Source organism: Exiguobacterium sp. s34 (assembly GCF_018617435.1).
GTDB lineage: Bacteria > Bacillota > Bacilli > Exiguobacteriales > Exiguobacteriaceae > Exiguobacterium > Exiguobacterium aestuarii.
The window spans coordinates 1-57,141 of sequence record NZ_JACSKE010000002.1 but is presented as its reverse complement, the minus strand read 5'-3'; the positions used below and the strand labels follow the sequence as shown (position 1 = coordinate 57,141).

The following is a 57,141-nucleotide window of genomic DNA, read 5'->3' as shown; positions in this document are numbered from 1 at the left end:
CTTGTCATCGTACGTCTACCGTTTGCGCCACCAGATCAACCCATTATGCAAGCCCGTTCTGAAAAGATTGAATCGATGGGCAAATCCCCATTCTTTGAACTGTCACTTCCTCAAGCGGTCATTCGATTCAAGCAAGGTGTCGGTCGATTGATTCGATCGAAAGCGGACTATGGTGCGATTTTTGTATTTGACCGTCGAGTGGAGACTACTCGGTATGGCAAACAGTTTATCAACAGCTTGCCGAAGGTGGACCGGATTGAAGGGACGCTAGAAACGTCTCTATCAGAGTTGGAGTTATTCTTAGATGAAAAGGAAAACTCCGTTGCAAGAAATGATAGATAACGCTAGGCATCATGATGTTATCGTTTTATAATGATACGTATAGTGTTTTGGAGGAGGAGTCAACATGAATTCGAATATTGAGACGCTTGCGAGTGTACGCATCGAACCGACTGCGGATGTTTATAAGATTGTCGATTTATTGAATCGGACGTTAAAAAGTCAAGATTTGATGTTCGGCCTTTCGCTTGAGAAAAAAGTGAATGATCCGAAGAAGGAAGAGATGGTCTTCACCATCTATCGTACAGAATGACCAGAAAAACAAAATGGATCGTCTCATTGCTGACGGCACTAATTGGTGTCGTCCTTGTCTTTAGCGTGATGTATCGATTCACGATTGGACATACAGAAAATCAAAAAGAGCAACTCATCGAGGAAGCAACGACACGATTGAATGAGGAATCGCCAAACCTACAAGTGGGGCAAGGCGAGCTGTTCAATGGGACAGAGGCATATGTTGTTTTCCCGGAAGCGGACGGGGACTCTATCTGGTTCGTGCCATTGAATGACAAACTAGAGATTGAACAGCGTGAAATCGGTGAAGTAAATGCGAATGATGTCTGCGCTCGTTCAGTCAAGGAGACAGGCGGACAACTAGTCAGTTGTAAGTATGGTTTCGACGAGAGAGCGCTTATTGAAGTAGTCACAAAGGCAGATGCATCTTATACGTATTCGTATTACACGTTACAGACTGGAGAGTATATTCGACGCGTCCAATTGACCGATCAAATGTGACGAATTAGAGGGGGATCATGATGGAACATCTATTAGCGAAACGAGTAAAGCAACTCACACCATCGACAACATTAGCGATTACGGCTAAAGCAAAAGCGCTAAAGGCCTCAGGAAAAGATGTGATTGGACTCGGGGCAGGTGAGCCTGATTTTAATACACCAGAACGAATCATCGATGCTGCGTGCCAAGCGGCTCGTGATGGCGATACAAAATATACACCTTCGGGCGGAACAGTCGCGTTGAAGGATGCCATCATCGAAAAAACGAAGCGGGATAGTCAGTTGACGTTTGAGCGTAATGAGGTGATGGTCGCTTCTGGTGCAAAACATGCTTTATACGCTTTATTCCAAGCAATTTTAGATGAGGGTGACGAAGTCATCGTCCCGACACCATACTGGGTCAGTTATCCAGAGCAAATTAAACTTGCGGATGGAGAGCCTGTATATGTCGATACCAATGAAGACACATCATTCAAATTGACACCAGAATTACTCGAACATGCGATCACGGACCGGACGAAGGCAGTCATTTTGAACAGCCCTTCAAATCCGACGGGAATGATTTATACGAAAGAAGAGCTACAGGCACTCGCCGATGTCGTTCTTCGACATAACCTTCTCGTCGTGAGCGATGAAATTTATGAAAAGTTGATTTATGGGGACGCAGAATTCGTATCGATTGCGACTCTACCAAACATGCGTGAACGTACAGTGATCATCAATGGGGTCTCGAAGTCACATGCGATGACAGGATGGCGAATCGGGTATGCCGTTGGTGATGCGACAATTATTAGTGCGATGACAAACTTAGCTTCTCACTCGACATCAAACCCGACATCTGTCGCTCAGGCGGCAGCAGTCGAGGCATACAATGGACCACAAGATGATGTGGAGATGATGCGTCAGTCGTTCGAAGAGCGACTTGATATCGTCTATAATCGTCTCGAACAAATTCCGGGAATCACTTGCTTGAAGCCACAAGGCGCATTTTACTTATATGCCAATGCAAAAGTTGCCGCGACCGAGAGCGGATACGACACAGTCGATGCTTGGTGCGAGGCAGTACTTGAAGAGGCGAACGTGGCACTCGTTCCAGGTTCTGGATTTGGACAGGAAGACTACGTACGATTATCATATGCAACAGAATTAAAACGCGTATTAGAAGCGCTCGATCGAGTAGAAGACTTCATTACGAAGCGCACTCGATAAGCGAAAGGATGGAAATGAATATGACAACAATTTCAATTAACCAGTTTAAAGATTATGAAGGACAAACAGTCCGCGTCGGCGCTTGGATTGCCAACAAACGTTCGAGCGGAAAAATTGCGTTTCTCCAATTACGCGACGGCAGCGGATTTGCACAAGCCGTCGTCGTGAAGGCAGACGTTTCTGAAGAATTGTTCACCCTCGCCAAAGGTGTGACACAAGAAACTTCTGTCTGGGTGACAGGTAACGTCAAATCAGATGGTGGTCGCACACCACTTGGCTTTGAATTAGAAGTTACTGATTTAGAAGTGATTGCGGAATCAGTGGATTATCCAATCACACCAAAAGAGCATGGAACGGAATTCTTGATGGACAACCGTCACTTATGGCTCCGTTCACGTCGTCAACATGCGATTATGAAAGTTCGTAACGAAATTATTCGTGCGACATATGAATTCTTTAACAAAGAAGGATTCGTCAAAATCGACCCACCAATCCTGACGAGCAGTGCACCAGAAGGTACGACAGAGTTGTTCGAGACAGACTACTTCGGTCAATCTGCTTACCTCTCCCAGACGGGCCAATTGTACATGGAAGCCGCTGCGATGGCACTCGGTAAAGTATTCTCGTTCGGACCGACTTTCCGTGCAGAGAAGTCAAAAACGCGTCGTCACTTGATCGAGTTCTGGATGATCGAGCCAGAGATGGCGTTCTTCGATCACGATATGAACCTAGAAATTCAAGAGCAGTATGTTTCATACATCGCACAGTCTGCGCTTGAGAACTGTAAGAATGAACTTGAATTCCTTGGACGTGACCTAGAGAAGTTGGCGCAAGTGAAGGCACCATTCCCACGTGTCCGTTATGAAGATGCAATCAAATTCTTGAAATCTGAAGGATTCGATGATATCGAATACGGCGACGATTTCGGTGCACCACATGAGACGGCGATCGCGAACGCGCACGATCAACCGGTCTTCATCACGCACTGGCCAAAAGAAATCAAACCGTTCTATATGAAAGTGGACCCTGAAAACCCAGAGCTCGTACTCTGTGCAGATTTGATTGCACCAGAAGGGTATGGCGAGATCATCGGGGGGTCGCAACGTGAAGACGACTATGAACGTCTAAAAGAAGAAATCATCAAAGAAGGTCTTGACGAAACCGATGCGTACGATTGGTATCTCGAACTTCGTCAATACGGTTCGGTCCCACACTCTGGTTTCGGGCTCGGACTGGAGCGTACGGTTGCATGGATCAGTGGAATCGAGCACATCCGTGAAGCAATCCCGTTCCCACGTTTATTAAACCGAATCCACCCTTAACGATTAATCGGGGAAGACGTCATGTCCTCCCCGATTAATGTGTCTTAGAAAGGAAGTGCGACATGGATGCACATCAATTGATTCAATTATTCGAGCAAAGTCCGGTCGTCATTCCGCGAAAACTGTTCACTGATGCTAGACGACTCGACTTGTCACCTATCGAATTCAGTCTCATCGTCCATCTACTTGAAATGACTGGGGAAGGCATCGTCATGCCGCTCCCGAGCGAATTAGGGAAACGATTGAATATTTCGGAGAATGAGGCACGATCTGTGCTGCTCGGTCTGTTGCAAAAAGAATTGATTGCCATTGACGCTTCGAGTAATAGCGAGCGATACAGCCTATTGCCACTGTTTGAAGCGTTACAAGGAGAAGAGAAAATCGCACCGCAACAGACGTTGAATGAAAATATCATTCATACATTTGAACGAGAATTTGGGACAATTACCCCGTTTGAGATTGAACAAATCGTTGGATGGATGACGGAAGATAACTTCAGCGAAGAGTTGATTATGGCGGCTTTGCGCGAAGCAAAACTACGGAATGTTCGAAACTTTAAATATATGGACAAAATCTTACGCGTCTGGCAGGACCATCAAGTCGAGACGCTTGAAGATGTCGTGGAATATCAACGGAGGAACAAGTGATGTTGACGAAAGTTCAGTTACAAGAAGTGTCGGACACGATGAAGCAAATGTTCCCGGATGCGCATTGTGAGTTGACCCATCAAAATCCATTCGAATTAGTGGTCGCCGTGGCGCTTTCCGCGCAAGCGACAGATGCCCTTGTCAATAAAGTGACACCAGGTCTATTTGAAGCCTTCCCGACAGTTGAAGCGATGGCTGCCGCAGACGTTTCGGAAATCGAGGCATTGATCAAGCGGATTGGCCTATACCGTAATAAAGCGAAGAACGTGAAGGCGCTCTCTGAGAAAATCGTGAATGAGCACGACGGGATTGTGCCGTCAGACCGGGCGTCTCTAGAGGCCCTTCCAGGCGTCGGTCGCAAAACGGCCAACGTTGTCTTGTCGGTCGCGTTCCATGAACCCGCTTTTGCCGTGGATACTCACGTCGAGCGCGTGTCAAAACGTCTTGGCATTTGTCGTTGGAAAGATAACGTTCGCCAAGTCGAGGATACGTTGATGAAGAAGTTCCCACGCGATGAATGGTCGCAGCTTCACCATCAATTTATCTTCTTTGGACGCTATCATTGTAAAGCGCAGCGACCTGCCTGTGAGACGTGCCCGCTTCTTCATATGTGCCGTGAAGGCAAGAAACGAATGAAATCGACGAAAGTCACTACGTAAAAATGCATCGACACGTTTTGTGTCGATGCATTTTTGGTTTAATGGTTCCAAGGATGGTCGCTCCACTCACGACGCTTTTTCGTGATGGGTACCTTTTTGAAGCCCCAGTTGCGGAAGTCTTGGTCCGGACTTTCTTTACGAATGTAAATTTTGTCCTTGATCGCTTTGAAGATTCGGTTCTCGTCCCCATAATGGACGAACCGTGGTTTTACTTCAATCACACCACGACGAACGCGTGACAGTGGGAGGCAGACGAGGTCTGCGATTTCTAATCCAGATTGATACATCGTGTTCTGCTTCTCAGAGAAAATGAAGCCTTTAATTTTTTGACGACTCTTTTCGACATCGAGGTGGACTGTACCTGAGTTGAAAATATCGAAAAATGCTTTTTGGATGAGTAGGTTCTGGTAATCATCTCTTGATTCGAGGACGACGCGTGCACTGACCGCCTCTGTTTCCTCTAAAAACGCATAGAAGGACTTCATCAGGTGGGCGAAAGCGACGACGTACGGATCTTTTGGCGTCGAATAAAAGTCATGTAGTTTTTGCTTATCGACTTCGACACTGACGATGGTACAATCAATTCCCCGCAAAAAGTCAGGTAGTTTATCCCAAAAGTCACGCAACATGTCGATTGTGATGCCGTCTTCTTTACCGTATGGATGTTCCGCCTTTAAAATTTCTTTCAAATGTAGCGGAATTTGCTCGGTTTTAAAAACGTCTCGCTTAAACGCATGAAGACGACGCTTCAACTCACAAGGTAATCCGGTTTCATCCGCGTCGATTGAATACTTGTACTCCATCAACACACCAGTCAAATTGAACTGTGTATTGCCTTTCGGTGTACCAGTCTCGTCCACGAACATGACATACTTCTTTCCACTTTCCATCCAATCCCTCCAAAACGGCTTAACAGTAACGTCTTTAAGCATCCTATTTTATTTCCAAATGGTGATTCGGTCAATCTATTGCACAGAAATTGCACACTTTTTAAAGAATGACATCAATTAGGTTTATCGATGTGTCATCTTGGATAAACACTATAGGTGCTATTATCATAAAAAAACAATCGGGTCATACATAACGAGAGCTTTTCAATTTGGATACACAATCGCTTACATACTAGTTTAACATACGGGAGTTTGGTACGATATGTGTTGCGGTAAATCCACATAAGTGTCGACCGACAGAAGTCGACAATCAGACCTGAGACGGAAGGAACGAGTGGACCGACCTGTTAATATGTATGTATGGGGTGACGACATTGTTCCATTATCCAAACGGTAAGAAAGCAAAAGTGACAAAACCATCAAAGGGGGAAGGAATTTCGAAGGAACGATCGAATTCTCCAACCTATGCGAATCGCGGAATGAATTTGGAGACGTTGTTGAATGAAACGAATGAATTTTATCGGATTCATCAACGGGCCGTCATTCATAAGAAACCGACACCTCTCCAAATCGTCAAAGTCGACTATCCGAAGCGGAGTGCCGCCAAAGTGACGGAAGCTTATTTCAAACAGGCATCCACGACTGACTATAACGGGGTGTATCGCGGCAAGTACATTGACTTTGAAGCGAAAGAAACGAATAATAAGACGTCGTTTCCGCTCGGCAATTTCCATGAACACCAAATTGAACATATGCGTGAGTGTGAACGTCACGGAGGGATTTGTTTTGTCATCATCCGCTTTAGTCGCTATAATACGCAATATGTATTGACCACCGAACAACTCGTTCAGTGGTGGGAACAACGAATGACGGGACGTAAATCGATTCCACTTCGCTTTATTGAAGAGGAAGCGATTGAAGTGCCGACGAGAGCCTTACCGTCGATTGATTATTTGACGGTGCTCGATCAATGGCTCGATTGAATAGAAGGAGTGAACCATGAATGGAGCGAAGTAGGGTCGCACGTCGACAAGATTCGACGACGAATAAACGCAAAAAAACTGGGAAACAACCAAAGAATAAGAGTAAGAAGCCGATGTGGAAACGCATCTTTTTATTAGGTTTCATGTTATTTATTGCAGCAGTCATCGCATTCGGAGCATATACCGTGTATGCAATTGCGACGGCACCAGAGCTTGACGAAGAAAAACTCGTCGATACGTATCCGATTCAGCTGATCTCGGCTGAAGGCGAACCGCTCGAAGGGGCCGGTCAAATTCGGGAATACGTCTCCATTGACGATATTTCAGAAGTGATGCAACAAGCGGTCGTCTCGATTGAGGACCGTCGTTTCTATGAACACAACGGAATCGACTTACGTCGAATCGGTGGCGCGGTCGTGGCCAACTTGACTGACGGTTTCGGTGCAGAAGGTGGATCGACCATCACGCAGCAGTTGGTGAAACAATCGTTTCTTTCAACGGATAAGAAGTTGAAGCGTAAGCTTCAAGAGCAGTGGCTCGCGCTCAAACTTGAACGTGAGTATACGAAAGAACAGATTTTAGAGATGTATTTAAATAAAAACTACTACGGTAGTGGTGGATACGGTGTACAAACCGCATCAAAACGCTACTTCAACAAGCCAGTCTCTGAGGTCAACTACCAGGAGGCAGCAATCCTCGCAGGTCTACCGCAACGTCCGAGCGCATACGACCCGATCAACGGTGACCAAGAGTTGACGCGTTACCGTCAAGAACAAGTCTTGTCTGCGATGAAACGAGACGGTCACATTTCGGAAGAACAGTATAACGAAGCGCTTGATGTTGCCATTGCTGACGTCATCTCACCGGGTGAAGAGACGGAAGAAGAGGCGTTCACACGTGCAATCTATTCACGCGTACTCAAAGAGTTAGAAGAGGATTTCGGACTTGAACAGTCAGATATCTATGGCACAGGTTTGAAAGTGTATACGTCAATCAATAAAGAGTTGCATACGAAAATTAATAGTGAAATCAAATCAAATAGCACCGGTACGATGGTAGACAATTTCCCAGAGCAACTCAGAATGGGTGCAACCGTACTCAATACGAAGACGGGTGAGATTGTCGCGATTGTTGATAGTCAGCAAGCCAAACAAGGTGATACGACGTATCGTGACTATTCAAACGAGAAGTATCAAATTGGATCTACGGCGAAGCCGTTCTTCGACTACGGTCCAGGGATTGAGAACGGACAATGGTCGACTGGGAAAGTATTACTTGATGCACAACTTGATGGTAAGTTCCAGCCGAATAACTACTATTCAGGCTTCCGTGGGCCAAATACGATGCGTCAATATTTGAAGATTTCAGCGAATACACCGGCAGTTCGTGCTTTCCGAGAAGTTAAGGAGGAGTATGGACAAGAAGCGATTGAATCGTTTGTAAAGAACGTCGGAATCGAACCGGAATATGCTGGTGATGAATTACTTGAATCAAACACGCTTGGTACAGCAGGAGCGAGTACGACGCAAATGGCGGCAGCCTACGCGGCACTTGGTGCGAACGGTATGTATACGAAACCTCACTTGATTCAAAAAATCGAGTTTAATGACGGTTCAAGCATCAATTCACCGGTCAAAGCGAAACAGGCGATGGAAGACTATACGGCGTACATGTTGACGGATATGCTACGTGATGTCGTAACTGCCTCTGACGGGACATATGTACCTGACCCATTCTCGTTCGATGTCGCAGGAAAAACAGGAACGACGAATGAGAAAGATGAAAATGAAAATGTCATTCCGAAAGATAAATGGTTCACCGGGTATTCAACAGATTATTCAATTTCTGTATGGACGGGTAAATCCGTATCAAACGAAGAGACTGAAGCACTGTTCAAACCCGACTATGCCCAGTACTATTTTGACTATATGATGCTTGAGGCAGCGAACGTTACAGGTCAACCAGATCGCTTCGAGCGTCCAGACTCTGTCTTGTCTCTTGGGAATGAACTTTATGTCAAAGGGACGAAGCCAAAAGATCTTCAACCTGAGAAATTGACTGCTCCAACGGGCGCAAGCGTCGACTATGATGAAGATTCACAAGCCGGTTCTGTCTCGTGGTCATACGATTTTGATGGTGCAAAAGCAGACGGCTACTCAGACATCTCGTTCACTGTGACGCAACAGTCGGCGGATGGCGGTGAAAAAGTCGTCGGTACGACTGGAGAGACGAGTGTCGATATTGCAAACTTAGCTGAAGGGGACACGACGTTCACCATCGTTGCCAAAGCGACGAACCCATTGACGGGTGAACAGCAATCGGCACCAGCGCAAGCGAGCTACTCGATTGAACCGAAAGAAGAACCGAAGGAAGAAGAAGAAAATCCTTCTGAAGAAGAAAATAACGAAGACAACCCAGCAGATGAAAATAACGGCAATGAGGAAAATAACGGCAATGGTAACGAAACCGACAATGGAAATGGTGAAGATACGACTGACGAACAAAATCCTGATGAGCCGGCTACTGATGAAGGAACAGACCAACCGACGGATGGAGACGATTCAGGTGCTCCGTTAGAAGGTCAATCGAATAATGAATCGCCAAACACGGAACGTGGGAACGGCAATTCGAATAACGGAAATAACTAAGAAAGGCAGGGCGACATTGTGCGCCCTGTTTTTCGTATGACTTTGTTATAATGAAAAGAAAGGGAACGGGATGGTGACACATGGTTCAACTCTCTTTAAAGCGCAAGATGAAAGTGTTATTTGTTATGGATCGACTGCAAGACGACGATTTCGGCGTACCACTCAGTGGACATCTCGGATTAAAGCTTTCCCATCTGCTGTTAAAAGAGTCGATTCCACTTGGTCGTCTCATCCATGATCAAACCGTCGCTGAAGCGATTGGACATGCTTACTTAAAACGAATCGGTGTCGAAACGATGTTCACGGGTGAGGAATCCTACTATCCGGATTTACTTCGTGGCAATCGTCAAACCTTATCGACAGACGAAGATTATTATAAAACGGTGCAACGCTACGCCAAGCATCTATTAGCGGTTCATTCGAAATGCACGAAGCTACATACCATTGTCTTATTCGGTCGATCGACACAACGTCTGTTTTCAGACGCGCTCATCCGCCTTGAAGAAGAGAATGCGCATGTCGCCACAACGTTTCAAAACATGACCATTTTAAAAATGCCCGCTGTATCGAGAGTGATACGAGATGAACGGATTCAATCGATCCGGCAAACCGTAGTGGAACTTGCACCTTCGAATTCATAAAAAAAGAAGGTGAACTGATGCGAAAATCACGCTCTGTCGAAGAAATGATTCAAGAATTAAAAGAAGATCCGAGCTTTGCCAAAAACGTCCGCCACTGGCATACAGTCGATGCACGTCCGGCACAATATGCACCCATTCCAGAGCAAGTACCGGAACAATTGACGAACGTCTTGAAGAGCCGGGGAATCGAACAGCTGTATACGCACCAGGCTGAAGCTGTGAAACAAACGGCAGCCGGTCACTCGACTGTCATAGTGACGCCGACCGCATCAGGAAAAACACTGTGCTATAACTTACCGGTACTTTCAAAGATGATTGAAAAACCAACAGCACGTGCGCTTTATCTTTACCCGACAAAAGCACTCGCGCAAGATCAAAATAGTGATTTGATGGAGATGGTCGAGGCACTCGAGGGGAATTTGCGATGCTTTACGTATGATGGGGATACGTCTCCCGCCGCGCGAACAAAAGTCAGGGATGCAGGAAATATCGTCATCACCAATCCGGATATGCTCCATTCCGGAATTTTACCGCACCACACTAAATGGATTCGTCTATTTGAAAATTTAGAGTATATCGTCGTCGATGAGTTGCACACGTACCGTGGTGTGTTTGGTAGCCACGTCGCAAACGTGTTTCGTCGATTGAAGCGAATTTGCGCCTATTATGGAAGTCATCCGAAATGGATCATGACTTCCGCGACGATTGCGAATCCACGTGAACTCGCTGAATTGTTGACGGAAGAGGAAGTCGTGTTAATCGACCGGAACGGGGCGCCTCAAGGGAAGAAGCATCTCGTCTTTTACAATCCCCCTGTCGTCAACGAAGCACTTGGAATTCGTAGAAGTGCAACACTCGAGACGAAACGTATCGCATCGAAGCTCGTCGAAGCAAACATTCAAACGATTGTATTCGCACGATCGCGTGTCCGCGTCGAGGTGCTTTTAACATATTTACAAGAACTGACACGACGAGAGCTTGGACCGAAGTCGATTGTCGGGTATCGAGGGGGTTATCTTCCATCGGAACGCCGCGAAATTGAACGACGGTTACGGAATGGTGAAATCAAAGCAGTCGTCTCAACGAATGCGTTAGAACTCGGCGTGGATATCGGGCAGTTACAAGCATGCGTTCTCAATGGCTACCCCGGAACCGTCGCCTCACTTTGGCAACAAGCTGGACGTGCAGGTCGTCGTCATTCCGAGTCACTCGTCGTATTCGTTGCGTCTTCTTCCTCTCTCGACCAGCTTGTCGTCGAACAACCTGATATGATTTTAGATCGTTCGCCGGAAGCTGCTCGTCTTGACCCGAATAACTTGATTATTTTAGTGGACCATATGAAGTGCGCCGCATTCGAATTACCGTTTCAAAAAGGGGAGCGATTTGGAACGGTCGACACAGAGGATATTTTAGAGTTCCTGACCGATGCGCAAGTGCTACACGAACGAGCGAATAAATACTATTGGATGACGGACTCATTCCCGGCGCATGACATCTCTCTTCGAACGAGCGACCAAGAGAATGTCGTCATCGTCGACCAAACCGCAAAACATCAAGTGATCGGTGAAATGGATACGTTTAGTGCGATGACCTTATTACATGATGAAGCAATCTATTTGCATGGCGCCGAACAATATCAAGTCGAAAAGTTAGACTTCGAAGAGAAAAAGGCGTTCGTCCGTCGTGTCGATGTCGACTACTATACGGATGCGAATTTGGCCGTAGAATTGAAAGTGCTCGAAGAAAACAAGACGGATGGTGCAAAAACGTTTGGCGAAGTATCCGTCATTGCGATGGCCACCCTCTTTAAAAAAATTAAATTTGGAACACATGAGAACATCGGGTCAGGTCCGATTCATCTCCCGGAGCGAGAATTGCATACGACGGCGACGTGGTTCACATTAGACGAACGTTATGCATACTCGGAGGCAGATCTCGAAGATCAACTTGAGGCGGTCAGTGACTTGTTTAGACGACTCGCACCGCTCTATCTCATGTGTGATACACTCGATTTATTTACGACCATTCAAATGAAGTCGACTCATACGAATAAACCGACCGTCTATTTATATGACCGCTATCCTGGTGGCATCGGTCTCAGTGAGGCGCTTTATAAAGATGCAGATATGGTACTTGAAGCAGCAGAACGGACAGTATCAGACTGTCCGTGTGAGAGCGGATGTCCTCGCTGTGTCGGTATGGTCGGATACGGGGACTTCAAACAGCTAGTCATTCGTCAGTTACAAGCATTGAAAGGATCGTTATGAAAGCAAAATTATCTAGATTAATAAAAACGAAAGAACCTGTCGAACCAGTACGCACGGCATCTCCCGACGAAGTGGAGCAGCGGAAGTGGATTGAGCAGGGTGGGGACATTTTAACGTTTGAAGAGGAGTGGTGTGTTCGAATCCGAAAGACATATCCACTAGATGAGATTTACCACGACTATGCTTTCGGAGACGCAAGTCGAATGATGCGAAAAACTGAACATCCGTTTTTTGCGGTCGACTTAGAACCAGAACAAGTACTTTTTATGGATACGGAGACGACCGGGCTACGTGGATCTGGCACATCGATTTTTTTAATCGGGTTTGCGAGAATTCGAGCGGAACACTTAGAAATGATTCAATATGTCTTGCCGCACCCTGCGTTTGAGACAGCCTTTTACTATCATTTCTTGCAAGATATCGGAGACGAGGTACGTTTCGTCACCTATAACGGAAAGTCCTTCGACTGGCCGCAAATCAAGACGAGACATACGTTTGTCAAATCTCGGGTCAAAGCGTTGCCTTCCGTCGGTCATGTCGATTTATTACATGCCGCGAGGCGATTGTTGAAACCGAGATTAGAATCGGTGTCACTTAAAGCTGTCGAAACGTATTTCGGTCATGGCCGAACAGATGACCTTCCTGGATTTTTAGCACCGATGCATTATTTCCAGTACGTCAAAGAACGGAACCCGGAGATTCTCATGCCGGTCCTCGAACACCATCATGCAGATTGTTTAAGTCTTGTCTCCCTCTACACAAGACTTAGTCAACTTGTCACGACTCCACAAACAGATTTCGGAGAAGAGCGTGCGCATTGGTTGCATGACCTTGGAGAACAGGAACGGGCGCTCGAAGCGTTTGAACAGCTTTCGAGTCCTTCGAAGCGAGCCGTCATGCGGCAAGCAATGCTATTGAAGCGAACGGGACGTATGGAGCAAGCAATTCCGTTATTCGAATCATTGCATACGATCGAGGGCTATGTTGAACTCGCCAAATATGCAGAGCACAAGCAGAAGGATGTGGCACTCGCGATTGATTATACGGAACGAGCGATGGAGCTCCTTGAACAAAAACGCACAGTGTTGCGTCAAACGATCAATCGAGAAAAGGCCGAGCTAGAACATCGCCGTGCCCGTCTAGAAAGGAAGAGATCATGAAAGTTGTAGCCATCACAGGATATCGTCCTCATGAACTTGGAATTTTCAAAGCAGATCACCCCGGAATTGAAATCATTCAAGAAGCTTATCGTAAAAAAATTCTTGAAGTCATCGAACTTGGCGCTGAATGGTTCATCTTTAGTGGAACGAACGGTTGTGAATTATGGGCCGGACAAGTATTGTTAGAGTTAAGAGAAACTTATCCAATTAAAATTGCGGTATTTCCTCCGTTCTTAAATATGGACGAACGCTATAAACCGTTCGAGCAAGAATTATTTGTGCAACTGCAACTCGAAGCCGACTTCTTCGAACCGTTGACGCAACGTCCGTATGAGGATCCAAGTCAACTACGCGCAAAAACTGCATTCTTTTTAGACAAAGCAGAAGGATTGATTACCTTGTATGACGAAGAAACGGAAGGAAGTCCCCGTTTTCTAGTAGAAGGGGCACGGCGGAAGCCGAATATGGAAGTCTTTTTGATTAATCAGGAAGATTTACGTGTCATTGAGGAAGAAAAACAATGGGAACAACAATGGGAGTGATACGATGCAAACCGAACTAACGGCAGAAGCAATTTATAAACAAGAATTTAAAACAGCATTACGAGGGTATTCGCAAGAAGAAGTCGATCAATTCTTAGACGTGGTCATTCGCGATTATGAAAAGATGGCAAAAGAGATCGATCGTCTTCAAAAGGAAAATGATTCATTGCGTCGCGAATCATCACCTGCAGCGGAACCTGTCAAGCCAGCGCAGCCTGTCGCATCTAATTATGATATGTTGCGTCGCATCTCAAATCTCGAAAAAGCAGTCTTCGGAAAGCAAGTGGGACCAAGCGAATAAGGAATAGGGGGGTGGAGTGAATGTTACAAGTGTTAACGGCTACTGAGAAACAACCCGTTAAACAACAGACAAGAAAGCTGTTTCGTCCGAAAGAAGAAGTGATGAAAGCACCGACATGCTATACGGATCGTCTCGTCGAAAACATTAGACACACTTGTCGTTTTGATTGGATGATGATTGAACAAGTCGAGTTTGAGGACGATCTCGTTCATTACGTGCTCGTTGGACCTAAAGGAGTATTTTTGATTCAATTAAATCGAACTCCAGCCCCTGTCCATTTGACGAACCGCGAGTGTCGGACAGAGACGTCTATGGGATGGAAACACGTCTATCCACATCCTGTCACGGAGTTAGAGCGAATGACCAAACAAGTACGTTCACGACTGAAAAAAGAGTGTGGACAAGCGATTCCGGTTTATTCGTTTTTAATCTTCCCAGAGACGGAACAGTTGAAGCTTAAACGGATTAAGGCCAATTGTGGCGACTCTTTCAAGTTGGTCGATCAGGTCATCAGCAAAACCAATCTTGAGATGTTGACGGAGCCACTTGTTAAACAAATCGCCTACTACTGTTCTGAAAGACAAGTACATAAATAAGAAGAAGGCCAAATGATTGTATTTGGCCTTCTTCTTATTTTAATAGTTCTCTAGCTTTTGCCGCATCATCTCGATGGACGAACAGTGCGACACGGTCGTCTAAATTTTTTGCGAGCGGTTTTAACAACTTTCCGGTCGGAAGTCCTTGTTCTATCCGACAGGTGATTCCCTGTTCTGTCAGGTAATGATAGTCACCTAATAGTTCCTCGCCTTGCTTCCCAAACGCTTCACCGAAGCGAACCCATTTTAAGTTGCGAATCGTACGAATCGTGACCAAAATGACGAACAAGATGGCGAGTACAATGATGAATAATGTTTCCAACGCATTCAACCCCTTCTTTACACAAGTTTAATGGTGCGGCGAGTTGAAAGCAATATGAAGTGAACGTTATACTAAAATGGAAAAGAGGGGGATTTTATGAAAAAACCGATTCAATCGAGACGAGAGGCAATCTCGCTCCTCGAAGACCAGCAAGTACTCTACATTCGAATTCATAACGGCCAAACCGGTATGATCAAATCGACGGAAGAAGGCATCATCGTCGCCATCCCGAATGAAGAGACAGACAAAATTGATTTTCGTAAGCTCGAGGATATCGAGGCGTTTGAAGCGTTCTACGATTTGACGCTTTCAAAACCAGGTATTCTATATGTAAATGTTGAAGAATAAATGACATGGAGAGCTTCACCAATGTGGTGAAGCTCTCCATTTATACACGCTTATGTTTGCGGAAGCCAGACGGCTAACTTGTCCTGTAAAGGTTTTAGACGGACATGATGTTGCATATGCAATAAATAGCCGTCTGGACGTATGACCAATATACCGCGTTTCATAAATAGTGACTTGGCAAGTTCATTTCCTTGATCGAAAAATGGACGACTCGTCTTCGACAATGTAATGGTTTGAATGAATGGATGATGCTGATTTAAGAATTCATAAATCGCTGTCAAATCACGTTTGCCATCGTCGAACACGAGCACTTGGAAGCGTCCGTCGGCAATCTCCGAAATCTTCGTCCGAAAGCCGTCATCGGTTCGTAAAATCTCTGTCTCAGGAAAGATCTTTCCTTCGGAAACTCGTCGAAATGGCATACGCAACGCTTTCGGATAGGACAGATGAAGTTGCGAGATTCGTTCCGTTATCTTTTGATTAACGAGATTGACTCGTGTGAAGACATCAGCTCCGATGGCTTGGAACGGTAACAGCATCGGAAGGGTCGTTTGAAGCATCACGGTCGCGATATTCGTCGTCTGTAGGACATTCTTTGCAACGTGTTCGCGTTCATCCCGATACGTCGAGACGACTTGATGTGGAGCACCCGTCTTCAAATGGAGCCATAGCTTCCAACCTAAGTTGAATGCATCCGCAATCCCAGTGTTCATTCCTTGTCCACCGACCGGAGAATTGATATGAGCCGCATCGCCCATTAGAATGATTCGATTATGGATAAACGTATCGACCATCCGATTATGAACGCGAAAAAGTGAGAACCACTCGACATCGTGGATGTGAACAGGCATGTGACTACGTTGTTCAACAAATTGTTGAAGGTCCGATTCCACGAATGATTCATCGGTTCGTAAGTTTCCCGTAATCCGGATTGTTTCATCTGTGAGTGGAAATACTTCTAGCACCCCTTGATCCGAGAAGAAAATATGCACCTCTTCGCGAGAAATGGGCCAATCTGCTTTCAAATCCGCTAACACCCATGCCTCTTTAAACGACTTCCCACTGAAAGGGAGGGCGAGCATTCGACGGATAGAACTGTTCGCACCATCAGCGGCGACGACATATTTGGCTTCGACTGAACGCTGGGTTCCATCTGCAGCAGTCAAATGAGCAATCGTACGTGATGGATATTGGGTGATCGACGAGAGTGATTCGCCGCGCTTCACTGCGTGACCATGTTTGTGTAGGGCGCGTTCTAAAATTTCTTCTGTTTCATTTTGTCGCAGTAGTGTCACGAAAGGATACGGAGTGACAAGCTTTGAAAACTCTAGCTTTGCCGTCCATTGACCTGAGAAATAGAGATTTCCCCGTTCAATCGTACGGGCCCGCTCGAGCACTTCTTGGGCGACATCTAAGCGAGAGAACACTTCGATTGTCCGCGGCTGTATCCCGATGGCCCGAGAATTATCCGACGGGGTCGTCTTTCGGTCGATGATTTGAAATGAAACGCCATATCTGGCTAAGGTGAGGCCGAGCGTCAGGCCGGTCGGTCCGGCTCCGACGATTAGTACATCCACTTGTTCGTCCAAAGTGATCAACTCCTATCATTAATAATGATATTTCCGACATTGGCAGCGATTAAACGAAAAGTGGGGTATAGAACGGTATAAGATATTCGATGATGGAAGGTGAGTGAACGGTGTGCAGCCATGGATCAATGAAAATCAAATTCGAAATAGCTTTACAATGGAAGAAGATTACGAACAGACAGCGGCGGTATTAATTCCGCTCGTTGAAATAGAGAAGGAATGGCATGTCGTCTTTGAAGTACGTGCCCATACGATGCGGCAGCAACCCGGGGAGATTTCTTTTCCAGGAGGTCGACTTGAAAAAGGAGAGACACCTGTCGAAGCGGCGGTGCGAGAAACGTGTGAGGAGCTCGAGATTGCGTCAACTCAAATTGAAGTCATTGGCAAATTGAGGCCGCTCGCCACACCCCATCGACAATTGATTTATCCATTTGTCGGAATCTTATCGGAATTACCAAGTGTGAAAGAAACGGATGAGGTCGATCACTTGTTTACGGTACCGGTCTCTACATTGCTCATGATTGACCCGTTTCATGGAGAGATGGAGTGGACGATGAACCCGGATCAAAATATCCCATTAGATCGATTGGCGAATGCTAAAGCGTACAAAAAACGGGTAATTAAAATGAGAGAACCTTTCTACGAACATGAAGACTATATCATTTGGGGACTTACTGGAAAATTTTTGACACAATTTATTCAACGCATAAAAGAAAACGTATTCAAACCGACATAATTTCGTTATAATGATAGAAACAAATTTAGATTGGAAGTGAATGGGTGTGTCTGAAGAATTCCTCGTAGGTGATATCGTGAAGTCGACTCGTGAAGGATGGGTCGCAGAAGTGACCGCCGTACTGACCAATACTGTGATCGGAGACGTTTCGATCATGGAAGAGTTTCAACAACTCGGGCTCGAGTTTGAAAAACAAGTTTTATTAAAATCAGATTTGGAATTGATTGAACGCGCCAGCTGACCTTTTTTCTGAAAGGGATGATTCAGGTGTCCATTGACAAAAAAGTACGTGAATGGCAAGAGGCGGGTTTGTTAGATGAAGCGACGGGTAAAAGACTAGTCGACTATGAACATACACAACGGGCGGCTAGTGAGCGACATGATCACAAGCCGCCTGTTTTAGTCATTGTCGGCTCGATTTTACTGGCACTCAGCCTATTTAGCTTCGTTGCAGCCAATTGGCAGGCGATTCCTGACCTCTTAAAGATTGGGTTATTTCTTATTTTTATGGTTGGATTTTATGTCTTTGCCGAGCGGGTCCGCTTGAAAACGCCGAGGTACGTCACTTTATTACGCGTATTAGGATTTGTCTTTTTTGTAGCGACCATGGCGGTCATCTTTACCACGTATAATCTATCCGGGCAATTGACGTTTCTGTTTTGGATCCTCTTCACGATGGCCGTTTTGCACAGAATCATGTATGAGCACGTCATTTTTTCGATTATCTCCGCTATCACTGCATTCATGGCCGTCACGAACAGTTTCGAAGGTATAGGGTTGACGTTGATTGGATTTGCACTCGTCGTGACATGGGTATGGTTCCATTTTGTGGAGGAATCATTGGATCGGACGTTCGCATGGCTCACCTTTTACGGTATTCTCAATATCTTTGGTCAATATGTGGACTATGAAGGAAGACTATGGCCACTTTGGTCACTCGTCATTTTACATGCGTTACTTCTGATTTATCGTAAGCGGGCTGCTTGGCAAGCTGCCTATTTATTTGTCGCAGCCGTGCTTTCCATTGGCTATTTAGTGAATGTCACAGAAAGCTGGCTCTCGCAAAGACCACCTTCGATACTAGAAGCGACCCTCCTATCCATCGCACTCGTCGCCGTCTATTTGATTCATCGCCGAAACGATCTGTTGTGGGTGAGTTTGCTCGCAGTCATTCCATTTGCATTATTCGAGGATTCAGGTGTACTTCTGGCGGTATTGATTGAAGTGATTGCATTGGCATACCTCGTCCGTCAAGACATGATGAGACAACCAACCATCTTCGCCTTTATCTATTTCCTAGTTGTCCAGATGACGATTTATTTCATTTATGTATGGGACCGTCTGGATATCTCTCTCTTCTTCTTGATCGGTGCGCTCATCGTCTTCGCATTGTCACTCGGACTATGGTGGCGTAATCGTACGAGAAGGGATGTGACGACATGAAACGATTGTCCACGTGGGTCATTCCGGCCGTCCAAGTCATGATTGCCGTCCTGTTTGTCATTCTTGTCTTTGCCATCTCGTGGGTAGGGGAGACATACACGTTCAAAGGTACTTCGTATGAACCGTATGACCCGTATTTTGGAGACTCTATCTATCTGGAATATGACGAATTCGAAGGACGTCAAAATGTTGAGACGGGGACGGTTTACGTTTCGTTCGAGCAAGGGGAAGATGGATTTGCCGTCATCGACCGAGTCGAGTCAAAACCGTTTTTCGGAGGAGTACGGGCGAACTACTATGACCGCAACCTTTATATAGAAGAAATGGGGTCGTATCGTGTCCCTCAAGATGAAGTAGACAGGGTGGAAGGGGAAAAATCTTTCACGGTCCAAGTCGATGTTGCACCGTGGGGGATGCTCAGATTGTATGATTTAAAGCCAATTGAATAAATAAAACACATGACAGGAAGATTACAGGTTTGTTACATGATTTATTGTAACGATTCTGTAATTTTTTTGTGAAACCTAGTAATAGCAACGTTTTTCGCAATTGTTACAATCTGTAACCACTTTTTACGTCATATGTCAGGAATATTTCACTTCGTTGAAACGGCTACTCCAATGTAACGTGTCGTGGTAAATTAACATCTGTTCGTTACATAACGAGAAAGGTGATGACCTTACTACGATGAAATTGATTAAATATATGATGTTATTTGGAACCGCAATGATTGGGATGTTCACATTCGTTGGTCAAGCAGATGCTGCACAGATCGGAATCGGGACAGAACAGAAAATTGTACAAAATCCAATTGAATTAGAACGACAAGCGATTGAAGAAGAACGACAGAAAGAAATCGCCCGTCAAAAGAAAATTGCCGAAGAAAAACGCATCGCTGAAGAGAAACGCATCGCTGAAGAGAAGCGTCTCGAAGCAGAACGTCTTGCTGCAGAGAAAGAGAAAGCAGAAAAGGAAAGACTTGCTAAACTTGAAGCAGAACGAAAAGCTGAAGAAGCGCGTAAAGAAGCAGAACGTGCGGCAGCAAAAAAGGCAGCGGCTTCTTCGAATAAAAAGACTACGGCGACACCAGTGTCTACGTCAGCGGGTAAAAAAGTCATTACAGTCGAATCGACTGCATATTCAAATGATGTCGCTGATAACAAGGCATATGGTGGTCGTGTCTTAACAGCAACTGGTCATGACGTGACTGATTCGATTTATTATAACGGGATGCGAATCATCGCTGTTGACCCTGCCGTCATTCCATTAGGTTCTAAAGTCCATATCCAAGGTGTCGGTGATGCGATTGCCCTTGATACAGGTGGAAGAATCAAAGGACATATCGTCGATTTACTCGTCGATTCCAAACAGGATGCGATCCAATGGGGGCGTCGTCACATCAAAGTAACGCTTTACTAATGGTCAGGTTCTCCAATAGGAGAGCCTTTTTTGTTTAACAAAGTAGAGAAACGGGCAAAATACTATTTGAATTTCCATTTTGGAAATAGTCGAGGAGGGATCAGGTTGATTGAGTTTCGTGATGTGTCAAAACGTTATGAAGACGGGACGTTAGCCGTCAAAGAGTTAAGCTTAACAGTAGAAAAAGGAGAAATCTTTGTATTGATTGGACCTTCCGGGTGTGGAAAGACCACGACGATGAAGATGGTCAATCGCCTCATCGATCATACGGACGGTAAGATTTTAATCGATGGAAAAGAAATCTATCAATTCGATATTTTTGAGTTACGCCGTAACATCGGTTATGTGCTTCAACAAATTGCCTTATTCCCCCATCTAACAGTTGAAGAAAACATCTCTGTCGTACCGGAACTATTGAAATGGAAAAAAGAACGAACGAAAGACCGTGTGACGGAATTGATGAAAATTGCCGGTCTCGACCCGAAATTACGTTCGAAGAAGCCCTCGGAACTATCTGGTGGTCAACAACAACGGGTCGGGGTATTGCGCGCACTAGCCGCAGACCCGGACGTCATCCTGATGGACGAACCGTTCTCTGCGCTTGACCCCATTAGCCGTGGTCAATTGCAAGATGACATCAAGCGACTAAATGATGAACTCGGTAAGACGATTCTATTTGTCACACACGACATGCAAGAAGCGATGAAGCTCGGTGACCGCATCGCATTGATGCGCGACGGCGAACTCATGTTGGTCGGTACACCAGATGAAATATTGGCGAGTGAAGATCCGTTCGTCTTAGAATTCACACAACGCGGAAGAGGTGAGCTAGATGCTTGAGACGTTCCAAAATAGACAAGGTCAGCTTGTCGAGGCACTGATTGAGCACTTGCAGCTCTCTGTCGTATCGCTTTTAATTGCCGTTTTGATTGCCGTACCATTAGGGATTTGGCTGACACGTCGTAAGAAAATTGCCGAGACCGCCATTGGTGTTACAGCAATTATTCAAACGATCCCTTCGCTTGCCCTACTCGGGTTAATGATTCCACTCGTAGGAATCGGAGCATTGCCTGCCATCATCGCGCTTGTGTTATATGCGCTCCTACCAATTTTACGTAACACGTTTACTGGATTGAATGAAGTGGACAAATCGTTACTTGAAGCAGCTCGAGCTTGTGGGATGAAGCCGAATCAAAGTTTGATGAAAGTCGAACTTCCCCTTGCATTGCCGGTCATCATGGCTGGTATCCGTACAGCGATGGTCTTAATCGTCGGTACGGCAACACTCGCTGCTCTTGTCGGAGCAGGCGGACTTGGTACACTCATCTTACTTGGGATTAACCGAAACGATAATTACTTAATCTTACTGGGTGCGATCCCAGCCGCTATTTTGGCACTCCTGTTTGACTTCTTGTTGCGTCAGATGGAAGGTGCGACAGCGACTCGCAATAAGACGAAATTGATTGCTGTTTCTACCGTACTCGCCCTGGTCATCATCACGCCGCTCGCATTTGGTCGCTCTCAAGAGACAGACCTTGTCGTTGCCGGTAAACTCGGTCCAGAGCCAGAAATTCTGATGAATATGTATAAGCTATTGATTGAGGAAGAAACAGATTTGACTGTATCCGTGAAACCGAACTTCGGGGAGACGACGTTCGTATGGGGCGCACTCCAATCAGGTGACGTCGACATTTATCCGGAGTTTACAGGTACAGCACTCGCGAGTCTCGTCAAAGAGACACCTGAGTCAAACGATGCAGGTGAGGTATATGAACAAGCGAGAGAGGCACTGGCCGAAGACGGATACGTGATGCTAGAACCGATGAAGTTTAACAATACGTATGCGCTCGCGATTCCACGTGACTATGCCGAGGCAGAAGACATTACGGCTATTTCAGATTTACGGAATGTCGAGTCCGATATTAAAGCCGGTTTCACCCTCGAGTTCACCGACCGTGAAGACGGGTATCCTGGCTTACAAAACGAGTATGGGTTTGATTTCCCATCTGTCGTCTCGATGGAGCAGAAATTACGTTATCGCGCCATCGCTCGAGGGGATGTCAATCTAGTCGACGCTTATGCGACGGATCCTGATATCGCCGAGAACGATCTCGTCGTATTAGAAGACGACCGACAATTCTTCCCACCTTATCAAGGCGCACCACTCATGAAAGAGGAGACGCTTGAAGAGTATCCGGAGATTGAGGATGCGCTCAACCAACTCGCCGGCAAAATTACAGACGAACAGATGTCTGAACTGAACCGACGTGTTGCCTACGGAAATGAACGTGCTTATGATGTAGCGAAAGACTTCTTAGAACAGGAAGGGTTATTATGAGAGCTTTGATTATTTCGAATCCGAAGTCTGGTACGAGCGAAACGATGCTCGGAGAAGTCATCGGAACGATTGAATCGCTCTACGAAGAAATAATTATCAAGAAAACTCAAGAAATCGGGGACGCGCTCCGATTCGCGAAAGAAAGTGGAACGTTCGACCATATGATTGTGATAGGGGGAGACGGGACCTTAAACGAAGTGGTGAATGGCTTAATGACGTTAGAGCGTGAGGAGCGTCCGACAGTAGGAATCATTCCTGCCGGGACATGTAATGATTTTGCGCGAGCGCTTGAACTTCCCATTCAACCGACACAAGCGGCAAGTGTCATTAAGTCGAATCATGAACAGCATGTGGACGTTATTCAAGTTGATGAGATGTATGCTCTCAATTTCGTAGGAGTCGGATTGATTGCAGACACGTCACGTCAAATCGATCCGGATGAAAAGGAAGCGTTAGGTTCAATCGGTTACTTTTTAGCGACTATCCGCCAGTTTCGCGAAGCTGACCCATTTGAGATTCGGTTACGACGAGGAGATGAACTCCTTTACGAAGGTGATGTCAGTTTTCTATATGTAGGGAATGGGAGTTATCTCGGGACCGTACCGACGAAGCTTGAGACACAATCGTTTTCAGACGGATTGTTAGAAGTCGTTCACAGTTCGTCAATCGGATTTCCGATGATTCGACAATTGTTGGCCCAGCAACTCGGTCTTGATCAAAAATCGACGGAATGGAATCACTTTCAGGCTCCTCATGTCGAAGTAGAGTTAAATGAACCTCAAATCATCGATGTAGACGGTGAGCATTTCGAAACCGATCACTTAACGATACGAATTCGAGAGCAGGCTCTCATGTTTTTAACGCCATAAAGCATCAACAGAGAAAAGTATTCAGACTTTTCTCTGTTTTTTTGTTGTCCTGACCCTTGAACCGTGTTAGTATTTCACTATTATTATGAAAATGAAATGAAAAACAGGAAGTAGGGGTAATCATGGCGCAAAACTCATTCGCCTCAAAAATTGGATTCATTCTAGCTGCCGCAGGGTCGGCAATCGGTTTAGGTGCGATATGGAAGTTTCCATACGTCACTGGAACTAGTGGGGGCGGTGCCTTTTTACTCATGTTTTTGGCGTTCACATTATTACTCGGTCTGCCATTATTAATTGGTGAATTCATCGTTGGACGTTCTACGCAAAAGACGGCACTTCTCGCCTTCAAAAAATTAGGGCACGGTCGTTGGACCATCATCGGTTATTTAGGTGTCATCGCATGTTTCTTGTTGCTTTCCTTCTATAGTGTTATTGGAGGATGGGTTCTCATTTATATCGGGCTCGGTTTAAGTGGAACATTAAGCGGGCGTTCGGCTGACGAATTCGGGGATGTTTTCGGAAACGTCGTTTCAACACCAGGAATTGCTGTACTCGGACAATTTTTATTCCTTTTAATCACGCTCTTGATTGTATTACGTGGAGTTGAAGCAGGAATCGAACGAATGAGTAAAATTTTAATGCCACTCTTGTTCGTCAGCTTCTTAGTTCTCGTCGTCCGTTCATTGACACTTGACGGAGCGATGGAAGGGGTTCGCTTCTTCTTACAACCGGACTTCTCAGCATTAACGGGTGAATCAGTGTTGTTTGCTTTAGGTCAAGCCTTCTTCTCCTTATCGTTAGGAGTAGCGGCGATGTTGACGTATGCGTCTTACATTAAGACGAAAGGGACGTTGAATCGTTCGGCGAACATGATTGTTCTATTGAACATTGCAGTATCACTCTTAGCTGGGCTTGCCATCTTCCCGGCAGTCTTTGCATCGGGACTTGACCCGGCTGAAGGTCCGGCGCTACTGTTCGTCGTGTTACCGGCAGTCTTCAACCAAGTACCACTTGGTGGATTCTTCATGGTCTTGTTCTTCCTATTATTCGCTTTCGCATCGATCACGTCATCGATTGCCATGTTAGAAGTCGTCGTTGCAGGTGTGACGGATCGATTGAATGAAAAGAAATCGAGTTGGACGAAGAAACAAGTGACGGTAACGGCCGCTATTCTCGTCTTCGTTGTAGGAGTTCCATCCGCATTGTCGTTCGGATTATTGAGTGATGTACAATTGTTTAATGGGCTAACGTTCTTCGATACGATGGATTACCTTGTTAGCTATATCTTGATGCCGGTCGGGGCGCTCTTGACATCGATTTTTGTCGGATACGTCGTCGATCAACGTATATTGAAAGATGAGATCCAAACGTCAGAACCAGGTAAGAAACTTTATCCAATCTGGCATGCGCTCATTCGTTACGTGATTCCCGTAACGGTAGCAATTGTCATGGTATCAACGTGGGTTACAACACTTACAGCACAATAACCGAAACCGTAGGCTCTCAGAGTCTACGGTTTTTTTCGTCGCACAACGGGAAAGAAGTCGATATAGGTTGTTGTTTCTACACCTTTGGACGGAGGATTTAGCGATTTTTATTATGCTAAAATGATAGAGATGACGAAACTTTTTTTGATAGGTTTCGTAATGTACAATAGAAGTAACATGAGATGAGGTGAAAAGAATGAAAACATGGATGAAATGGGCCCTGACAGGGGCGGTCATATACTTTGCCATCAACGTATTCGATTTCTCCTGGTTATTCATTATCGTAGGGGCGCTCGTCTTGAATGAAGTCTGGTCGACGAACAAGCGCAAAAACCGTCAACGCACACCGACAACGGTTGCGAAACGTGCCAAGAAAAAACTGTTGCTTGATGAGGACGAACCATTCACGGGTTCAAGAATCCTTAAACCGATTGAAGAGCCTGTCCCAGCACGTCAATTCGAGGCGACAGACGATTTAGAGCTTCAATTTTTGCAACGGACGATTGAACAAGGTTATGAGAAGTTGCAACAGATTGACCGTGTCCTTCCTGAAATTAAAGATGTGGAAGTACGGCGTGAAATGAAAGCTGTCTCAAAAGAAGCGCATGAATTGTTCGAAGAACTTTTCGAAAACCCGCAAGACGCGAAACATGTTCGAGACTTGTTCACATTCTACTTAGATTCCCTCGTCTCGGTCGTCTTGAAATTTAAAGAACTTGAAGGAAAACGAGTCGTTATTCAAGAAGAGACTCGAGAGCAATTAATCACGAATATGCGACTAATTGTCGATAAATTTAAAGAACAGCGCGGACGTCTTCTTGAAGATGACGCCGTAGACTTTGAACGTGAACTGATCATGATGGAGCGAGTCTTATCTGATCAGCCGGAAGGGAGAAAGAAACATGACTTCATCGAATGAAACGAACTGGCAGTCATGGCCGGAAGAAGAGCTGACATCTGATACGAAAACAAAAACCGAAACAGAGGGGTTTAGTGACCCTTCTGTGGAGTGGTCATCTGTTTCACAACCTCATGAAGTACCTGCCATTCAAGCCAAGCCAGACGTACCTCAAGAGCATCGTGAGCGAATTACGCGATTGGCGGAGTCCATCGATATTAAAAAGACGGATTCAGTCATGCTGTTCGGCTCGAATGTCCAACGTGAACTCTCACAATTCTCTGACCAGATTTTGACGGAAGTGCGTATGAAAGACGGCGGGGATGCTGGGAAATTATTGTCTGACTTGATGCAAAACGTCCGAAAGATGGATCCAGACATGCTTCAGCCGGAAAAGAAAAGTTTCATGGACAACATCCCGCTCATCGGTCGCGCAAAGAAGAAGGCTGAAAACTACAAGCTTCAATTCGAAAAAATGAACGTCTATTTGGAAGAAGTCATTCATAACCTCGATCGTGCCAAATTCGGGCTCATGAAAGACATCACGATGCTCGATCAAATGTACGACAAGAATAAGCGATATTTCGAAGAGTTGAACGTCTATATCGCTGCGGGTGAGACGAAGCTTGATCATGTACGTGAACATGAGATTGCGCCACTTCGTCAAGAAGTGGAAATTTCAAAAGATCAGTCTAAGCTTCAACAATTGAACGATATGATTCAATTGGCAGACCGTTTCGAGAAGAAGTTACATGACTTGAAATTGAGTCGTACGATCAGTCTTCAAATGGCACCTCAAATTCGAGTGATTCAGCAGAATAACCAAATCCTTGCGGAGAAAATCGAATCAGCGGTCGTCAACACGATTCCTCTTTGGAAAAACCAAGTCGTCCTTGCACTCAGCTTGACGCGTCAGAAGACGGCACTTCGCATGCAACAGGATGTGACGAAGACGACCAACCAGTTGCTTGAGCAGAACTCGAAGATGTTGAAAGACTCTTCAATTGAAATTGCTCAAGAGAATGAAAAAGGGATTGTGTCGGTGGAGTCACTTAAAGTCGCCCACGAGAATTTACTCTCGACGTTGGATGAAACGTTACGCATTCAACAAGAAGGGAAACAAAAGCGTCGTGACGCTGAGCGTGAACTTGATCGGATGGAACATGAGCTTAAAGAGAAAGTCATCGAGATTGCTTCTAAAAATAAAGAACTACCTAAAGATACTGGATATTAAGAAGGGAAGTCTGAGCAATCAGACTTTCCTTTTCTACGAGGAGGGGCTTACATGGAGAAACAACGATTGTGGGACGAGACGTGGTTATTGTTTGCCGATATGATGGCTGAGCGACACTCAAAGTGTGCATCTAAGAGTGTTGCCTGTGTCATCGTAAAAGATGAAAAGCCGATCTCAATTGGTCTAAACGGCACACCGTCTGGTCATACGAATTGTAATGAAATCTATATCAAGCAAGAAGATGGGTTTTATAAACATACCGACTATGTTGCGTCGACGGACCTCGATATGATCAACGAACCAGCTCGGCTCATCCGTAATGGTGTGACTTATATCAAATGTACGGACCCATATGACCATCATCACTGGTCGAAGCAACATGAGATTCATGCGGAAATCAATGCGATTGGAAAATTGGCTGCCGACTCGACGAATGCGTTCGGTGCGACGGCATATGTTACCCATTCACCTTGTCATGCCTGCTCCCTTGCGCTGATTGCAGCACGCGTTGCACGCGTCGTTTATGCGGTCGGTTATGAGCATGGTGACGGTTTAGAGTTGATGCGTGAAAGTGGGATTGAAGTGTTACATATGCCACTTGAAAAAATGTACAAAAATACATTGTAAACGTTTTCATTAGATGATATATTATTAATGTACTGCCAATGGTGTTTTACTCTTCCATTATTCGCCCCTCCTCGGAGGGGCCTTTTTTTTTGTTCAAAATGAAGTGAGACAAACTTTACACATAATGTTCAATATTTCACAATATACTCTTTGAAATCTCTTATATAATGAAAGTAGATTCAGGAGAGGGGAATTTGATTATGGAAAAACTCGTTCGCTTTACAGATGGTGCATATGAAGTGGAAGCGTTAATCACACTTGAAGAAGTGTGGGAAGATAAATTTGCGATTGGCATGCATCAGGAATTGGCAGTCAAATCGTTAACCATTAACGGAAATGAAGTATCAGAAATCAAACACGTTCGTGCACTCCTTCGATATTATCCGACACTTGGCGTCTCGGGAATCTTGTTGGCATTAGACAAGGCAGCCGCTGAAATCGTCGCTTTGTCGAAAGATCAAGATCCAGCACTTCAATACGTTGAACTCGTGGCACTTCAAATGGATGAAGCGGCGACGAATGACTTGAAAACTCTATACGCAGCAATGTGATTTAAATTGGGTGAACTATTTCACCCAATTTTTTATTGCATCTATTTTTTGTTATGGTATGATGTTTACAGATGAAGAAATGGAATGCCATATCGTTGTCAACCATAAGCATGGGGATCTAGATAGCTAGATCGCTGTCAAAAAGCCACGTTCATAGGAACGTGGCTTTTTTTTGTGCAATGAGGTCGAATCCGGCTGCTACATCGTTAGCGAGGTGAGCGTCTGATCCTAACGTGAAAGGGATGTTCAGTCGGTTGGCGCTCTTTGCAAGTCCTGCGACGTACGGCTCGCCACAGTCAGGCTTTCTTAATCCCGCCGTGTTGAAATCGAGTCCGAAGCCCCGATCAGCAATCGCTAGTAAGAGACGTTCCTCTTCCTCTTTTACATGTGAACGGTCCCATTCATAATTTTTTTGATATTTGATCGGTAAATCAATGTGTCCAATCCGAGCGACGTTGATCTTTTCCCATGGGAATCCAAGGCCGCGTTCGATTGACTCATAATAAGCTTTCATCACATTCTCGAATGAGCCGAGCGCTGTGACTAGCTCATCAAACGTCTCAGCAGAATAATCAATCGGCATATATGTGCCATCTACATATAAGAAGTGCTGAGACAAAATGACTTCATCAAGCAATGGTGCAAAAGGTTCTAATAAAGCGATTGTCTCTTCCTCAAGGTGTGGCAACAAGTCGACTTCTAGCCCGACTTTTATATCGATGACATCTTTAAAGTGTTGTTTCATCTGCTGTAATGTATCGAGATATTCAGGAAGTAGATCGATGGACATTGCTGAGTCTTGGTTCGGGACCGGATCGATAAACGATCGTGGGAACGGCGCGTGTTCTGTGAACGTCATTGTTTGCAGGCTTTTTTCGATTCCGGCTTGAATATATAGTTCAATCGGGTCTTTTGTGCCGTGTGGACAAAATGGGGTATGCACATGACCATCATGGGTAAAGTTAAACATCCGTTACACGTCCTTTTCAGTTCAATTGGTTGACAGGTGTTGCTCTGTTTGATAAATTTAACACACTGCTTTAGTTTGGTAAAGTGATAATAAGATAAAGGGTGGTTTTCATGATTTGGTCAAATTCAAAAGGTTCGATTCCAGAAGGATGGTATGAACTTCAATCAGGAGATGTCATTCGACCAAAGCGTTGGATGCTGTCATTTTTAGAGAAGGCAGAGGCGAGCGGTTATGCCGTCATCGACCCACCGCTACTCGAATACTATTCGCATTATCAAAATTTGGCGCTCTTTGACGAGTCGGCCTACTATCGTTTATTCGGGAATGACGGGGAACTCCTTGTCATGCGCCCTGACTATACACTTCAAATTGCTAGAAAGCTAGCAGACGGTCATGAACCGATGCGTGTCGCCTACGCCGGAGCTGTCTATCGTCGGACGGTCAAGCATTCAGGTCAACCGCATGAACGCCAACAGCTTGGACTCGAGTGGGTCGACGGTGAAGAGAAAGACAGTCATCTCATTGAATCTTTTCTCGATATGACTGAAGGAGTCCTTCCAAAAGATCGTTTGACATTAAAAATCGGATCAGCGGCTGTCATCTCGTTAATCGCGAAAGAGACGGGCATACAGGAACGCACATTCCGAAAAATCTTGGCGCTTCGAAATTTAGAGTCATTACGCGAACTAGCTGAGACGTATCGGTATCCATTGATTGCGAAGCTTCCTTTTTTAATTGGGAACGCTGCACTTGAAGAATTACGTGCCGAGGCACCGGATTCTTTAAAAGATGCCATTGATGAAGTCGATGATGCCGTACAACACTTGCGCTCAATCGGACTAGAGGTGTCATATGACTTCGGTCAAACGGGAGACTTTGATTACTATTCTGGTTTGACGGTGACGGGTAGCGTTGAAGGCAAGCGAGTCCTTTCAGGTGGACGATACGATTCCCTATATGGACATTTTGGACACTCGAGACGAGCGTTCGGCATGTCACTCGATTTAGAACAGTTAGATGAGGTGATGAAATGAAGGTAGCGGTCGCAAAAGGACGAATTGAAAAAGCAGCCCGTCAATTTTTTGTAGAAAAAGATTTGCCGGTATGGCCGGAAAAGCGTGGACGTGAGCTGACGGTACAGGCAGGGGATCATGAGTTTATTTTCGTCAAAGGGGACGATGTCTATAAATATGTGATGCACGGTGCCGCAGATGTCGGAATCGTCGGGGGAGATATTCTACGAGAAAAAACACCTGGTGTGCTCGAAGTCGTCGATTTACCGTTCGGACGTTGTCGGATGGCCGTATGTGGCCCTAAAGTTCGACGTAATGGCACAAAGAAATTAAAAGTGGCCAGTAAATATCCAAACATCGCCATCTCACACTTTGCTTCGAAACGACAGAACGTTGAAATCATCGCGTTGAATGGGTCGGTCGAACTTGCTCCGCTAACCGGACTCGCTGATTGCATCGTCGATATCGTCGAGACGGGTGCGACGTTGGCAGCGAACGACTTAGAGGAATATGAAACAATCTTTTCAATCAATGCAAAGTTCATTACGAGTGAAACGGCTTTGGCGGAACAGCCTGACGAATTGAAGGAATGGATCCGCAAGCTGAGTCAGGAGGGAGACGCATGAGCACTGAAACGAATCGATCACGTCGCGAAGCATGGGCCGAGGCCGTGAAACCAATCGTCGAATCGATTGAAACCCGTGGAGACGAAGCGCTACTTGAATGGACGCGTCAATTCGATGGCGTCGACAAAATCGAATCAGTCGATTTGTCTCGCTTCACCCCGCCGGCAGCATATGCCGAATTAACTGAAGCGCTGACATTGGCAGCAGAACGGATTCGTGCGTTCCATTCTCATCAAGTACGGCAAGATGATGTGTTTGAAGATACGATGTTCCGACTCGGTCGACGTTATATGCCACTCGATTCGGTCGGTGTCTACGTGCCAGGCGGGACAGCTGTTTATCCGTCGAGCGTCCTGATGAACATCATTCCTGCGAAAGTCGCCGGTGTCAAACGAGTGGTCATGGTCACTCCTCCAAAAGCAGATGGAATCGACATTTCGCTCTTGATTGCAGCAAAAATCGCAGGAGCTGATGAATGTTTTCTAGTAGGAGGCGCACAAGCCGTTGCTGCACTTGCATATGGGACAGAAACGATCCGCCCGGTTGATAAGATTGTAGGACCGGGAAATGCGTATGTCGCGACAGCGAAGGCACTCGTGTCGCACATCGTCGGCATCGACTCCGTTGCCGGACCGTCTGAAGTATTAATTGTTGCCGATGAGACGGCGAATCCGAAGTGGGTCGCGGCTGACCTTCTCGCACAAGCAGAACATGACGTAGAAGCGACAGCAATCGCACTCGTCACGACAGAGACGCTTCGTGATGAAGTGGAGCGAGAACTTGAACGACAGCTCGCGCTCTTACCACGACAGGACATCGCAAGAGAAGCGTTGAAGCGTGGCGGTGTCTTGTATCGATCGCTAGAGGAAGCCATCGAGTATGCGAACACAATGGCTGCCGAGCACGTCCAGTTAGCCGTTAAAGACCCGGAGCAATTGATGAAGTCGATTCGTCACGGTGGGTCGTTCTTCCTCGGTCACGAGGCAGCTGAGGCGTTCGGAGATTATATCGCTGGACCGAATCACGTCTTACCGACGAGTGGGACAGCGCGATTCTCGAGTGGATTGTCCGTCGACGACTTTTATCGCCGTCAGACGTTCCTTGAGATGACAGAGCTCGATGAGACGATTACGAAGGCGGCGATTCGAATCGCCAAACAAGAACAACTAGAAGGACATGCCCGTGCAATGGCTGTTCGGATGGAGGACGTATGAGACGAAATTATCAGAACATCCCGCGCTATGTGCCGCATGCCGTGACTGGGTTCGCGCTCAATCAAAATGAGAGCCAATATCCGTTACCAGAACGATTGAAACAAGCGATTCGTGACGTATCACTTGAGGCACTAAGCCGTTATCCGGTCGACGAGTTGATTGCTTTAAAAGCGAGTTATGCGACCTATGCAGGAGTCGAGTCGACACAACTCATGGTCGGAAGCGGAAGCGATGAACTGTTGGCAATTTTAAGTCAGGCGATCTTAGATACAGAGGATCGTGTCCTCGCTCCGGCACCTGACTTTTCGATGTATGGCATTTATACTCAAATCGCGAGAGGCCAATTCATCCAACCTGATGCAAACGGGTTGAACTATGAGACACTCGTCGAGCTCATTCAATCAATCAAACCGAAGCTCGTTCTGATCTCGAACCCAAACAACCCGACAGGCAAGATGTGGACGCTTGAACAACTTTCGGACATTGCGGCACGCGTCCCGTATCTCGTCGTGGATGAAGCGTATATCGATTTCACGATGGACGACTCATTTGTGTCTCGCTTGAACGAGCACCCGAACGTCATCATCCTACGGACGTTATCGAAGGCGTTCGGTTTAGCGAACCTTCGGATTGGTTTCATGATTGCCTCAGAGGAGATCATCGAACAAATCGACCGATTCCGCTCGCCGTTCAACGTCAGTGGACTCAGTGCCGCTGTCGCGAACGTCGTCTTACGAGATGCATCATACATTCAGGAGTCGATTCAGTTCCATACGGCGCAACGTAAGAAATTAACGGAGTTGTTACGACCAATCGGTGAGATTTTACCGAGCCGTGCCAACTTCATTTATGTCAAAACGGATGATAGTGAAGAATGGGCATCTCGCTTCCTTGAGAATGGAGTCCATGTACGCGCGTTTCCTGATGGGCTACGTGTCAGTGCGGGAACAGACGAAGCGTATGCCTATATTCGACAAACGATTGAAGAGGTGAATTCTGTTGAGAACAGCTGAACTAAAACGTGAGACGAAAGAGACGAAAATAGACATTCAATTAAATCTAGACGGAACAGGGGAGAGTTCCATTCAGACGGGGGTCGGGTTTTTTGACCACATGTTGACGTTGCTCGCCTTTCACAGTCAGATGGACTTACACGTGAAAGTAGAAGGCGACACATGGGTCGATGCCCATCATACGGTCGAGGATGTCGGGATCGCGCTCGGGCAACTCATTGCGAAGTCTCTCGGGGACAAAGTCGGGATTCGTCGTTATGGCTCAAGCTACATGCCGATGGATGAGACGCTCGCGCGAGCGGTCGTCGATGTGTCAGGGCGCCCTTACCTTGTCTATCAGGCGGAGATTCGCAATCCGAAGCTCGGCGATTTTGACACAGAACTCGCAGAGGAGTTCTTCCGTGCCGTCGCCATGAACGGTCGACTCACGCTTCACCTCGCCGTCCTTTACGGGTCGAATTCACACCACATGATTGAAGGGTTGTTTAAGGCGTTCGGTCGGGCACTCGCCGAGGCGATCTCGAGCGATGGGACGAACCGACTCCCTTCTACGAAAGGATGGATCGAAGGATGAAAGTAGCTGTCATCGATTATGGCATGGGAAACGTGTTCAACGTCGAACGTGCGTTACAAGCTATCGGCTGTTATGTCGTGATCACGAATGATGCGAGGCAAATTGAAGAAGCGGACGCCATTTTACTCCCTGGTGTCGGTGCTTTCCCACAAGCGATGCAATCACTCGAACAGACAGGTCTTATCCCGTTACTGCAACAAATGGCGACAGAAAAGCCGTTTTTAGGCATTTGTCTCGGGATGCAGCTCTTGTTTGACTCAAGCACGGAAGGGATGCCGACGAAAGGTCTCGGTTTGATTCCGGGAACTGTAGAACGTATGCGTGCGAAGCGGCTCCCACACGTTGGATGGAACTCGATCCTTCGGGACGAGGATGTCTATTTTGTCCACTCTTACCATGCGGTGACGGATGACGAATACATCGTGGCAGCGGCTGAATACATGGGTGAGAAAGTTCCGGCGATTGTTCAAAAAGGGCTCGTGACGGGCATGCAGTTCCACCCAGAAAAAAGTGGGACGTTCGGTCTCAGTTTACTTCAAGAATGGAAGGAGGCGGTCGAACGTGAGATTACTACCCGCCATTGATTTAATCGGAGGAAAGATTGTCCGTTTGACGGAAGGTGATTTTTCGACAGAAGAACAATATGGTGACCCGTATGAGCTACTGAAGGAATGGCAAGGAAAAGTTCCGATGATTCACTTGATTGATTTAGAAGGGGCCAAAGCAGGTGAGCCACGTCACTTAAACGTCGTCCGCTATGCAAAGTCTCTTGGATTCCTCGTTCAAACAGGGGGCGGGATTCGTTCAGAAGCCTCACTCGATGCGGTCATGGAAACTGGTGCGGACCGCGTCCTTTTAGGGACGAAGGCGTTCACGGACCCTGACTTTTTGGATCGGGCTATCGAGAAGTACGGCAATCGAGTCGCCGTGGCACTCGATGCGTATGATGGGAAAGTCGCTATCAACGGCTGGCAGGAAGCGACGAAACTCGATGATATCTCTGTCGCCCAAGACCTCGTCCAACGAGGAATCGAGACGATTTTGTATACGGACATCGGTTCTGACGGGAAACTAAACGGACCGAACGTCTCCCGCATGAAGGCGTTACGGCAAATCGTCAACGTCACCCTGATCGCTTCAGGCGGTGTGACGACGGAAGAGGACGTGAAAGAACTGAAGATGGCCAAGATTGATGAGGCGGTCGTCGGCAAAGCGCTCCTCTCCGGTAAAGTAAGTATCGATGAACTGATTGAATGGGAGGCGCGTTATGCTTAAACGCAGAATTATTCCATGTCTCGATGTGAAAGAAGGTCGTGTCGTCAAAGGGATTGAATTCGTTCAATTACGAGACATTGGTGACCCGGTCGAAATTGCGAAATATTACGATGAGTCGGGAGCAGATGAACTCGTCTTTCTCGATATCACGGCAAGTACGGAACGCCGACAGACGATGCTCGATGTCGTCAGTGCGGTTGCACGAAAAGTGTTCATTCCGTTGACGGTCGGTGGAGGGATTCGTTCGCTTGAGGATATCTCTTCACTGTTAAAAGCAGGAGCGGACAAAGTATCATTGAATACGCTCGCTGTCGAATCTCCGAGTCTCATTCGTGAAGCCGCGGATCGTTTCGGATCACAATGTATCGTCGTGGCGATCGATGTGAAGTTTGAAGACGGGGCGTACTACGTCTACACATATGGCGGTAAAAAGAAAACCGAGCTGTTGGCAGTCGAATGGGCGAAACAAGTGGCCGCACTGGGAGCGGGTGAACTTCTTGTCACGTCCATGAACCAAGACGGGAAGCAGAACGGATATGACCTGACGATTTTAGAACAACTCCGCGAAGTCGTCGATATTCCGATTATCGCTTCCGGTGGTGCAGGGAATGCCGAGCACGTAGTCGAGGCGCTTGAGAAAGTCGATGCCGCATTACTTGCCTCCATCTTACATGACCGAAAAACGACAGTAGAAGAGGTGAAGCACGTATGCACGAGTCACAACTTGCCGATGCGGTTCGTTTCGACGAAAATGGACTAATCCCCGCCATCATCGTTTCAGAAGAGGATGGAGCGGTCCTCATGTTAGGATATATGAACGATGAGGCAATCCGACAGACACTTCGTGAACGAGTCGTCACGTTTTGGTCCCGATCGAAAGGTCGGCTGTGGATGAAGGGGGAGACGAGCGGGAATACACTTGACGTCGTCAGCATTCACGTCGACTGTGACCAGGATGCGCTTCTCGTTCGTGTCCATGCGAACGGTCCGACGTGTCATACCGGGAATCGAAGCTGTTTCTTTACGGAGGTGAGCGTATGATTCATGAATTGGAGCAATTGATTCAATCTAGAAAAGCAGAACCGAAAGAAGGTTCTTATACGACGTACTTGTTGGAACAGGGTGTTGAAAAAATCGCCAAGAAGTTTGGTGAAGAATCGTTCGAGGTTGTCATTGCTGCCATGACGGATGAAGACTTGGTCGAAGAGTCAGCAGATCTTCTGTATCACTTACTCGTCTTGTTAGCAGCCAAAGGTGTTCGTTTAGAGGATGTGGAGGCGTTACTTGCCAAGCGTCACGGAACGACGACACCGGCGAAGCCGCGTCGAGACGTCACGGAATGGTAAACGAAAAGGGAAGGAGACATGCTCCTTCCCTTTTTTGTGTTATCGATTGACCGAAGCGGCCATGCGAATGTATGTATGACGCCGTCCGCGAATAGCAATCGAAAGTGCCTGAATGTTTTCAGGTACGGCAATCCCAGATAATCCGGCATCGCCGATATGAACGATATCCGCGCCGCCTCGTTTCGAAGAGAGTGCGATGTCACGAACAGTCGCCACATCAGCTCCTTCTTGAGACGTCCCAATCGCTGCTAACGTGAGGGCCCCGAGCGCTTGCAATTCTTGTACGAGTTCGTGGAAGGAGTCTTCACGGACACCTGGTACGGTTCCTGGAGCCGGCAATAGAATGATATCTGCCCCAGCTTCGACAAAGCGAATGTATGCGTCGCGGTCCAATACGTTGCCGACACCGGCCTGATGCATTTTTCCGGCAATGATGACGCCGGCGAATTCACGACGCCCCCGGATAATGGCTTGTTCGATTGCTTCATTCGTGACCCCCGTATTCGGGTTGCCCGTCAGACAAACGAAATCGATTCCGAGTTCAGATGCTTTTTGGAACGCTTCAACTGAAGCGAGTCTGCCTCGTTTCACTTCATTCATCTCAGACGATTTCTCTGAAAAGTCGACGGGTTCCAAGTTGACACCGACAGGTAATCCAATCAGTCTTTTTAGTTCCAAAATCGGATGGTCGCTCATCTCATCACCTGGTAGATCTCCGAACAACGCATGACTTTCAAGTCCTTTAATATAAGGGTGGAACACATCCAACATGTTCAATAAAATCAAGTCGGCACCGAACGCTCGCGCCAGTTCTGCATTCGTCACTTCTGGGTAGAGCGGTTGCACGGTCGGGATGACCTCGGCCATGACGGTTCGTCCTTCTGCCTTTCGAATCGACCCGACTAAATCTTGACGATTAAATGTTATAAAATCACTTGCCCGACATTCTAAAATTCGTTTCATCACATATTCCTCCTTCTGCTCATCCTTGTCTCTATTCCCTAAAGCCTTCAAAAATCCTCTATACTGATTTTAAGGAGGGATCATGATGACGGAAAAAGAGAAGATGATTCGTGGTGAATTATATTTAGCTGGTGATGAGACGCTCGTTAAAGATCGTAAGCATGCCCGGCGATTGATCGAGCGATTTAATCGTTCCGGGATTGATGATTTGACTGAGCGGAAAGAAATTCTTAGTGCGTTACTCGGATCGACGAAAAAGTCGTATTACATCGAACCAAACTTCAAATGTGATTATGGGTATAACATCCACTTAGGCGAACGTTTCTATGCGAATTTTGACTGTGTCTTTCTAGACATCTGTCCCATCACGTTCGGGGATGACTGTATGCTTGCACCAGGTGTACATATCTATACGGCGACACATCCGATTGATCCGATTGAGCGCATCTCTGGGTATGAGTTCGGGAAGCCGGTGACCATCGGCGACCGGGTATGGATTGGTGGAGGGGCCATCATCAATCCGGGTGTGACGATTGGTGATGAGGCCGTCATCGCATCTGGCGCAGTCGTCACAAAAGACGTTGCACCTCGTACAGTCGTCGGAGGAAATCCGGCGCGCGTGATAAAAACGATTGATTGACAAAAACTCCTGAACACGAGGTTCAGGAGTTTTTTACGTTCATCGATTCAACGTATTGCTGAATCGCTTGTTGTGTAAGCTTGAGTGCGGCCTCATCACCGATGGTCACTCGAATCCCCGTCGATTGTTTCGACGTGTGTACATTCAATGCAGTCAAATGTGACCATACGACTTCAGGCTGCCCTAACTCGACATACAAGAAGTTCGTCGAGGCAGGGAGGACTTGACCGATGGCTTCTAAAGCTACCATCCATTTCTGTCGCATCTCTTCATGCCATTCGATCGATTCCTGAAGATAATGCCCGTCTTTTAAGAAGATGTTGCAAATTTTTGCACTTACCCCGCTAATGTTGAACGGGGGAATGAATTGACGGAAGTAATGTGCGAGTTCGCTATTTGTCACCATAAACCCGATTCGGACGTTCGCTAATCCGAACGCCTTCGACATCGTACGGAGGACGATGAGATTTGGATGCTTCGCGATAAATGGGATCATGCTGGCATCAGGTGTGAAGTCCATATAAGCCTCATCCACCACGAGGTACGGCACGAGTGTGGCGAGGTGCGTCAACTCTTCAACGGTCCACAGTTTTCCGGTTGGATTGTTCGGGTTCGATAGAAGAAGAAGTTTTGGATGATACGTCTCGATTGCCTCCAAGATGCCTTCATACAATAAATCAGCGGCTTGAACATGTTGACCGTGTGCGATTGTCGTGAAAATGGGATACATCGAAAAATCAGGGGTCGGGGACAGGACGATGTCATCTGGAGCGAGCAATGCTTGCGTTACGACATGGATCATCTCATCACTCCCACAACCGACGAGTAATTGCTCGGGTGTCACACCGACATACGTGGCGTAACGTTCAAACAACTCATTAATCGGTTCGACCGGATATTCATGTAAGTCATGATAGGTCATAGAATCCAGTTGATTTTTGATTCGGACAGGTAAAGGGAACTGGCTCTCATTTTGGTTTAACCGATGTCCCGTCGGATAGACGACGGGATAAATCGGTAGCTTGACTTGTCTCATTCAGTCGGCTCCATTGAAAACCATTTTTTCACCAATTCATCAATTTCACCAGACTCCATCATCTTGTTCAACTCTTCGTTGAATTGGTCGCGTAACTCATCATCTAATTTGAATGCCGCTGCTGATCCTTTTTCGCCATCCTCTTTCAAAGCGAACGTATAGAAGCTGTCATCTTGATCGAGATACTTTTGAGCGACCGTATCTTCGATGACCATCGCATCGATCCGACCCGTGTTCAACTCTTGAACGATCTCAGGAATTTTGTTCAATGATACGAGTTCGGCGTCAGGAGCCTGTTCTTTAGCGATGTTTTCTTGAATCGAAGCCGTTTGGACACCGATTTTCTTCCCAGACAAATCTTCAATCGCTTGAAGTGACTCGTCTTTCGTCATAATCAAGTTTGTCGCTGACAAGTAGATATCTGAAAAGTCGGCGTTCTCTTTACGCTCTTCAGTCGGTGTCATTCCTGCCATGACGAAGTCGACACGGCCACTATTGAGGGCCCCGAGTAAGCTACCGAAGTCCATATCTTCGATTTTCAATTCGTAGCCGAGTCGCTCTGTGATCGTTTCTGCGATTTCAATATCGAATCCGACAATCGCATCCCCATTTGCCGTATCGACGAATTCATATGGGAAGTAATCGGCACTCGTCCCCATGACGAGTGTTTTCTGTTCTGTCGCTTCACCTTCTGTTTCTTGACTACATGCACCGAGTAAAGCCGCGCTCATGATAAGTGTACCTGCTAATAACCATTTTTTCATATGTGTATAATGCCTCCCTGTAGTAGATGAGACTAAGTGTATATGCATGATTATTAATTGTAAAGTATAAAAATACAAAAACATCAAAAAAAGAAACACTTTCGAGATGAAAGCGTTTTATTCGTAGGTTCTCATAAGATACGAAACGATTCGCTCAATCGGAATCTCTCGATTGTCCATCGTATTGATTTGTAAGTAGGTATGGTTCTTAAGGCGTTTGCAGTGTTCATTCATCTTAGACCAATTCTCATACGAAACTTGATTAATTTGACTCGGTCGTCTGACACGGTTTCGAAGTCGTGCGTTAATTTCTTCGTAATCTTCATGACGACACTCGATATAACGATATGTCGCTCCGTACTTTGTGGAAATCGCTATCCCTTTATCGAGCATTTCGTCATAGAGACAAGGACTGTCGAGAATGACGTTTTGTCCAAGTGATAGGTGATACTCGACGAGAGACCAATCGACATCATAAGCCATCTTCCCGATTTCTCCATCCGAGAAATTGTCGATAGGAAGCGTACGAAGCAATGCAGTTTTCGATACATCATGATCGATGACGACCGCGTGTACATGTTGGATGATTCGTTTAGCCAATGTGGATTTTCCAGATCCAGGTGTTCCAGACATTTGAAGAAAAAACAGATGATCACCTCACATCTAAATAGGAGTAAATCCTATTACTCATATAACTTGATTTACTTGTTATATTGCCTCAGTTCTTCAAGGTGGACATTCGATACAATCGACCTGAATAACCTCATATGGCTGATTTTAGCATTTGCATATCATGATGACATTTCCATCAAGATCTTTGAAATTGAACCAATGATCGTGCTCAATCGGTGTGATGACATCAATATTTTTTTGAATCATATAAGAATAAGCTTGATGGATGTCACGTGTATTCAAGTGAAACAGTGGTGTCTGGATGATGTTATCTGTTGAGTAGATTTTACTATCTAAAACGAGGTTGGTGCCCTCTAATGGTATGACATATAAATGGTCGAACAAAATATCTTCCTTTATTGAGAACTCGAATAAATTACAATACCAGTCACGCGCTTTTTGAATATCACTCACCGGAATAAAGATGGTGCCGATTTGGTGAAGAATAGGGTTCATAGAAGTTCCTACCTTTTCGTTTGATGAATAAAGTTTTCAACATCCTTCCGAGATTTTAACACGATGATTTGCTTCTCATGAGAAAATTGTGAGATTCGTTTGAGCATCTCAGGTCGTTGAATATCAGGAAAGTTCCACACCCATTTGAGGAATGCGAAATCAAGCTTTTCCTCACAAGATGCGCCCATATCGGGCCGTGTCGTACCACGGTAACGTATCACTCTTTTTAGAACCCGATATACGCACACGATACGTGGCAAATCAATCAAAATGACAGTGTCAGCTTCCTGTAGACGCAAGTCCAGCGTGTTCCCGAAGTTTCCGTCAATAATCCATTCGTCTTTCTTCACGAGTTGTTGTTGAATGTTGATTCGTTCTTCTCTCGGCGCCATCACCCATCCGGGTCTCCACATGAGGGCGTCTAAATGATAGACATCAAGTTGCAACTGTTCCCCGAGTTGGCGCGCGAGGGTGGATTTGCCCGCACCACCGGAACCGATAATCATGATTCGTTTCATTTTTTCATTGTTGTCATGTGGTAAGTTGTTCATTTACTCTTTCTTATCCTCCAATACGATCCATTTTTCTAATCGACCATCCTCTTCATAAATGACACGGAAATCCATCTGACCGATGACGAGGCGTTGTTCTGAACTGAACACGACAATCGGATAGTTTGTCGATACCGGTTTATCCGTCTCAAAGATGGGACTATGCGCCTGCATCGCATAATACCCGTCCGATCTCGTGTTGGCAGCCCCTGCATCGATTTGAGTCACATGTTCAAATCCTCTCAGTCTGAGCACATAACTATAAGACGTTCTCGCCCCTTGTTCGAGACGCCATTCTTCGATAATGGCTGACTTGTCGTCGATTGTTCGTTCTTCTAACACTTTCTGTGCCGTATACTCTTTTTCGTAAGGGATCATCTCTTGAATGCTGACGACGGTCATCGTCGCGAGTTTGAGCGATTCCTCGGAAGGAGGGGTAATCAGTATACCAATAAAGATGAGGATTGGAATTAATAAATAGACCATGACACGACTGCGCATTTTCATCACCTTACCTTTTCAGATGTGAACTATTTCTGCATAAGAGAATCGGTTCCCTTTAAAAGAAGTCTGGAATCTTATAAACCGATTCATTTCTTCATTTTTTTGAAGGAGTGGGTATCATACAGTTAGGAGGGATGTTCATGAAGATTGGGGTCATTGGTGGGGGCATCGCCGGCTTGACGGCAGCTGCGCTCGCGCAACAAGAAGGTCATGATGTGATTGTCTTTGAAGCGTCGCGTGAATGGGGCGGGTGTGCCGGTAAGTTTCAACGTGGAGACTACTTGTTTCCCGCTGGCGCGACACTCGGGATGGGATTTGAGCAGGGAGGGGTCCATCAGCGGGTTCTCGAGAGGCTTGGAGAAGCGGTCGAGGTCACTTTATTGGATGAAGTAATGGATATTCATCTCCCGGACCTTACCATCACCTATTATCACGACCGCGAACGTCTCCTCGAAGAGCTGAGTCGCGCGTTTCCGGAGAACCTTCATGCGATTCATGCGTTCTATCGTGAAGTGTGGGGCGATTTTGAGAAGATTCGCCCGTTGTTTCAGCAGTTGCCCGCTCTTCCGCTTCGCACGGTCTCGGATATGATGTATGCACTAAAAGGCTTCCGTCCGAACCAACTCATGACGCTCATGAAACTCCAACGGCCACTTGGTGACACGTTAGCCCGTCATGGACTAAACAATACGATGTTCGAACGATTCATCGATGGCATACTGCTCGACAGTTTGCAGACCGGTGCGAAGGAAGCGAGTCATTTGCTCGGTGCAGTCGCACTGTCGGTCTATCACGAAGGGGCATATTATGTAGAAGGTGGACTGTATCAATTGGCTCATGCATTAGAGCGCGCCGTCCGAACGTTTGGTGGTGTTACAAGATTAGGAAGAGATGTGCAGTCCATCGAACGTGTGTCGGATGGGTGGCTCGTCACCGATCGAAGAGGTCGGCTTGAATTGGTCGACGCGGTTGTGTCTGCCATACCGATTGAGCGGACGAGCGAACTTCTCAAAGGACAGGAACAACGACGGTTCAAACGACAGTATCGCAGACAGTTGAAACAGTCCCAATGGGGTACGTTCAGTCTGTATCTCGTCCTACCTGAGGACATATGCCAACAACAGCCACTTTTCCAACAAATATATCACCATCGATTACCGAGTGGCCATGCGTTCATCTCGATGTCGGCACCAGATGACGTGTTGCGCACAGAAAAACCGGAACGAACCATCACGGTCTCCACACATATCGATTTATCAGAATGGCAGCATTGGAAAGACCGGGCAGCATATGAGAAACTAGAACAAGATTGGACCAATCGTCTCGTCGACGTCGTTGCGACTGCGTTCCCCGCTTGGAATCGTGAGTCGTCACTTCTCCTTCCCGGTGGACCAGGTGCATGGGTGAAGTATACGAAACGTCCACATGGGGCAGTCGGAGGTTATGCTCAGACCCCAAGCCAGGCGCTGTTCCGTGCCGCGAGCTATCGTACAGACTTACCGAATTTTTACGTCTGTGGAGATACGATATTTCCGGGGGCGGGAACGATTGGCGCGATGACGAGTGGGTTACATGTCGCCCGGGCACTCGGGGCGACAATTGAATAGGGGGAAAACGGATGAAGAAAAAAACATTTGGTGAACTGACAACGATGGAATTGTATCGCTTACTGGCACTACGGACTGAGATTTTTGTCGTCGAACAGAATTGTCCGTATCAAGAAATCGACGGGAAAGATGAACAGGCCGTCCATTATTGGATTGAAGAAGATGGAGAAATTGTCTCTGCTCTTCGCGTGTTGACGGAGGCGTCTCCTATTGCCATCGGACGTGTCGTCACGAAAGCCGCTCATCGAGGAAAAGGCTATTCTCGTCAGCTGATGAAAGAGGCAATCCAGGACTTCGGACATGAGACGCTATATCTTCAAGCGCAGACGTATGTGGAACCATTCTACGCATCGTTCGGATTCAAACGGACTAGTGAAATTTACAACGAAGACGGGATTCCGCATGTCGATATGTTACGTGAATCCTTAAATCCCGCTAGTACCGTTTCCGAATCGTTCATGTTAGAATGAGAAAGAACATTCACGTGCGATTGAGCACGATAACATTATAGACATAAAGGGGTTTACAATGGTGACCGATCAACAAGTAATTGCAAAAGCAAGAGAATTGGCAGACGTATTAGCACAAACACCAGAAGTGGCACGTTTCAAAGAAGCGGAAGCGAAAGTGAACGGTAGTGACCGCGTACAGACGTTGATTAAACGAATCAAGTTCTTACAAAAAGAAGCGGTCAACTGTAAGCATTATGGCAAGACCGAAGCACTTGCAAAAGTTGAGCAAAAGATTGATAAAGCGATGGAAGAGCTCGATTCGATTCCGGTCGTGCAAGCGTTCCAAGAAACTCAAGTCGAAGTAAACGACTTGCTTCAATACGTGACGGTCACGCTCGCGAACTCCGTGACGGATCGTATTATCGAATCGACGGACGGAGACGTCCTTGCAGGAAAGACAGGGAGCGGCATGGCGGCTGAACAAGCACGCGGCGGCTGCGGATACTAAAACGACACAGCTGGCCGATGGTCAGCTGTTGTACTTTCTAGAGGTGAATTAACATGCAAGAAGTCCATCAGACACCAATGATGAAACAATATTTCTCCATCAAGGCAGACTATCCGGACGCCTTTTTATTCTATCGACTCGGCGATTTTTACGAGTTGTTTTTTGAAGATGCGCAAATTGTCGCAAAGGAGTTAGAGCTAACGCTCACTTCTAAAAATGGAAAGCAGGCCGAACACCCGATCCCAATGTGTGGCGTACCTCACCATTCTGCGGCCATTTACATTGAACAATTGATTGAAAAGGGCTTCAATGTCGCCATCTGTGAACAGACGGAAGACCCGAAAGCGACGAAAGGACTCGTGAAGCGCGAAGTCATCCAAGTGATTACGCCAGGTACATACATGGCGTCACTGAGCGAGAAAGAAAACCGTTATCTCGTCGCCATCTCTGACGTCGCAGGTCGTTTTGGGATTGCGCGCGGTGACGTCACGACCGGTGAATCATGGTTGACGACGCTTTCGTCGGAAGAGGCTGTCTTACGGGAAATCGAAGGGTTACTCCCGAACGAGGTCATCGTCGAGGACGAGCGACTCGCTGATTTGTTACGACAGACGGGAATCCCTCTCTCGATTCAAGTGGACAAGCGGGAGAGTCCGCTCGCGCAAGGTGCGAAAGATGAGGCACAGCGTTCCGCATTTGAGTTATTGTTCGCCTATTTGACGAAAACTCAGAAACGCTCACTCGATCACTTGCAACCGGCTGTCGCCTATGAGGTCGAACAACATATGCAACTTGACGCCAACACGGCCCGAAACCTTGAACTGTTCCGATCTGCTCGTTCTGGGGAGAGAAAAGGGTCACTCTTATCGCTCCTTGATGAGACGACGACAGCGATGGGCGGACGACTGTTAAAACGCTGGCTCGAACAGCCGCTTTACACTGAACAAGGCATCAAAGAGCGACAGGACGCCGTGGAGAACTTAGTGGACGACTTCATGTTGCGCGATCAACTACAAGAAGAGTTAAAGCGAGTCTATGACATCGAACGCCTTGTCGCGAAAGTTGGATACGGGACGGCGAATGCGCGAGATCTCGTCCAACTTCGCGACACGCTCGAGCGGATGCCTTCTGTCCGGTCACTCTTACAAACAGTGAAAGCGGATCGTTTGCAGCAAATCGAGCAAAAGCTTGATTCGTTTGAATCGTTAAGTGAACAGCTCCGGGCTGCCCTTGTCGATTCACCCCCGATTTCGACGAAAGAGGGCGGTATGATTCGTCACGGTTATTCGGATGAACTCGATGAACTTCTAGAGGCAAAAGCGAACGGAAAGTCGTGGATTGCCAACCTCGAACAACAGGAACGCATCGCGACCGGCATCAAGTCATTAAAGGTCGGGTATAATCGCGTCTTCGGTTACTATTTAGAAGTGACGAAAGCGAATGCGAAGCTACTCGAAGAGGGTCGCTATGAGCGGAAACAGACGTTGACGAATGCGGAGCGTTACATCACGCCAGAACTGAAAGAAAAGGAAGCCCTCATATTAGGGGCGGAAGAGAAGAGCTGTACGCTCGAATATGACCTATTTGTCGCACTTCGCGAAGAGGTGAAGACATATACGAAGGCCCTTCAGCAGCTGGCTCGTTCACTCAGTGAATTAGATGTGCTCCTCGCTCTTGCCGTTGTGGCGGAGAAGCGGGAATATGTACGCCCTGTTACGACATCCCACGTTCAAATCGAACGTGGGCGTCACCCTGTCATTGAGACGGTCTTGCCGCGAGGCGAATATGTCGCCAATGATTTGACGCTTGACGACACACGCCAAATGTTGCTCATCACGGGTCCGAACATGTCCGGTAAATCGACATACATGCGTCAATTTGCCTTGATTGCAATCCTTCATCAAATCGGTTCATTCGTCCCGGCAGAAGCAGCGGAACTCCCGCTCTTTGACCGCATCTTTACACGAATCGGTGCGGCGGACGATTTGGTGAGCGGGCAGTCGACGTTCATGGTCGAGATGACCGAGACGAGACAAGCTGTCACTGAGGCGACGGGACATAGTTTGATTTTATTAGATGAAATCGGTCGCGGGACATCAACGTATGACGGAATGGCGCTCGCACAGGCGATCGTCGAATATATCGCCTCGTCAATCGGCGCGAAGACACTCTTCTCGACGCACTATCATGAATTGACGGTGCTCGAAGATTCGATTCCGACGCTCGAGAACGTCCATGTCCGGGCGATTGAGCGTGATGGGCGAGTCGTGTTCTTGCATGAAGTGCATCCAGGACGTGCCGATAAATCATATGGGATTCATGTGGCGGAATTGGCCGAACTCCCGGGTTCATTGATCGACCGGGCACGGACGATTCTCTCAGAACTCGAGTCAGAGGCGACGAAACCTGCTTTAAACGAGCAGGCTGTTCCAACTCCAGTGGAAGAAGTCAGCCAATTGTCGTTGTTCGAGTCGAATGACGCTGTTCGAGAACAGCTGCTCAAACTCGATTTATTGGCAATGAATCCAATCGAAGCGATGCAGGCGCTGTATGAACTGCAACAAACCGCAAAGAAAGGGTGAGTCGATGGGAATCATTCGAGAGTTACCTGAACAACTCGCGAACCGAATCGCAGCCGGGGAGGTCGTCGAACGACCTGCTTCTGTCGTCAAAGAATTAGTCGAGAATGCGATTGATGCGGGAGCGACGAAAGTAGACGTCGACTTACAAGAAGCGGGTATCCGACTCATCAAAGTGCGTGACAACGGGCACGGGTTCCATGAAGAAGACGCCGCCCGAGCCTTTTTACGACATGCAACGAGTAAAATTCGGGATGAGCACGACTTGTTCCGCATTCGGACACTCGGTTTCCGAGGAGAGGCACTCGCCTCGATTGCTTCGGTCAGTCACGTCTCATTGAAATCTAAGCGTGCGGACGAGGACGGTTTTGAGATGACGCTTGAAGGTGGAGTCGTCAAGTCGACGAATCCGGTAGCGACGAACGTCGGGACCGAAATCGCAGTCAGTCAGCTTTTCTTCAACACACCGGCCCGTCTGAAATACTTGAAGACATCGGCGACAGAACTCGCCAGCATTACCGATACGTTGAACCGATTGGCACTCTCTCATCCGGAGATTCGCTTCACGGTCTTCCATGAAGAAAAAGAATTGCTGAGAACGAACGGGAATGGAGACTTGAAACAAGTCATGCTCGCCATCTATGGTCGTCAAGTCGCCGCACAAATCGTCACGGCATCGAGTAAGACGAATGATTATACGCTGAGCGCCCATCTCGTACGTCCGGAGGTGACACGTTCGAACAAACAATATGTAACCCTCATCTTAAATGGGCGAAGCATCAAGAACTTCGCGCTGACGCAAAGCGTGCTCGAAGGCTACCATACGCTCTTACCGATCGGTCGCTATCCGATTGCCGTGCTTGAAGTGAAGATGGACCCAATGTTGATTGACGTGAACGTCCATCCGACGAAACGTGAAGTGCGTTTGTCGAAAGAAAAAGAACTATGCCAGCTCATCCGAGAGACCGTTCAATTGACGCTCCGTGAGCAACGGCTCATTCCGTCTGTGAAACAAGAGCCGAAGCCAAAACGTGTGACACCGTCTGAACAGTCGAAACTCGACTTTTCGATGGAGCCACAACCTAAACAAGCAGATCCGGTCGAGTGGAACTATCCGATTCCTCGGGAACGGAAAGAGACGCTCACGTCACCTTCCCAGTGGAATCCGGCTCCGCTCGTTCATGAGCCAGAAGCAGAGATGATTGAACCAGAGCAGGTCGAGGAGCCTGTAAGTCAGTCGGAGCGTTTACCGGCGTTAGACGTCATCGGGCAACTGCACTCGAGTTATATCATCTGTGGAGCGGAAGACGGAATGTACGTGATGGACCAACATGCTGCTCAGGAACGAATCAAGTATGAATTGTTCTATGAGCAGTTAGGACGTCCGGAAAAAGAGTATCAGCTTCTGTTGATCCCGTTAACGTTAGAGTTCACACAAGAAGAGACGCTCGCTATCGAAGAAGTGCTACCACTCCTAGCGGATGCAGGCATCACGCTAGAGCCGTTTGGGGGTAACACGTTTCTCGTCCGTGAGATTCCGACATGGTATCCGCAACATGACTTAGAAGGCACGATTCGTGACTTGGTAGAGATGGCCATTCAACAACGCTCGATTGATCTTGCGAAATATCGCGAAGAAGCATCAATCCTCATGGCGTGTAAACGATCGATCAAAGCGAATCATCCACTTAATATGGAAATGATGCGACAATTGATTGATGATTTAGGTCGTACGACATCTCCGTTTACTTGTCCGCACGGTCGCCCGATTCTCGTGAAGTGGAGCACGTATGAACTCGAGAAGTTGTTCAAACGCGTCATGTAATCGTCTTGTTACCTTGTTTTAACACGATGTAACGTTTATTCAATAGCCCTCATGGGAAAACTATACACATGTCACTCAACGCATCGAGGTTGAGAGGTGGCTTTTTCACTGCCTCACCCTCAAGATGTCGACATGAAATGTATATCCATGTAGGAGGAAAAGAAAATGACGAACAAACTTCAAGTATCAAAACGAGAATTACGCCCACGGTCACTGCGCACGAAGTTGCGTAAGGAAGGCAAAGCGTTAGGCGTCGTCTACGGATACAAAGTAGACAGCACTCCAATTGTATTTGACGAGATGGACCTTCGTAAAATTCTTCGAGACCACGGTGACAATGCCTTGATTGAACTCCATTTCGATGGAAACAAAATCAATACGCTCGTGCACGGATCGGAAACAGACCCGTTCACAAACTTCTATCAACACGTCGAATTCATGGCTGTGAAGATGGATGAAGAGACAGAAGTCGAAACGGATATCGTCCTTGTTGGCGACGCGAAAGGCGTGAAAGAAGGCGGATATCTTGCACAGTCGCTTTATAAAGTGACGGTCGCTGCGACACCTGCCAACATCCCTGAACGCATCGAACTTGACGTGTCAGACCTCGAAATCGGTGACTCGGTGACGGTAGCAGATCTTCCAGAAGATAAATCGTACACGATTGTCTCGGAACCAGATATGCACATCGCCTCTGTGAATGAGCCGGTTGCTGAAGAAGAGGAAGAAGCGACTGAATCAGAGGAAGGTTCAACTGAAGAAGCTTCTGAAGAATCTTCTGAAGGAACAGAAGAATCGACTGAAGATAAAGAATAAGAGTTGCATACGTGTCTGTAACAGTGACACGACTCAATTGAGAGGAGCATTGTCCCGAGATGGGCGATGCTCCTTTGTTTGATTGTCCAAATAAATCTGAACTTTATACTTTTAGGTCAAACGGATAAATCATAATCACTTGAACCAAAATATTACAAATTAACATTACTTCAATGTGATGATAGGTATAAATGCGGTAATACATATAAAAGTTTATTTCTTGAGAGGATGTATGATGAAGTTTTATAAAATTGATAGACAAACTGATAAACGAATCACAAAATTTAATTTGGAATTTGTGATATCACAGGTCATACAAACTGAAAAAGGGTCTAATATAGGATGTATACATTTAAAACCAGGTAGTGTCATCGGTTATCATCAAACAGTTGTACCCCAACTTACTTCTTCTCGTCATGGTGCCGAGGGTTACATTAGAGGCGAAAAAGATGAACATTTTAAGGTTCGGGCAGGAGACACAATTTTTTGGACGAAAGAGGAATGGCATGAAACGAAAGCAGGTGGAGGATTAACGGATATCGAAATTGAAGAATTAGATCCCTCAATCGATATGACTGAGATATAATTTTTATGAAACTTAGACGATTTGAGGTAAGAGTGGGGGAGAAGACTGTATATGTCACATCTATATATCGATTTAAGTAACGTTACTTCCACCAAAGAACTACATCAGTTATTAAAAGAAAGTCTTCATCTTCCTGATCATTACGGAAAAAATTGGGATGCATTTTGGGATGTGATTACTGATGTGGATTTTATAACTTTTCCTGAACGTATCACGTTTATCGGGTATTCTTTGCTTGAAACGAAGTTAAGTGAAGATGCTAAGTACTTAAAAATGTGCTTAGAAGAGTATAATGAAGAACATTATGTTTCACATTGTCATTTTGTTTTCTTGTAATCTAATTTGCTTACTAATATATAAAGCTAGTCTATAAGAGAGTAACCATTTTACAATCACTAATTTTTCAATATAACTTTTATAGTCCCCGACCATCATAAGAATAAATAGAAAAAACAGCTGATTTAAATTACAAGGTCTTTAAACTGAAAAATCAAAGGTGATCACTATGCAGGAGCTTACAATTATTGAAAGGAAGCGTCTATTAGAGCATCTTGAAGATAATTATTTCATTATAGGTGAAATTAAAAAGGTTTATGAGATCACTAGTTATGATGATTTAACTATTAACGATAACCAAAAAGCTTTAATTGATTTTTTGGTTTACCAAAATGTATATCCAATAGTCATGACATTTATATTATCTAAAAATATAAGTCAGGATAATGAGATGGTTGAAAAAATGGATTCAAGGAAAATTAAATATTCTATGAACTATTGCTCTGAGGATGAGAATTCTTTTTATTACTGCAATGCAAAAGTAGAAAACGAAAAAGATCTAAGGTTTTTGATTAACGAAACGTACTGGATGCCTGCTCAAAATGGGTTTTATAACATTATCTTTAAAGATAAATTGAATTTCACTTTAAAAAAATATGGTAAGTGGCTGTTCTCTAGAACTCAAGTTGTACCTTCAATTGATATGAGTATACCAACTTCTTTTATTAAAATAGATGGAGATGGACTTGGGTTTATTTTATTTTCTAATGAAAAAAAATATGAATCTATTGAAGAATTGACAAAGAATTTACCTCAAAAATTTTACATTGATTATTTAAACGAAAATGAATTATGAGGGCATTAATTTGAGCATCTTTTAATGCATAGTCCTGTTACATAGATAATGATATGTATGATGAGGTTAATGGAGGTCAATTGATGGCTCTTTGTTAGAAGTATGTAAATTGATAATAGCTGGTTTATCAATAAGAGAAATGCAGTCTGCAGAGTTGGAATAAGAGTAAATTTAGCCAGATCATATAAGTTTGTATTACGATGTTCATTTATACGATCAAAATTATTAAAACCACTTAAAAATTATGAAGCCAAGTAGTAAAGCAGCACATATTCCATACAGAAGGTGAAAAAAATGAAAGCTCAAGAAATATTAAGAGAAATTGAAAAAATATACTATTGGGATGCGCGCGTTTTAGGATTCGATTGCCGTTATTTTGGAGATGAGGTTTTAATAAAGATTGAAGATGAGGAAGAGAGTTATCGTCACTACGAGATTGAATTTTTAGGTTGTATTAAAGTAGAGGTTTCTGCCGCTCTAGATGATCGAACAATGCCAATCAGAGAATTGACAAGGTTACAACGCCCATATTTCATGCAGGATATTAGCATTGATAGTTACGAATTAGAGGGGCAGGAAATATTTATATGTCGTCTCTTATTGCCTCCGGTTACAGCTGAGATTCATTTCACAAAAATTAGAATCGGAACGGAATATCACTGATTAAATTTTCTAGTATTTCATCGCTACACATGATTAAGAAAAATATGACGGACGATTTTTAGCTATACTCTGAATTGATTATTCAAACGGAAAAGCTAAATTTAGTCAATGAATAAACCATTTTACACATCCATTTCAAAACCTTTTTACAAGAGGAGTAGGTAATGTCAAACCCCAGCTATTATAAAATTGAAATTAGTGGTAAGTGTTTTAATGAAGATATATCATGTACTGGAGAACAACTTGAAAGTATTCTTCAAGCTATAAATGAGATACAGACTGATAGTTTGATATGGTGTCTTTTTGATATCTTTGGGAGTAGTAAGGTGTCACTTTTCGAACTTTTCCCATCAAATAATTTTGGAATAATTAATTTTTTTAGTACATATGAACTGATAGGAAGAGTTAAACATATAATCCAGTTCGAAAGTGGAGTATTTATAGGGAGTAAATTCAAAAATATAGAAATTGACTTTGAAAATCAACCTCATTCAGAAGCTGAGTTAGAGTTTCAATTAAATCATACTTCAATTGAAATTAGAGCTTTTGATTTCGAGTGCTTCGAAATAATTTTACAAGATGAAATGATTTATCATTATTTAAAGAATAAGTTTCTTTAATGATTAGACTATGCACATTCAAAATTAAAAGTAGGATGTAAGATTTATTTTGGAACAGGGAGATTGATAATAAAATTGAAAATGCTAATTCATAGATATTCTCCCGAAATTCGGGAGAATTTTTGTTTGTCACAAATCCGCCACATGTAAACGATTACGATGTGAACACTCTGTCAATTCCTTCTAGAGGTGATTGCCAACAGAGACTGTACAGTTTATATTGTTAATGATTTCACATATTAGAACTGATACTTTCCTATTTAATTATTCAGAAAGAAGGGTTTGTGACATGGCATCAATGGAAATCCATGCACTCGAATCATTACGGAAAAAAGCACAGGCTTCCTCGCAAATGATTCATTATCGTCCAATGGAATACTTTTTACGGGCAATGTTAGCCGGAATCTTTATCGGCTTTGCTTCAATCTTCACGTTGAAAGTCGTCAACGGCATGTATTTAGCGGAATCACCGTTTACGACACTCATCGGGGGCTTCTCTTTCGGGATTGCGCTCGTCATGATCATTTATGGGGGAGCGGAGTTGTTCACGGGGAATACGATGTATTTCACGACGTCGACGCTTCGCGGTTATACGACGCTCAGTGATACGATGCTCGTCTGGTTGCTCTGTTTTGTCGGGAACGCACTCGGGGGAATCCTATTCGCCTTACTACTCGCACCGACTGGTGTCATCCAAGAACTTGGCATGAACAACTGGTTGTTCTCAGTCGTCGAGGGCAAAATGCATCACACGACGGTTGAAATTTTCTTCCGTGCCATCTTCTGTAACTGGATGGTCTGTCTCGCTATTTTCTTACCGAAACAAATGAAAAATGAATTCGCTCAAATCTTCTCGATGATTTTCCTTGTCGCGGTCTTCTTCGCTTCAGGATTTGACCACGTCATCGCCAACTTCGTCTTGTTCGCCTTGACGCTTGTCGTCCCACACCCTGAGACGATCAGCATGGCAGGTGCAATCCACAACTTGATTCCTGCGACGTTCGGTAACATTATCGGCGGTGCGCTCTTTATGGGAGCCATCTACACATGGCTCAACTCGAAAGGTCTTCGTGAGGCACAAGAATTAGAGGAAGAAGTCGAATTAAAAGTCGTGAAAGCTGCTAAATAAATGATGTTTGTCACATATAACGTAGAGCCTTGTCCCATCGAAGACGAGGCTCTTTTTTGTCGTATGCGCACATGTAAACTGTCACAATATTGACTCGTGACCTTCCAAAAAAAAACGTGTCATAATCTATATATAGGATTTTAAAAACAATTTAAACTGTTTTTAATCCATATATAGTGAGGTGAGGGGTATTGAAATTACTACGGTTGTATGAGGACGTATGCGTCTTACCAGACCAAGACTTAGTACAAGAGAATGCGAACGTTGACGGGAAGTCCCCGCTCGGGAAATTAGCACGACTCTCTTCAGAAGTATCGAAAGAATTGTCGCAGACATATTTGATGTCGGAACGGTCAAAGCAAGCCGTCACTGATAACTTTTTATACGTGCACGACGCGGACTATTACATCACAGGATCGACGACATGTTGTCAAATTCCACTCGGTCAATTGTTGAAAGACGGTTTCCATACAGGACATGGGACGATTCGGTCCCCGAAAGACATTCGCTCCGCCATGGCGCTCGCATCCATCATCCTACAAGCGAATCAAAATATGCAACATGGGGGGCAGGCTTTTCCGATGTTTGACGTCGACTTAGCACCGTATGTCGAGAAGACATATAAGCGTCAATTTAGCCGACTCCAATCGTTACCTGTTGACTGGGACGAGGCGCAATTGGAGACACTCGCAGAAGAAGAGACGATTTCGGCGACGTATCAGGCGTGTGAGGCGTTCATTCACAATGCGAACTCGATGCACTCACGAGGTGGCGGGCAAGTACCTTTCGTTTCAATCAATTATGGGACGGACACATCAAAGTGGGGACGTATCCTCATTCGGGAGTTACTCCGTGCCACAGAACGTGGGTTAGGGAACGGAGAGACACCGATTTTTCCGATTCAAATCTTTAAAGTGAAGGAAGGTATCAACTTCAACGATGGTGACCCGAATGTCGATCTCTTCCGTGAGGCGTGCCGCGTCACAGGCAAACGTCTCTTCCCGAACTTCTCTTTTATCGATGCCCCGTTCAATGCCACGTATTATGACGGGACACACGAATCAGAAGTGGCATACATGGGTTGTCGTACGCGAGTCATGGGAAACCGGCACGGGGAGGAGACGTCAATCGGACGAGGCAACCTGTCTTTCTCAACACTCAACCTGGTGAAGATGGCACTCGTCTCCGAGTCGCTTTCGGACTTCTATCGAATTCTCAACCGATATATCGACATCGGGATTGAACAGTTGATCGAGCGATTCGAGTATCAATGTACGCGTCGCGCTGAAGAATTTCGTTTTCTTTACACACAAGGGGTCTGGCGTGGCAGTGAGCAGTTACATATACAGGATGAAGTCCGAGACGTATTGAAACAAGGAACGCTCTCACTCGGTTTCATCGGGCTCGCTGAAACGTTGAAAGTGTTGACGGGCAGTACACATGCTGAGTCCCGTGAAGCGGAGCGACTCGGTCTCGACATCGTCACCCATTTGTCCAATCGCATGCGTGAAGCAGCCGAAGCGTACGACTTGAACTTTTCGTTGCTCGCGACACCTGCAGAAGGACTATCAGGTAAATTTGTGATCCGAGACCAGGAAGAGTTCGGGATGATCGACGAGGTTACCAATCGGGCGTTTTACACGAATTCATTCCACGTGCCGGTTTATCAATCCGTCTCCATCCGAGAAAAAATCCGAATTGAGGCACCGTATCACGCGTTATGCGACGCGGGACACATCTCTTACGTCGAAGTCGATGGTTCCCTTGCCCACAATGCAGAAGCAGTAGAATCGATTGTACGCTTGATGCGTCAACATGATATCGGATATGGTTCGATCAATCATCCGGTCGACCGTTGTGGAAATTGTGGGTTAGAAGGACTGATTGACGTTGCCTGCCCGACTTGTGGTGAGGATACAAACATCGAACGAATCCGCCGCATCACCGGCTATTTAGTCGGGACGATGGACCGTTGGAATACGGCGAAACGAGAAGAAGAACGGGCGAGGGTGAAACATGATGCGCATTCTATCCGTCGTTGAAGAATCGGTCGTCGATGGACCAGGAATACGGACGGTCATCTTTACTGCCGGCTGTCCCCACCACTGTAAAGGGTGTCACAATCCTTCCTCGTGGAATCCGGCCGGTGGCGATGAAATCGAAGTAGATGAACTTGTCCATCGCATAAAAATGAGTGGTTGGGACGGGGTGACCGTCTCTGGAGGCGAACCGTTCCTGCAATCGTCAGCGTTAGCGGAACTCGTCACGGCATGTAAATCGCTCGGTAAAAACGTGTGGGTGTATACCGGTTATACAATTGAACAGTTGGAAGCGATGCACGACGAATCGGTTCAAACTGTTTTGGACCACGCTGACGTCCTCGTTGACGGACGTTTCGAGCAGTCACTACGAGACACGGGACTCCGCTTTCGGGGGTCGAGCAATCAACGAATCATCTTTTTAACTAAATCAGGCGAGAATTCTCCCTCCACTAAGCGTCTCGGGGCGAAGCCCAGCGTAGGTTGGAGATGAATCGCCCGGTCCAAAAAACTTTTCCCCCTGTGACAGATATGACGAACAAAAGTTCGTGATTCCGTCAGATTCTCCCTCCCCCTCCACGGGTATCGGATGAGGATGACACATCACGATCTTCGGAAGGGAGGAGGGACGGACATGCTGAAAGGCTATACATACAGGCTCTACCCGACGCCTGCACAGGCCGAGTTCCTCATCAAGACCATCGGCTGCGCCCGGTTCATCTACAACAAGTTGCTCGAGGACCGCATCGCCATCCGCGAGGAGGTGAAA

Annotated in this window: 63 protein-coding genes and 2 pseudogenes (1 of these 65 only partly in view); 54 read left to right on the top strand and 11 right to left on the bottom strand. The window is 46.0% G+C overall.

Translation table 11 applies throughout. The annotated features are described in order from the left end of the window. The 7 genes from dinG to nth form a co-directional block, all read left to right on the top strand. Positions 1-342, top strand: partial view of an ATP-dependent DNA helicase DinG gene (gene dinG / locus KNO87_RS03925; protein WP_214793947.1) — the 3' portion only. Its footprint begins 2,469 nt before the window's first position; only the last 342 of its 2,811 coding nucleotides appear in the window; the start codon falls outside the window, past its left edge; its stop codon occupies positions 340-342. A gap of 64 nt (positions 343-406) precedes the next feature. Then, positions 407-592: a YpmA family protein gene (locus tag KNO87_RS03920; protein WP_015881492.1), complete on the top strand. Its 186-nt coding sequence runs from the start codon at positions 407-409 to the stop codon at positions 590-592. A 26-nt stretch (positions 593-618) separates the two neighbouring features. Further along, a complete protein-coding gene (locus KNO87_RS03915; RefSeq protein ID WP_251126746.1) occupies positions 619-1,074 on the top strand; it encodes a hypothetical protein in 456 nt (151 codons plus the stop codon). A 20-nt stretch (positions 1,075-1,094) separates the two neighbouring features. Beyond that, positions 1,095-2,282, top strand: a complete 1,188-nt coding sequence (locus KNO87_RS03910; protein WP_214793944.1) for a pyridoxal phosphate-dependent aminotransferase — start codon at positions 1,095-1,097, stop codon at positions 2,280-2,282. Between the two features lie 20 nt (positions 2,283-2,302). Then, the gene (gene asnS / locus KNO87_RS03905; RefSeq protein ID WP_214788579.1) at positions 2,303-3,604 is read left to right on the top strand and encodes an asparagine--tRNA ligase; all 1,302 of its coding nucleotides are present in this window, start codon (positions 2,303-2,305) and stop codon (positions 3,602-3,604) included. 62 nt (positions 3,605-3,666) lie between these two features. Further along, positions 3,667-4,251, top strand: coding sequence for a DnaD domain-containing protein (locus KNO87_RS03900; RefSeq protein ID WP_214793941.1), 585 nt, complete (start codon positions 3,667-3,669; stop codon positions 4,249-4,251). After that, positions 4,251-4,910, top strand: a complete 660-nt coding sequence (nth, locus tag KNO87_RS03895) for an endonuclease III (protein WP_214793940.1) — start codon at positions 4,251-4,253, stop codon at positions 4,908-4,910. The genes KNO87_RS03900 and nth overlap by 1 nt, the downstream gene beginning before the upstream one ends. A gap of 38 nt (positions 4,911-4,948) precedes the next feature. Here nth and KNO87_RS03890 read toward each other — a convergent pair whose 3' ends face one another. Continuing rightward, positions 4,949-5,800 (bottom strand): DUF3800 domain-containing protein, encoded by an 852-nt coding sequence (locus tag KNO87_RS03890; RefSeq protein WP_251126025.1) that lies wholly within the window; start codon positions 5,798-5,800, stop codon positions 4,949-4,951. A 356-nt stretch (positions 5,801-6,156) separates the two neighbouring features. Here KNO87_RS03890 and recU point away from each other — a divergent pair, with 356 nt between their 5' ends. The 8 genes from recU to KNO87_RS03850 all read left to right on the top strand — a co-directional run bounded on the left by recU (position 6,157) and on the right by KNO87_RS03850 (position 14,938). Continuing rightward, entirely contained in the window at positions 6,157-6,783 is a 627-nt protein-coding gene (gene recU, locus KNO87_RS03885; RefSeq protein WP_214793939.1) for a Holliday junction resolvase RecU, read from the top strand. A 20-nt stretch (positions 6,784-6,803) separates the two neighbouring features. Continuing rightward, positions 6,804-9,431, top strand: coding sequence for a transglycosylase domain-containing protein (locus KNO87_RS03880; RefSeq protein WP_214793938.1), 2,628 nt, complete (start codon positions 6,804-6,806; stop codon positions 9,429-9,431). Positions 9,432-9,511: 80 nt separating this feature from the next. After that, entirely contained in the window at positions 9,512-10,072 is a 561-nt protein-coding gene (locus KNO87_RS03875) for a hypothetical protein (protein WP_214793937.1), read from the top strand. Between the two features lie 17 nt (positions 10,073-10,089). Next, positions 10,090-12,339 carry a DEAD/DEAH box helicase gene (locus tag KNO87_RS03870; protein ID WP_214793936.1) on the top strand — a complete coding sequence of 750 codons (2,250 nt, stop codon included), beginning with the start codon at positions 10,090-10,092 and terminating at the stop codon, positions 12,337-12,339. Further along, positions 12,336-13,499 carry a ribonuclease H-like domain-containing protein gene (locus tag KNO87_RS03865; protein ID WP_214793935.1) on the top strand — a complete coding sequence of 388 codons (1,164 nt, stop codon included), beginning with the start codon at positions 12,336-12,338 and terminating at the stop codon, positions 13,497-13,499. Before KNO87_RS03870 ends, KNO87_RS03865 begins: the two co-directional genes overlap by 4 nt. Beyond that, positions 13,496-14,041: an SLOG family protein gene (locus tag KNO87_RS03860; protein WP_214788552.1), complete on the top strand. Its 546-nt coding sequence runs from the start codon at positions 13,496-13,498 to the stop codon at positions 14,039-14,041. Before KNO87_RS03865 ends, KNO87_RS03860 begins: the two co-directional genes overlap by 4 nt. Positions 14,042-14,045: 4 nt before the next feature. Next, positions 14,046-14,342 (top strand): cell division regulator GpsB, encoded by a 297-nt coding sequence (gpsB, locus tag KNO87_RS03855; RefSeq protein WP_214793934.1) that lies wholly within the window; start codon positions 14,046-14,048, stop codon positions 14,340-14,342. Positions 14,343-14,362: 20 nt separating this feature from the next. Then, positions 14,363-14,938: an NERD domain-containing protein gene (locus tag KNO87_RS03850; protein ID WP_214793933.1), complete on the top strand. Its 576-nt coding sequence runs from the start codon at positions 14,363-14,365 to the stop codon at positions 14,936-14,938. A gap of 34 nt (positions 14,939-14,972) precedes the next feature. On the opposite strand, the gene KNO87_RS03845 is transcribed toward KNO87_RS03850, so the two are convergent. Next, positions 14,973-15,260, bottom strand: a complete 288-nt coding sequence (locus tag KNO87_RS03845; protein WP_074034596.1) for a hypothetical protein — start codon at positions 15,258-15,260, stop codon at positions 14,973-14,975. Positions 15,261-15,356: 96 nt separating this feature from the next. Between KNO87_RS03845 and KNO87_RS03840 the strand changes: the two genes are divergently transcribed. Beyond that, a complete protein-coding gene (locus tag KNO87_RS03840) occupies positions 15,357-15,608 on the top strand; it encodes a hypothetical protein (protein ID WP_214691944.1) in 252 nt (83 codons plus the stop codon). A 50-nt stretch (positions 15,609-15,658) separates the two neighbouring features. Here the strand turns inward: KNO87_RS03840 and KNO87_RS03835 are convergent, their stop codons facing one another. Further along, positions 15,659-17,197, bottom strand: coding sequence for an FAD-dependent monooxygenase (locus tag KNO87_RS03835; RefSeq protein ID WP_214793932.1), 1,539 nt, complete (start codon positions 17,195-17,197; stop codon positions 15,659-15,661). A 112-nt stretch (positions 17,198-17,309) separates the two neighbouring features. Here KNO87_RS03835 and KNO87_RS03830 point away from each other — a divergent pair, with 112 nt between their 5' ends. From KNO87_RS03830 to KNO87_RS03770, 13 genes and pseudogenes are all read left to right on the top strand, one after another. Then, positions 17,310-17,933, top strand: coding sequence for an NUDIX hydrolase (locus tag KNO87_RS03830; RefSeq protein ID WP_260569815.1), 624 nt, complete (start codon positions 17,310-17,312; stop codon positions 17,931-17,933). Between the two features lie 40 nt (positions 17,934-17,973). After that, positions 17,974-18,174 carry a DUF2187 family protein gene (locus tag KNO87_RS03825; RefSeq protein ID WP_214788531.1) on the top strand — a complete coding sequence of 67 codons (201 nt, stop codon included), beginning with the start codon at positions 17,974-17,976 and terminating at the stop codon, positions 18,172-18,174. Between the two features lie 17 nt (positions 18,175-18,191). Next, positions 18,192-19,376 (top strand): DUF2157 domain-containing protein, encoded by a 1,185-nt coding sequence (locus KNO87_RS03820; protein WP_214788528.1) that lies wholly within the window; start codon positions 18,192-18,194, stop codon positions 19,374-19,376. Then, the gene (locus tag KNO87_RS03815) at positions 19,373-19,825 is read left to right on the top strand and encodes a GDYXXLXY domain-containing protein (RefSeq protein WP_214793929.1); all 453 of its coding nucleotides are present in this window, start codon (positions 19,373-19,375) and stop codon (positions 19,823-19,825) included. Before KNO87_RS03820 ends, KNO87_RS03815 begins: the two co-directional genes overlap by 4 nt. 238 nt (positions 19,826-20,063) lie before the next feature. Continuing rightward, positions 20,064-20,795, top strand: a complete 732-nt coding sequence (locus tag KNO87_RS03810; protein ID WP_251126026.1) for a 3D domain-containing protein — start codon at positions 20,064-20,066, stop codon at positions 20,793-20,795. Positions 20,796-20,900: 105 nt separating this feature from the next. Next, positions 20,901-21,617, top strand: a pseudogene (locus KNO87_RS03805) (ABC transporter ATP-binding protein); the annotation flags it as partial. Positions 21,618-21,627: 10 nt separating this feature from the next. After that, complete coding sequence (locus KNO87_RS03800) at positions 21,628-23,133, top strand: ABC transporter permease/substrate-binding protein (protein WP_214788519.1); 1,506 nt, start codon at positions 21,628-21,630, stop codon at positions 23,131-23,133. Beyond that, entirely contained in the window at positions 23,130-24,002 is an 873-nt protein-coding gene (locus KNO87_RS03795; RefSeq protein WP_214793926.1) for a diacylglycerol/lipid kinase family protein, read from the top strand. The genes KNO87_RS03800 and KNO87_RS03795 overlap by 4 nt, the downstream gene beginning before the upstream one ends. Before the next feature lie 122 nt (positions 24,003-24,124). Beyond that, the gene (locus KNO87_RS03790) at positions 24,125-25,489 is read left to right on the top strand and encodes a sodium-dependent transporter (RefSeq protein WP_214788513.1); all 1,365 of its coding nucleotides are present in this window, start codon (positions 24,125-24,127) and stop codon (positions 25,487-25,489) included. A gap of 196 nt (positions 25,490-25,685) precedes the next feature. Continuing rightward, positions 25,686-26,408, top strand: a complete 723-nt coding sequence (locus KNO87_RS03785) for a 5-bromo-4-chloroindolyl phosphate hydrolysis family protein (RefSeq protein ID WP_214788511.1) — start codon at positions 25,686-25,688, stop codon at positions 26,406-26,408. Then, complete coding sequence (locus KNO87_RS03780) at positions 26,392-27,621, top strand: toxic anion resistance protein (protein ID WP_074034586.1); 1,230 nt, start codon at positions 26,392-26,394, stop codon at positions 27,619-27,621. Before KNO87_RS03785 ends, KNO87_RS03780 begins: the two co-directional genes overlap by 17 nt. Before the next feature lie 51 nt (positions 27,622-27,672). After that, complete coding sequence (locus KNO87_RS03775) at positions 27,673-28,248, top strand: deoxycytidylate deaminase (protein ID WP_214793923.1); 576 nt, start codon at positions 27,673-27,675, stop codon at positions 28,246-28,248. A gap of 200 nt (positions 28,249-28,448) precedes the next feature. Beyond that, positions 28,449-28,799, top strand: a complete 351-nt coding sequence (locus KNO87_RS03770; RefSeq protein WP_214788506.1) for a hypothetical protein — start codon at positions 28,449-28,451, stop codon at positions 28,797-28,799. 151 nt (positions 28,800-28,950) lie between these two features. On the opposite strand, the gene hisJ is transcribed toward KNO87_RS03770, so the two are convergent. Next, the gene (gene hisJ / locus KNO87_RS03765) at positions 28,951-29,769 is read right to left on the bottom strand and encodes a histidinol-phosphatase HisJ (RefSeq protein ID WP_214793920.1); all 819 of its coding nucleotides are present in this window, start codon (positions 29,767-29,769) and stop codon (positions 28,951-28,953) included. Between the two features lie 110 nt (positions 29,770-29,879). Between hisJ and KNO87_RS03760 the strand changes: the two genes are divergently transcribed. The 9 genes and pseudogenes from KNO87_RS03760 to hisIE all read left to right on the top strand — a co-directional run bounded on the left by KNO87_RS03760 (position 29,880) and on the right by hisIE (position 36,830). Beyond that, positions 29,880-30,803, top strand: a complete 924-nt coding sequence (locus tag KNO87_RS03760; protein ID WP_214788501.1) for an ATP phosphoribosyltransferase regulatory subunit — start codon at positions 29,880-29,882, stop codon at positions 30,801-30,803. Further along, positions 30,800-31,408, top strand: a complete 609-nt coding sequence (hisG, locus tag KNO87_RS03755; protein ID WP_214793917.1) for an ATP phosphoribosyltransferase — start codon at positions 30,800-30,802, stop codon at positions 31,406-31,408. Before KNO87_RS03760 ends, hisG begins: the two co-directional genes overlap by 4 nt. Further along, positions 31,405-32,622, top strand: a complete 1,218-nt coding sequence (gene hisD / locus KNO87_RS03750) for a histidinol dehydrogenase (RefSeq protein WP_214793914.1) — start codon at positions 31,405-31,407, stop codon at positions 32,620-32,622. The genes hisG and hisD overlap by 4 nt, the downstream gene beginning before the upstream one ends. Beyond that, positions 32,619-33,635, top strand: coding sequence for a pyridoxal phosphate-dependent aminotransferase (locus tag KNO87_RS03745; protein ID WP_214793911.1), 1,017 nt, complete (start codon positions 32,619-32,621; stop codon positions 33,633-33,635). The genes hisD and KNO87_RS03745 overlap by 4 nt, the downstream gene beginning before the upstream one ends. Further along, the gene (gene hisB / locus KNO87_RS03740; RefSeq protein WP_214793908.1) at positions 33,622-34,209 is read left to right on the top strand and encodes an imidazoleglycerol-phosphate dehydratase HisB; all 588 of its coding nucleotides are present in this window, start codon (positions 33,622-33,624) and stop codon (positions 34,207-34,209) included. The genes KNO87_RS03745 and hisB overlap by 14 nt, the downstream gene beginning before the upstream one ends. Beyond that, positions 34,206-34,793: an imidazole glycerol phosphate synthase subunit HisH gene (gene hisH / locus KNO87_RS03735; RefSeq protein ID WP_214793906.1), complete on the top strand. Its 588-nt coding sequence runs from the start codon at positions 34,206-34,208 to the stop codon at positions 34,791-34,793. Before hisB ends, hisH begins: the two co-directional genes overlap by 4 nt. Beyond that, positions 34,771-35,484: a 1-(5-phosphoribosyl)-5-[(5-phosphoribosylamino)methylideneamino]imidazole-4-carboxamide isomerase gene (hisA, locus tag KNO87_RS03730; RefSeq protein ID WP_214793903.1), complete on the top strand. Its 714-nt coding sequence runs from the start codon at positions 34,771-34,773 to the stop codon at positions 35,482-35,484. The genes hisH and hisA overlap by 23 nt, the downstream gene beginning before the upstream one ends. Then, positions 35,477-36,244, top strand: a complete 768-nt coding sequence (gene hisF, locus KNO87_RS03725) for an imidazole glycerol phosphate synthase subunit HisF (protein WP_214793900.1) — start codon at positions 35,477-35,479, stop codon at positions 36,242-36,244. Before hisA ends, hisF begins: the two co-directional genes overlap by 8 nt. Continuing rightward, positions 36,193-36,830 (top strand): annotated as a pseudogene (gene hisIE, locus KNO87_RS15410) (bifunctional phosphoribosyl-AMP cyclohydrolase/phosphoribosyl-ATP diphosphatase HisIE). The gene hisF and the pseudogene hisIE overlap by 52 nt, the downstream one beginning before the upstream one ends. Positions 36,831-36,869: 39 nt before the next feature. Here hisIE and KNO87_RS03710 read toward each other — a convergent pair. Next, the gene (locus KNO87_RS03710) at positions 36,870-37,793 is read right to left on the bottom strand and encodes a DUF7916 family protein (protein ID WP_214788471.1); all 924 of its coding nucleotides are present in this window, start codon (positions 37,791-37,793) and stop codon (positions 36,870-36,872) included. Positions 37,794-37,878: 85 nt separating this feature from the next. Between KNO87_RS03710 and KNO87_RS03705 the strand changes: the two genes are divergently transcribed. Continuing rightward, positions 37,879-38,433 carry a maltose acetyltransferase domain-containing protein gene (locus KNO87_RS03705; RefSeq protein WP_285800641.1) on the top strand — a complete coding sequence of 185 codons (555 nt, stop codon included), beginning with the start codon at positions 37,879-37,881 and terminating at the stop codon, positions 38,431-38,433. Between the two features lie 22 nt (positions 38,434-38,455). Here the strand turns inward: KNO87_RS03705 and KNO87_RS03700 are convergent, their stop codons facing one another. From KNO87_RS03700 to KNO87_RS03675, 6 genes are all read right to left on the bottom strand, one after another. Continuing rightward, the gene (locus KNO87_RS03700) at positions 38,456-39,469 is read right to left on the bottom strand and encodes a pyridoxal phosphate-dependent aminotransferase (RefSeq protein WP_214793891.1); all 1,014 of its coding nucleotides are present in this window, start codon (positions 39,467-39,469) and stop codon (positions 38,456-38,458) included. Next, positions 39,466-40,233, bottom strand: a complete 768-nt coding sequence (locus KNO87_RS03695; RefSeq protein WP_214788462.1) for a transporter substrate-binding domain-containing protein — start codon at positions 40,231-40,233, stop codon at positions 39,466-39,468. Before KNO87_RS03695 ends, KNO87_RS03700 begins: the two co-directional genes overlap by 4 nt. A gap of 117 nt (positions 40,234-40,350) precedes the next feature. Continuing rightward, positions 40,351-40,866 carry a P-loop nucleotide/nucleoside kinase family protein gene (locus KNO87_RS03690; RefSeq protein WP_285800640.1) on the bottom strand — a complete coding sequence of 172 codons (516 nt, stop codon included), beginning with the start codon at positions 40,864-40,866 and terminating at the stop codon, positions 40,351-40,353. A 144-nt stretch (positions 40,867-41,010) separates the two neighbouring features. After that, on the bottom strand, positions 41,011-41,361 hold the full coding sequence (locus KNO87_RS03685) for a VOC family protein (RefSeq protein WP_214793888.1): 351 nt from the start codon (positions 41,359-41,361) through the stop codon (positions 41,011-41,013). Between the two features lie 8 nt (positions 41,362-41,369). Continuing rightward, positions 41,370-41,879 carry a DNA topology modulation protein gene (locus KNO87_RS03680; protein WP_214789844.1) on the bottom strand — a complete coding sequence of 170 codons (510 nt, stop codon included), beginning with the start codon at positions 41,877-41,879 and terminating at the stop codon, positions 41,370-41,372. A gap of 33 nt (positions 41,880-41,912) precedes the next feature. After that, positions 41,913-42,419: a hypothetical protein gene (locus KNO87_RS03675; protein ID WP_214793885.1), complete on the bottom strand. Its 507-nt coding sequence runs from the start codon at positions 42,417-42,419 to the stop codon at positions 41,913-41,915. A 137-nt stretch (positions 42,420-42,556) separates the two neighbouring features. Here KNO87_RS03675 and KNO87_RS03670 point away from each other — a divergent pair, with 137 nt between their 5' ends. The 15 genes from KNO87_RS03670 to KNO87_RS03600 form a co-directional block, all read left to right on the top strand. Next, positions 42,557-44,023: a phytoene desaturase family protein gene (locus tag KNO87_RS03670; RefSeq protein WP_214793882.1), complete on the top strand. Its 1,467-nt coding sequence runs from the start codon at positions 42,557-42,559 to the stop codon at positions 44,021-44,023. An 11-nt stretch (positions 44,024-44,034) separates the two neighbouring features. Next, complete coding sequence (locus tag KNO87_RS03665) at positions 44,035-44,493, top strand: GNAT family N-acetyltransferase (protein ID WP_214793879.1); 459 nt, start codon at positions 44,035-44,037, stop codon at positions 44,491-44,493. 58 nt (positions 44,494-44,551) lie between these two features. Continuing rightward, positions 44,552-44,983 (top strand): YlbF/YmcA family competence regulator, encoded by a 432-nt coding sequence (locus tag KNO87_RS03660; RefSeq protein WP_012726155.1) that lies wholly within the window; start codon positions 44,552-44,554, stop codon positions 44,981-44,983. A 53-nt stretch (positions 44,984-45,036) separates the two neighbouring features. Next, on the top strand, positions 45,037-47,565 hold the full coding sequence (gene mutS, locus KNO87_RS03655) for a DNA mismatch repair protein MutS (RefSeq protein ID WP_214793876.1): 2,529 nt from the start codon (positions 45,037-45,039) through the stop codon (positions 47,563-47,565). Positions 47,566-47,569: 4 nt separating this feature from the next. Continuing rightward, a complete protein-coding gene (mutL, locus tag KNO87_RS03650) occupies positions 47,570-49,387 on the top strand; it encodes a DNA mismatch repair endonuclease MutL (RefSeq protein WP_214793872.1) in 1,818 nt (605 codons plus the stop codon). Between the two features lie 165 nt (positions 49,388-49,552). After that, positions 49,553-50,203: a 50S ribosomal protein L25/general stress protein Ctc gene (locus KNO87_RS03645; RefSeq protein WP_214793869.1), complete on the top strand. Its 651-nt coding sequence runs from the start codon at positions 49,553-49,555 to the stop codon at positions 50,201-50,203. Positions 50,204-50,438: 235 nt separating this feature from the next. Beyond that, positions 50,439-50,789 (top strand): cupin, encoded by a 351-nt coding sequence (locus KNO87_RS03640; protein ID WP_214793866.1) that lies wholly within the window; start codon positions 50,439-50,441, stop codon positions 50,787-50,789. A 51-nt stretch (positions 50,790-50,840) separates the two neighbouring features. After that, on the top strand, positions 50,841-51,125 hold the full coding sequence (locus KNO87_RS03635; RefSeq protein ID WP_214793863.1) for a barstar family protein: 285 nt from the start codon (positions 50,841-50,843) through the stop codon (positions 51,123-51,125). Positions 51,126-51,294: 169 nt separating this feature from the next. After that, entirely contained in the window at positions 51,295-51,921 is a 627-nt protein-coding gene (locus tag KNO87_RS03630; RefSeq protein WP_214793860.1) for a hypothetical protein, read from the top strand. A 294-nt stretch (positions 51,922-52,215) separates the two neighbouring features. Further along, the gene (locus KNO87_RS03625; protein ID WP_214793857.1) at positions 52,216-52,584 is read left to right on the top strand and encodes a hypothetical protein; all 369 of its coding nucleotides are present in this window, start codon (positions 52,216-52,218) and stop codon (positions 52,582-52,584) included. Between the two features lie 164 nt (positions 52,585-52,748). Beyond that, entirely contained in the window at positions 52,749-53,204 is a 456-nt protein-coding gene (locus KNO87_RS03620; RefSeq protein WP_214793854.1) for a hypothetical protein, read from the top strand. A gap of 298 nt (positions 53,205-53,502) precedes the next feature. After that, a complete protein-coding gene (locus tag KNO87_RS03615) occupies positions 53,503-54,333 on the top strand; it encodes a formate/nitrite transporter family protein (protein WP_074035310.1) in 831 nt (276 codons plus the stop codon). A gap of 191 nt (positions 54,334-54,524) precedes the next feature. After that, positions 54,525-56,375 carry an anaerobic ribonucleoside triphosphate reductase gene (locus KNO87_RS03610; protein WP_214793851.1) on the top strand — a complete coding sequence of 617 codons (1,851 nt, stop codon included), beginning with the start codon at positions 54,525-54,527 and terminating at the stop codon, positions 56,373-56,375. Next, positions 56,353-56,865, top strand: coding sequence for an anaerobic ribonucleoside-triphosphate reductase activating protein (nrdG, locus tag KNO87_RS03605; RefSeq protein ID WP_214794566.1), 513 nt, complete (start codon positions 56,353-56,355; stop codon positions 56,863-56,865). Before KNO87_RS03610 ends, nrdG begins: the two co-directional genes overlap by 23 nt. A gap of 96 nt (positions 56,866-56,961) precedes the next feature. Further along, positions 56,962-57,141 (top strand): helix-turn-helix domain-containing protein (locus KNO87_RS03600; protein ID WP_353048760.1); only part of this gene is annotated, 180 nt, incomplete at its 3' end.

Excerpts from the sequence above, each read along its gene's own strand:
- KNO87_RS03920 (WP_015881492.1), top strand. The coding sequence starts at position 407 with ATGAATTCGAATATTGAGACGCTTGCGAGTGTACGCATCGAACCGACT.
- KNO87_RS03910 (WP_214793944.1), top strand. The coding sequence starts at position 1,095 with ATGGAACATCTATTAGCGAAACGAGTAAAGCAACTCACACCATCGACA.
- asnS (WP_214788579.1), top strand. The coding sequence starts at position 2,303 with ATGACAACAATTTCAATTAACCAGTTTAAAGATTATGAAGGACAAACA.
- KNO87_RS03900 (WP_214793941.1), top strand. The coding sequence starts at position 3,667 with ATGGATGCACATCAATTGATTCAATTATTCGAGCAAAGTCCGGTCGTC.
- nth (WP_214793940.1), top strand. The coding sequence starts at position 4,251 with ATGTTGACGAAAGTTCAGTTACAAGAAGTGTCGGACACGATGAAGCAA.
- KNO87_RS03890 (WP_251126025.1), bottom strand. The coding sequence starts at position 5,800 with ATGGAAAGTGGAAAGAAGTATGTCATGTTCGTGGACGAGACTGGTACA.
- recU (WP_214793939.1), top strand. The coding sequence starts at position 6,157 with ATGTATGGGGTGACGACATTGTTCCATTATCCAAACGGTAAGAAAGCA.
- KNO87_RS03880 (WP_214793938.1), top strand. The coding sequence starts at position 6,804 with ATGGAGCGAAGTAGGGTCGCACGTCGACAAGATTCGACGACGAATAAA.
- KNO87_RS03875 (WP_214793937.1), top strand. The coding sequence starts at position 9,512 with ATGGTTCAACTCTCTTTAAAGCGCAAGATGAAAGTGTTATTTGTTATG.
- KNO87_RS03870 (WP_214793936.1), top strand. The coding sequence starts at position 10,090 with ATGCGAAAATCACGCTCTGTCGAAGAAATGATTCAAGAATTAAAAGAA.
- KNO87_RS03865 (WP_214793935.1), top strand. The coding sequence starts at position 12,336 with ATGAAAGCAAAATTATCTAGATTAATAAAAACGAAAGAACCTGTCGAA.
- KNO87_RS03860 (WP_214788552.1), top strand. The coding sequence starts at position 13,496 with ATGAAAGTTGTAGCCATCACAGGATATCGTCCTCATGAACTTGGAATT.
- gpsB (WP_214793934.1), top strand. The coding sequence starts at position 14,046 with ATGCAAACCGAACTAACGGCAGAAGCAATTTATAAACAAGAATTTAAA.
- KNO87_RS03850 (WP_214793933.1), top strand. The coding sequence starts at position 14,363 with ATGTTACAAGTGTTAACGGCTACTGAGAAACAACCCGTTAAACAACAG.
- KNO87_RS03840 (WP_214691944.1), top strand. The coding sequence starts at position 15,357 with ATGAAAAAACCGATTCAATCGAGACGAGAGGCAATCTCGCTCCTCGAA.
- KNO87_RS03825 (WP_214788531.1), top strand. The coding sequence starts at position 17,974 with ATGGGTGTGTCTGAAGAATTCCTCGTAGGTGATATCGTGAAGTCGACT.
- KNO87_RS03820 (WP_214788528.1), top strand. The coding sequence starts at position 18,192 with ATGATTCAGGTGTCCATTGACAAAAAAGTACGTGAATGGCAAGAGGCG.
- KNO87_RS03815 (WP_214793929.1), top strand. The coding sequence starts at position 19,373 with ATGAAACGATTGTCCACGTGGGTCATTCCGGCCGTCCAAGTCATGATT.
- KNO87_RS03810 (WP_251126026.1), top strand. The coding sequence starts at position 20,064 with ATGAAATTGATTAAATATATGATGTTATTTGGAACCGCAATGATTGGG.
- KNO87_RS03800 (WP_214788519.1), top strand. The coding sequence starts at position 21,628 with ATGCTTGAGACGTTCCAAAATAGACAAGGTCAGCTTGTCGAGGCACTG.
- KNO87_RS03795 (WP_214793926.1), top strand. The coding sequence starts at position 23,130 with ATGAGAGCTTTGATTATTTCGAATCCGAAGTCTGGTACGAGCGAAACG.
- KNO87_RS03790 (WP_214788513.1), top strand. The coding sequence starts at position 24,125 with ATGGCGCAAAACTCATTCGCCTCAAAAATTGGATTCATTCTAGCTGCC.
- KNO87_RS03785 (WP_214788511.1), top strand. The coding sequence starts at position 25,686 with ATGAAAACATGGATGAAATGGGCCCTGACAGGGGCGGTCATATACTTT.
- KNO87_RS03780 (WP_074034586.1), top strand. The coding sequence starts at position 26,392 with ATGACTTCATCGAATGAAACGAACTGGCAGTCATGGCCGGAAGAAGAG.
- KNO87_RS03775 (WP_214793923.1), top strand. The coding sequence starts at position 27,673 with ATGGAGAAACAACGATTGTGGGACGAGACGTGGTTATTGTTTGCCGAT.
- KNO87_RS03770 (WP_214788506.1), top strand. The coding sequence starts at position 28,449 with ATGGAAAAACTCGTTCGCTTTACAGATGGTGCATATGAAGTGGAAGCG.
- hisJ (WP_214793920.1), bottom strand. The coding sequence starts at position 29,769 with ATGTTTAACTTTACCCATGATGGTCATGTGCATACCCCATTTTGTCCA.
- KNO87_RS03760 (WP_214788501.1), top strand. The coding sequence starts at position 29,880 with ATGATTTGGTCAAATTCAAAAGGTTCGATTCCAGAAGGATGGTATGAA.
- hisG (WP_214793917.1), top strand. The coding sequence starts at position 30,800 with ATGAAGGTAGCGGTCGCAAAAGGACGAATTGAAAAAGCAGCCCGTCAA.
- hisD (WP_214793914.1), top strand. The coding sequence starts at position 31,405 with ATGAGCACTGAAACGAATCGATCACGTCGCGAAGCATGGGCCGAGGCC.
- KNO87_RS03745 (WP_214793911.1), top strand. The coding sequence starts at position 32,619 with ATGAGACGAAATTATCAGAACATCCCGCGCTATGTGCCGCATGCCGTG.
- hisH (WP_214793906.1), top strand. The coding sequence starts at position 34,206 with ATGAAAGTAGCTGTCATCGATTATGGCATGGGAAACGTGTTCAACGTC.
- hisF (WP_214793900.1), top strand. The coding sequence starts at position 35,477 with ATGCTTAAACGCAGAATTATTCCATGTCTCGATGTGAAAGAAGGTCGT.
- KNO87_RS03710 (WP_214788471.1), bottom strand. The coding sequence starts at position 37,793 with ATGAAACGAATTTTAGAATGTCGGGCAAGTGATTTTATAACATTTAAT.
- KNO87_RS03705 (WP_285800641.1), top strand. The coding sequence starts at position 37,879 with ATGACGGAAAAAGAGAAGATGATTCGTGGTGAATTATATTTAGCTGGT.
- KNO87_RS03700 (WP_214793891.1), bottom strand. The coding sequence starts at position 39,469 with ATGAGACAAGTCAAGCTACCGATTTATCCCGTCGTCTATCCGACGGGA.
- KNO87_RS03695 (WP_214788462.1), bottom strand. The coding sequence starts at position 40,233 with ATGAAAAAATGGTTATTAGCAGGTACACTTATCATGAGCGCGGCTTTA.
- KNO87_RS03690 (WP_285800640.1), bottom strand. The coding sequence starts at position 40,866 with ATGTCTGGAACACCTGGATCTGGAAAATCCACATTGGCTAAACGAATC.
- KNO87_RS03685 (WP_214793888.1), bottom strand. The coding sequence starts at position 41,361 with ATGAACCCTATTCTTCACCAAATCGGCACCATCTTTATTCCGGTGAGT.
- KNO87_RS03680 (WP_214789844.1), bottom strand. The coding sequence starts at position 41,879 with ATGAAACGAATCATGATTATCGGTTCCGGTGGTGCGGGCAAATCCACC.
- KNO87_RS03675 (WP_214793885.1), bottom strand. The coding sequence starts at position 42,419 with ATGAAAATGCGCAGTCGTGTCATGGTCTATTTATTAATTCCAATCCTC.
- KNO87_RS03670 (WP_214793882.1), top strand. The coding sequence starts at position 42,557 with ATGAAGATTGGGGTCATTGGTGGGGGCATCGCCGGCTTGACGGCAGCT.
- KNO87_RS03665 (WP_214793879.1), top strand. The coding sequence starts at position 44,035 with ATGAAGAAAAAAACATTTGGTGAACTGACAACGATGGAATTGTATCGC.
- KNO87_RS03660 (WP_012726155.1), top strand. The coding sequence starts at position 44,552 with ATGGTGACCGATCAACAAGTAATTGCAAAAGCAAGAGAATTGGCAGAC.
- mutS (WP_214793876.1), top strand. The coding sequence starts at position 45,037 with ATGCAAGAAGTCCATCAGACACCAATGATGAAACAATATTTCTCCATC.
- mutL (WP_214793872.1), top strand. The coding sequence starts at position 47,570 with ATGGGAATCATTCGAGAGTTACCTGAACAACTCGCGAACCGAATCGCA.
- KNO87_RS03645 (WP_214793869.1), top strand. The coding sequence starts at position 49,553 with ATGACGAACAAACTTCAAGTATCAAAACGAGAATTACGCCCACGGTCA.
- KNO87_RS03640 (WP_214793866.1), top strand. The coding sequence starts at position 50,439 with ATGAAGTTTTATAAAATTGATAGACAAACTGATAAACGAATCACAAAA.
- KNO87_RS03635 (WP_214793863.1), top strand. The coding sequence starts at position 50,841 with ATGTCACATCTATATATCGATTTAAGTAACGTTACTTCCACCAAAGAA.
- KNO87_RS03630 (WP_214793860.1), top strand. The coding sequence starts at position 51,295 with ATGCAGGAGCTTACAATTATTGAAAGGAAGCGTCTATTAGAGCATCTT.
- KNO87_RS03625 (WP_214793857.1), top strand. The coding sequence starts at position 52,216 with ATGAAAGCTCAAGAAATATTAAGAGAAATTGAAAAAATATACTATTGG.
- KNO87_RS03620 (WP_214793854.1), top strand. The coding sequence starts at position 52,749 with ATGTCAAACCCCAGCTATTATAAAATTGAAATTAGTGGTAAGTGTTTT.
- KNO87_RS03615 (WP_074035310.1), top strand. The coding sequence starts at position 53,503 with ATGGAAATCCATGCACTCGAATCATTACGGAAAAAAGCACAGGCTTCC.
- nrdG (WP_214794566.1), top strand. The coding sequence starts at position 56,353 with ATGCGCATTCTATCCGTCGTTGAAGAATCGGTCGTCGATGGACCAGGA.